At 35.0% G+C, this 52,909-nt stretch carries 43 protein-coding genes and 1 pseudogene; 21 read left to right on the top strand and 23 right to left on the bottom strand.

What is annotated here, in order from left to right:
* Positions 1 to 93 precede the first annotated feature (93 nt).
* Genes ABFR62_01970 through ABFR62_01960 form a run of 3 tightly spaced genes read left to right on the top strand, consistent with a single transcriptional unit; the run spans position 94 to position 5,594 of the window.
* Positions 94 to 2,421, top strand: coding sequence for a T9SS type A sorting domain-containing protein (locus tag ABFR62_01970; protein ID MEN8137176.1), 2,328 nt, complete (start codon positions 94 to 96; stop codon positions 2,419 to 2,421).
* 6 nt (positions 2,422 to 2,427) lie between these two features.
* Positions 2,428 to 3,147: a DNA repair protein RecO gene (gene recO / locus ABFR62_01965; protein MEN8137175.1), complete on the top strand. Its 720-nt coding sequence runs from the start codon at positions 2,428 to 2,430 to the stop codon at positions 3,145 to 3,147.
* Between the two features lie 8 nt (positions 3,148 to 3,155).
* A complete protein-coding gene (locus tag ABFR62_01960; GenBank protein ID MEN8137174.1) occupies positions 3,156 to 5,594 on the top strand; it encodes a TonB-dependent receptor in 2,439 nt (812 codons plus the stop codon).
* A gap of 150 nt (positions 5,595 to 5,744) precedes the next feature.
* Here the strand turns inward: ABFR62_01960 and ABFR62_01955 are convergent, their stop codons facing one another.
* Positions 5,745 to 6,527: an enoyl-CoA hydratase-related protein gene (locus ABFR62_01955; GenBank protein MEN8137173.1), complete on the bottom strand. Its 783-nt coding sequence runs from the start codon at positions 6,525 to 6,527 to the stop codon at positions 5,745 to 5,747.
* A gap of 5 nt (positions 6,528 to 6,532) precedes the next feature.
* The gene (locus ABFR62_01950; GenBank protein MEN8137172.1) at positions 6,533 to 7,930 is read right to left on the bottom strand and encodes a HAMP domain-containing sensor histidine kinase; all 1,398 of its coding nucleotides are present in this window, start codon (positions 7,928 to 7,930) and stop codon (positions 6,533 to 6,535) included.
* A gap of 695 nt (positions 7,931 to 8,625) precedes the next feature.
* Between ABFR62_01950 and ABFR62_01945 the strand changes: the two genes are divergently transcribed.
* Entirely contained in the window at positions 8,626 to 11,532 is a 2,907-nt protein-coding gene (locus ABFR62_01945; protein ID MEN8137171.1) for a hypothetical protein, read from the top strand.
* Positions 11,533 to 11,577: 45 nt separating this feature from the next.
* Here ABFR62_01945 and uvrC read toward each other — a convergent pair whose 3' ends face one another.
* The 4 genes from uvrC to ABFR62_01925 form a co-directional block, all read right to left on the bottom strand.
* Positions 11,578 to 13,377 (bottom strand): excinuclease ABC subunit UvrC, encoded by a 1,800-nt coding sequence (uvrC, locus tag ABFR62_01940; GenBank protein ID MEN8137170.1) that lies wholly within the window; start codon positions 13,375 to 13,377, stop codon positions 11,578 to 11,580.
* A 341-nt stretch (positions 13,378 to 13,718) separates the two neighbouring features.
* Positions 13,719 to 14,798 (bottom strand): 3-oxoacyl-ACP synthase III family protein, encoded by a 1,080-nt coding sequence (locus ABFR62_01935; GenBank protein MEN8137169.1) that lies wholly within the window; start codon positions 14,796 to 14,798, stop codon positions 13,719 to 13,721.
* Positions 14,799 to 14,820: 22 nt separating this feature from the next.
* Positions 14,821 to 15,402 (bottom strand): TetR/AcrR family transcriptional regulator, encoded by a 582-nt coding sequence (locus ABFR62_01930; GenBank protein ID MEN8137168.1) that lies wholly within the window; start codon positions 15,400 to 15,402, stop codon positions 14,821 to 14,823.
* A 359-nt stretch (positions 15,403 to 15,761) separates the two neighbouring features.
* The gene (locus tag ABFR62_01925) at positions 15,762 to 16,490 is read right to left on the bottom strand and encodes a helix-turn-helix transcriptional regulator (protein ID MEN8137167.1); all 729 of its coding nucleotides are present in this window, start codon (positions 16,488 to 16,490) and stop codon (positions 15,762 to 15,764) included.
* Between the two features lie 148 nt (positions 16,491 to 16,638).
* On the opposite strand from ABFR62_01925, the gene ABFR62_01920 reads away from it, so the two are divergent.
* The 3 genes from ABFR62_01920 to ABFR62_01910 all read left to right on the top strand — a co-directional run bounded on the left by ABFR62_01920 (position 16,639) and on the right by ABFR62_01910 (position 19,026).
* On the top strand, positions 16,639 to 17,037 hold the full coding sequence (locus ABFR62_01920) for a molecular chaperone Tir (GenBank protein ID MEN8137166.1): 399 nt from the start codon (positions 16,639 to 16,641) through the stop codon (positions 17,035 to 17,037).
* 62 nt (positions 17,038 to 17,099) lie between these two features.
* Positions 17,100 to 17,813, top strand: a complete 714-nt coding sequence (locus ABFR62_01915) for a PspA/IM30 family protein (protein ID MEN8137165.1) — start codon at positions 17,100 to 17,102, stop codon at positions 17,811 to 17,813.
* A gap of 160 nt (positions 17,814 to 17,973) precedes the next feature.
* Positions 17,974 to 19,026 (top strand): LD-carboxypeptidase, encoded by a 1,053-nt coding sequence (locus ABFR62_01910; GenBank protein ID MEN8137164.1) that lies wholly within the window; start codon positions 17,974 to 17,976, stop codon positions 19,024 to 19,026.
* A 67-nt stretch (positions 19,027 to 19,093) separates the two neighbouring features.
* Here the strand turns inward: ABFR62_01910 and ABFR62_01905 are convergent, their stop codons facing one another.
* On the bottom strand, positions 19,094 to 19,327 hold the full coding sequence (locus tag ABFR62_01905) for a hypothetical protein (protein MEN8137163.1): 234 nt from the start codon (positions 19,325 to 19,327) through the stop codon (positions 19,094 to 19,096).
* Between the two features lie 121 nt (positions 19,328 to 19,448).
* On the opposite strand from ABFR62_01905, the gene ABFR62_01900 reads away from it, so the two are divergent.
* The 4 genes from ABFR62_01900 (at position 19,449) to ABFR62_01885 (ending at position 24,506) form a co-directional block, all read left to right on the top strand.
* Complete coding sequence (locus tag ABFR62_01900; protein MEN8137162.1) at positions 19,449 to 21,587, top strand: M3 family metallopeptidase; 2,139 nt, start codon at positions 19,449 to 19,451, stop codon at positions 21,585 to 21,587.
* Between the two features lie 110 nt (positions 21,588 to 21,697).
* Positions 21,698 to 22,444 carry a nitroreductase family protein gene (locus ABFR62_01895; GenBank protein ID MEN8137161.1) on the top strand — a complete coding sequence of 249 codons (747 nt, stop codon included), beginning with the start codon at positions 21,698 to 21,700 and terminating at the stop codon, positions 22,442 to 22,444.
* A gap of 481 nt (positions 22,445 to 22,925) precedes the next feature.
* Positions 22,926 to 23,720 carry a thymidylate synthase gene (locus tag ABFR62_01890; protein MEN8137160.1) on the top strand — a complete coding sequence of 265 codons (795 nt, stop codon included), beginning with the start codon at positions 22,926 to 22,928 and terminating at the stop codon, positions 23,718 to 23,720.
* Positions 23,721 to 23,756: 36 nt separating this feature from the next.
* Positions 23,757 to 24,506 carry an SDR family NAD(P)-dependent oxidoreductase gene (locus ABFR62_01885; GenBank protein MEN8137159.1) on the top strand — a complete coding sequence of 250 codons (750 nt, stop codon included), beginning with the start codon at positions 23,757 to 23,759 and terminating at the stop codon, positions 24,504 to 24,506.
* 51 nt (positions 24,507 to 24,557) lie between these two features.
* Here the strand turns inward: ABFR62_01885 and ABFR62_01880 are convergent, their stop codons facing one another.
* Both ABFR62_01880 and sppA read right to left on the bottom strand, forming a co-directional pair.
* Positions 24,558 to 25,583, bottom strand: coding sequence for a DUF6588 family protein (locus tag ABFR62_01880; protein MEN8137158.1), 1,026 nt, complete (start codon positions 25,581 to 25,583; stop codon positions 24,558 to 24,560).
* An 85-nt stretch (positions 25,584 to 25,668) separates the two neighbouring features.
* Complete coding sequence (gene sppA / locus ABFR62_01875; protein MEN8137157.1) at positions 25,669 to 27,444, bottom strand: signal peptide peptidase SppA; 1,776 nt, start codon at positions 27,442 to 27,444, stop codon at positions 25,669 to 25,671.
* 130 nt (positions 27,445 to 27,574) lie between these two features.
* Between sppA and folK the strand changes: the two genes are divergently transcribed.
* The 4 genes from folK to ABFR62_01855 all read left to right on the top strand — a co-directional run bounded on the left by folK (position 27,575) and on the right by ABFR62_01855 (position 33,647).
* Entirely contained in the window at positions 27,575 to 28,093 is a 519-nt protein-coding gene (gene folK, locus ABFR62_01870) for a 2-amino-4-hydroxy-6-hydroxymethyldihydropteridine diphosphokinase (GenBank protein MEN8137156.1), read from the top strand.
* Between the two features lie 18 nt (positions 28,094 to 28,111).
* Complete coding sequence (locus tag ABFR62_01865; protein MEN8137155.1) at positions 28,112 to 28,747, top strand: deoxynucleoside kinase; 636 nt, start codon at positions 28,112 to 28,114, stop codon at positions 28,745 to 28,747.
* A gap of 83 nt (positions 28,748 to 28,830) precedes the next feature.
* Positions 28,831 to 30,273 carry an OmpA family protein gene (locus tag ABFR62_01860; protein ID MEN8137154.1) on the top strand — a complete coding sequence of 481 codons (1,443 nt, stop codon included), beginning with the start codon at positions 28,831 to 28,833 and terminating at the stop codon, positions 30,271 to 30,273.
* A 443-nt stretch (positions 30,274 to 30,716) separates the two neighbouring features.
* Complete coding sequence (locus tag ABFR62_01855; protein ID MEN8137153.1) at positions 30,717 to 33,647, top strand: FAD-linked oxidase C-terminal domain-containing protein; 2,931 nt, start codon at positions 30,717 to 30,719, stop codon at positions 33,645 to 33,647.
* Between the two features lie 177 nt (positions 33,648 to 33,824).
* On the opposite strand, the pseudogene ABFR62_01850 reads toward ABFR62_01855, so the two are convergent.
* A pseudogene (locus ABFR62_01850) lies at positions 33,825 to 33,908 on the bottom strand (hypothetical protein).
* Positions 33,909 to 34,099: 191 nt separating this feature from the next.
* Here ABFR62_01850 and ABFR62_01845 point away from each other — a divergent pair.
* Entirely contained in the window at positions 34,100 to 34,780 is a 681-nt protein-coding gene (locus ABFR62_01845) for a M15 family metallopeptidase (GenBank protein MEN8137152.1), read from the top strand.
* Positions 34,781 to 34,831: 51 nt separating this feature from the next.
* Here ABFR62_01845 and ABFR62_01840 read toward each other — a convergent pair whose 3' ends face one another.
* The 3 genes from ABFR62_01840 to ABFR62_01830 form a co-directional block, all read right to left on the bottom strand.
* The gene (locus ABFR62_01840) at positions 34,832 to 35,248 is read right to left on the bottom strand and encodes a hypothetical protein (GenBank protein MEN8137151.1); all 417 of its coding nucleotides are present in this window, start codon (positions 35,246 to 35,248) and stop codon (positions 34,832 to 34,834) included.
* 167 nt (positions 35,249 to 35,415) lie between these two features.
* Positions 35,416 to 35,823 (bottom strand): rhodanese-like domain-containing protein, encoded by a 408-nt coding sequence (locus tag ABFR62_01835; protein MEN8137150.1) that lies wholly within the window; start codon positions 35,821 to 35,823, stop codon positions 35,416 to 35,418.
* Between the two features lie 95 nt (positions 35,824 to 35,918).
* Complete coding sequence (locus ABFR62_01830) at positions 35,919 to 39,197, bottom strand: glycosyl hydrolase (GenBank protein ID MEN8137149.1); 3,279 nt, start codon at positions 39,195 to 39,197, stop codon at positions 35,919 to 35,921.
* Between the two features lie 156 nt (positions 39,198 to 39,353).
* Here ABFR62_01830 and ABFR62_01825 point away from each other — a divergent pair, with 156 nt between their 5' ends.
* Positions 39,354 to 40,202, top strand: coding sequence for a fructosamine kinase family protein (locus tag ABFR62_01825; protein ID MEN8137148.1), 849 nt, complete (start codon positions 39,354 to 39,356; stop codon positions 40,200 to 40,202).
* Between the two features lie 77 nt (positions 40,203 to 40,279).
* On the opposite strand, the gene ABFR62_01820 is transcribed toward ABFR62_01825, so the two are convergent.
* From ABFR62_01820 to ABFR62_01810, 3 genes are all read right to left on the bottom strand, one after another.
* Positions 40,280 to 41,149: an N-acetylmuramoyl-L-alanine amidase-like domain-containing protein gene (locus ABFR62_01820; GenBank protein MEN8137147.1), complete on the bottom strand. Its 870-nt coding sequence runs from the start codon at positions 41,147 to 41,149 to the stop codon at positions 40,280 to 40,282.
* A gap of 78 nt (positions 41,150 to 41,227) precedes the next feature.
* Positions 41,228 to 41,836: a peptidoglycan recognition family protein gene (locus tag ABFR62_01815; protein MEN8137146.1), complete on the bottom strand. Its 609-nt coding sequence runs from the start codon at positions 41,834 to 41,836 to the stop codon at positions 41,228 to 41,230.
* A gap of 121 nt (positions 41,837 to 41,957) precedes the next feature.
* Positions 41,958 to 42,554: a hypothetical protein gene (locus tag ABFR62_01810; GenBank protein MEN8137145.1), complete on the bottom strand. Its 597-nt coding sequence runs from the start codon at positions 42,552 to 42,554 to the stop codon at positions 41,958 to 41,960.
* An 828-nt stretch (positions 42,555 to 43,382) separates the two neighbouring features.
* Here ABFR62_01810 and ABFR62_01805 point away from each other — a divergent pair.
* Positions 43,383 to 43,850, top strand: a complete 468-nt coding sequence (locus tag ABFR62_01805; protein ID MEN8137144.1) for a nuclear transport factor 2 family protein — start codon at positions 43,383 to 43,385, stop codon at positions 43,848 to 43,850.
* 2 nt (positions 43,851 to 43,852) lie between these two features.
* Here ABFR62_01805 and ABFR62_01800 read toward each other — a convergent pair whose 3' ends face one another.
* The 3 genes from ABFR62_01800 to ABFR62_01790 all read right to left on the bottom strand — a co-directional run bounded on the left by ABFR62_01800 (position 43,853) and on the right by ABFR62_01790 (position 45,684).
* Complete coding sequence (locus tag ABFR62_01800; protein ID MEN8137143.1) at positions 43,853 to 44,551, bottom strand: methyltransferase; 699 nt, start codon at positions 44,549 to 44,551, stop codon at positions 43,853 to 43,855.
* Positions 44,552 to 44,629: 78 nt separating this feature from the next.
* On the bottom strand, positions 44,630 to 45,151 hold the full coding sequence (gene rimM / locus ABFR62_01795; GenBank protein MEN8137142.1) for a ribosome maturation factor RimM: 522 nt from the start codon (positions 45,149 to 45,151) through the stop codon (positions 44,630 to 44,632).
* A gap of 8 nt (positions 45,152 to 45,159) precedes the next feature.
* The gene (locus tag ABFR62_01790) at positions 45,160 to 45,684 is read right to left on the bottom strand and encodes a 30S ribosomal protein S16 (protein MEN8137141.1); all 525 of its coding nucleotides are present in this window, start codon (positions 45,682 to 45,684) and stop codon (positions 45,160 to 45,162) included.
* A gap of 186 nt (positions 45,685 to 45,870) precedes the next feature.
* On the opposite strand from ABFR62_01790, the gene ABFR62_01785 reads away from it, so the two are divergent.
* Positions 45,871 to 46,383, top strand: coding sequence for a hydrolase (locus tag ABFR62_01785; protein MEN8137140.1), 513 nt, complete (start codon positions 45,871 to 45,873; stop codon positions 46,381 to 46,383).
* A 65-nt stretch (positions 46,384 to 46,448) separates the two neighbouring features.
* Here the strand turns inward: ABFR62_01785 and ABFR62_01780 are convergent, their stop codons facing one another.
* Positions 46,449 to 47,135, bottom strand: a complete 687-nt coding sequence (locus ABFR62_01780) for a diphthine--ammonia ligase (GenBank protein MEN8137139.1) — start codon at positions 47,133 to 47,135, stop codon at positions 46,449 to 46,451.
* Positions 47,136 to 47,194: 59 nt separating this feature from the next.
* Between ABFR62_01780 and ABFR62_01775 the strand changes: the two genes are divergently transcribed.
* Positions 47,195 to 47,884, top strand: a complete 690-nt coding sequence (locus ABFR62_01775) for an HD domain-containing protein (protein ID MEN8137138.1) — start codon at positions 47,195 to 47,197, stop codon at positions 47,882 to 47,884.
* Positions 47,885 to 47,957: 73 nt separating this feature from the next.
* Here the strand turns inward: ABFR62_01775 and ABFR62_01770 are convergent, their stop codons facing one another.
* On the bottom strand, positions 47,958 to 49,526 hold the full coding sequence (locus ABFR62_01770; GenBank protein ID MEN8137137.1) for an acyl-CoA carboxylase subunit beta: 1,569 nt from the start codon (positions 49,524 to 49,526) through the stop codon (positions 47,958 to 47,960).
* Positions 49,527 to 49,774: 248 nt separating this feature from the next.
* Here ABFR62_01770 and ABFR62_01765 point away from each other — a divergent pair, with 248 nt between their 5' ends.
* Positions 49,775 to 50,791 carry a glycosyltransferase gene (locus ABFR62_01765; protein ID MEN8137136.1) on the top strand — a complete coding sequence of 339 codons (1,017 nt, stop codon included), beginning with the start codon at positions 49,775 to 49,777 and terminating at the stop codon, positions 50,789 to 50,791.
* Between the two features lie 8 nt (positions 50,792 to 50,799).
* Here ABFR62_01765 and ABFR62_01760 read toward each other — a convergent pair whose 3' ends face one another.
* Both ABFR62_01760 and ABFR62_01755 read right to left on the bottom strand, forming a co-directional pair.
* Entirely contained in the window at positions 50,800 to 51,858 is a 1,059-nt protein-coding gene (locus ABFR62_01760) for an ATP-binding protein (protein MEN8137135.1), read from the bottom strand.
* Between the two features lie 3 nt (positions 51,859 to 51,861).
* Positions 51,862 to 52,551, bottom strand: coding sequence for a response regulator transcription factor (locus ABFR62_01755; GenBank protein ID MEN8137134.1), 690 nt, complete (start codon positions 52,549 to 52,551; stop codon positions 51,862 to 51,864).
* Positions 52,552 to 52,909: the final 358 nt, after the last annotated feature.

Here is a 52,909-nt window from a genome sequence, read left to right as displayed (position 1 = left end):
TCGGCTTAGCCGAGACCAAGCGTGATGAATATAGTGGGGATAACATCTGTCTGTTGGCAGACAGGTATGACCGAAACATTAAATTATATACATATGAAAAGAACATGGCTTTCTTTATTTTTTTATTTGTTTATATTAAACATTAGTCTTGCACAGGATAATTCGAAGTGGCTCGACCATTTGTCCTATGCAGAAACCAAAGGCTTAGATGTTTGGGGTGAGAAAGTTGTTGTTGCCGGAGAGTACGGCGTGTTTATATACGATACTGAAGATGAAAGCCTAAATAAATATTCGAAAGTAAAAGGGTTATTGGGAGAGAGAATTACTTCTTTAGTAGCATTAAATAATACAGACGCTTTTGTGATTGGTTTTGAAACAGGTGAGTTTGATATCGTCTATAAAGATTCCAAAATAAGCCATATAGAAGATATAAAAAATTCAAATGTAACAGTTACTAAAAGTATAACCAGTATAGCTGAATATAAAAATAGGATTTATTTGGGTACTCCATTTGGTATTGTAGAGTTCAACATGGAGGATGAGAGATTTGGAGATACTTTTTATTTTGGAGATAATGGATCTTATATATATGTAAATGACATAGCTCTTAAAGATAACATATTATTTGCTGCAACCGAAAATGGTGTTTATTCTGCGGATGCAGAGAATCCTTTTTTGGTAGATTATAAGCAGTGGCAATTACAGAGTTCTATTCCTGTTGAAAAATATAATTCTATTGCGGAAATAGGGGGCAAGATAATAGCCAATAATAATGAGAATGATACCAAGCAATATTTATTTGAAGGAACAACATGGTCGTTGGTTAGCAGTGTTACCGGAGTTGTAAATGTTGAATCTAATGATAAGTACATAACATATTCAAGATGGAGTAATGTTATGATATATGATGAAAATTTAAATTTGGTCGAAAACATAGGGGCTACTTCCGAAAATAATTTTAAACCTAAATCTGCAATTAAGACAGATGGAATTACGTGGATTTCTACAAGTAATATTGGTTTGGTTAAAAGTGAAAATAAAGTTTTAACCAATATTATGCCTGATGGTCCTTTCAGGAATTATTCATTCAGGGTAAAAGCTGATGAAAATAAAATGTATTTACTGTATGGTTATTACGATCAGATGTATACTCCAAAAGGGCGGAGAATTGGGTATGATATTCTTGAGAAAGATGACTGGGAATATGTTAACTATACAAATTTTTCAAATGGAAGGGACTTAGTCGATGTGGCTATAGATCCTAAGGATAGTGATCATATATATATATCTACATGGAGTGGAACATCAAATGAGAATGATTACTATAATCAGGGAGTTGTGGAGATGCAAAATAATGAACAGGTTGAGTTTTGGAATATTGAAAACAGCCCTATACAAAAATTACATTATCCATCAAATCCTGCATATGTAAGTGTTAGAGTAGGTGGGAGTGTTTTTGATGGTGATGGAAATTTGTGGGTGGCCAACGGATGGAATGTACCAAAACCAATTGTGTTGCGTAAAGCAAGTGGAGAGTGGATGTCGTTCTCTTTTGATGGTGTAGGGTCCAGAGGAGATAATGGTATAGAGGGAATCCATATTGATCAAAACGGGAATAAGTGGATAGGAACAAGAGGAGATGGTATATGGGTTTATAACGAAGGAGAATCGTTGGAGTCTACAGGAGATGATAAGAAACTGAGGTTTACCACCATTGAAAATAAAGGTAATTTACCAGATTATAGGGTAAACACAATAGCTATTGATAAGGATAATGTTGCATGGATAGGAACAAAGTTGGGCTTGGTTATTTTCGATGATATCGATGAAATGTTCAATACCTCTTCTTTAAATGCAAATCCCATTATTATTGAAGAAGATGGTGTAGGTAAAAAGCTTTTAGGAAGTCAGGAAATAAATAAGATTGTAGTTGACGGAGCAAATAATAAATGGTTTGCAACAAAATCAGGAGGGGTTTATTACACTTCATCTGATGGGCAAAAAACTATTCACCATTTTACAACAGAAAATTCTCCTCTTTTTTCTGATAACGTTCTTGATATGGATATAGATCCCGAAACGGGGAGAGTGTATTTTGTTACCCTTAAAGGTTTGGTATCCTTTAAAGGTAATGCCACCGAAGGAGGAAATGAATTTGGAAAGGTTTATGCGTACCCCAATCCGGTTAGACCCGAATATTCAGGAGATATCTATATTAAAGGTTTTACGGATAGAACCAATGTGAAGATTACTGATATTAACGGGAACCTGATTTTTGAAACTATTTCTCAGGGAGGACAGGCAGTGTGGAATGGTAAAAGTTTTAGCGGGTATAAAGCCGCTTCAGGGGTGTATTTGGTTTTTGCAATCAGTAAGGATGGAAAGGAAACATCCGTAACAAAAATTCTAATTGTGAACTAGTGTGTTATGCAGGAAGTTTACAATGGCATAGTAATAAGGAGTAGGAATTATTCAGATACTAGCATAATATTAAAATGTTACACTAAGCAAAGAGGAATCGTTTCTTTCATTGCTCGTGGTGTTAAGAAGAAGAAAAATCATGTGATGGGACTATTCCAGCCTCTGTCATTAGTAGAAATAATTTCATATTCCAGAAATAAGTCCGTTGAATTAAAGAATTTAAAAGAAATTAAGGCAGATTCTTTTTATAAAAGTTTACAATTCGATCCGCTTAAGTCGGGGCTTACTATTTTCCTGGCGGAAATGCTTGATCTTAGTTTGCACGAGGAAGAAGAAAATGTCAGTCTGTTCGATTTTCTGGAATCGTCTTTCCATTATCTTGATGAAATTGATGAATATGCAAACTTTCATATTGCTTTTTTGATAGAACTAACGAAATATCTTGGTTTCTATCCTCATTTTTCAGATTCTGAAAATAAATATTTTGATTTAGAGCAGGGAATATTTTATGATTACAATAAAAATATGCCTTATATGTTCTCCGGAGAGGTTATTGATAACTTAAAATTATTTTTGGGCACGAAATTTGTGGATTCAAATCAGATTTCGATGAATAGAAAACAACGTGGTTTCTTATTACGGCTAATTGTTCAATATTATTCATTGCATATTTCAGGCTTTAGAGAGCCGAAATCTCTAAAAATATTACAAACATTATTTAATTAAAGTTAATAATGCAATCATTTTTAAAATATACATTATTTCTAATGTTGTTTGTTTCAACTTCATTGATGTCGCAAACTTTAACCATCTATGATAATGACACAAAAAAGCCTGTGGATAATGTTTTTGTGTATAATGATGGTCAGTCGAAAGTTGCGCTAAGCGATGTTGATGGAAACGTAAATCTCAGTGCTTTCGAAGAGGATGAAGAGGTGATGATAGAGCATGTTTCATATCAATTTGTTTTTTTTAAAAAGCATGTGTTAAAAAGAAAAGGTTATACTGTTTACCTGACAAGAACAAACGATTTATTACCGGAAGTGGTTTTGTCTGTTGCTAATACAGAGACAGATTTAAATCGTGTTGCTGAAAAAATATCGGTTATTTCATCAAACGTTATTGAAGTTATAAACCCACAGACTACTCCTGATCTTTTATCACGAACTCCCGGAATTACTGTTCAGAAGAGTCAGATGGGAGGAGGTAGCCCTACAATAAGGGGATTTGAAGCAAATCGGGTATTACTTGTTGTAGATGGAGTTCGTATGAATAATGCCATATATCGTTCGGGGCATTTACAAAATTCATTAACTGTAGATTATGGGAATCTGGAAAGGGCCGAAATTATTTATGGTCCTGCTTCGGTTAAATATGGATCTGATGCATTGGGAGGCGTAGTTCATTTTTACACTAAAAGGCCAAAGCTTGGAGAAGAGTTTTGGGAACTTAACGCTAATACTTCATTTTCAACAGCAAATAATGGCTTGGTTTTACACGGAGATGCCATATATAGTAATGAGAAATTTGGAAATTTCTCATCCATATCTTATGGAAATTTTAATGATTTAAGAATGGGGTCAGTACGTACTCACGGTTTTAATAATTGGGGCAAAGTTCATATTTATTCCAATAATACTGAGCATCATTATTCCGAGTTGCCGGTTGTAAATTCTGATCCGAATATTCAAAAAAACACAGCATATAGTCAGTTGGATGTTTTGCAGAAGCTGATCTTTAAATTGGATAAAAGTAATGAGCTGGAGTTTAATTTTCAATATTCTACCAGTTCCAATGTTCCACGATTCGATGCATTGACAGATCCCGGAGATGAAGGGCTGAAGTGGGCAGAATGGTATTATGGACCTCAGGACAGGTTAATGTTCTCGACCAGGTTAAATTCGACCAGTGATAGCAAATGGATGAAAAAAAGTAATATCACATTTGCATATCAAAATATTGAGGAATCGAGAATGCAGCGAAAATTTGGAAGCCTGGAAAAAACATTCAGGTACGAAGATGTTAATGTATTTTCTTTAAATGCGGATTTCTCCACTAATATAAATTACTTCGATATTTCTTATGGAGCAGAGTTAACGTATAACTCCGTATCCTCTGTTGCAAAAGGAAAAACATTAGTAGTTTCGGGGAATGATATTATTGGTTTTGGAGATTCTTTTGTAGTACAATCACGTTACCCTGATGGTGGTAGTGATTATGGCAGTTTCGCCGTTTATTCAGATTTCAGAAAGATATTCAATGAGAAAACTACATTTAATTTGGGGTTGAGGTGGACTAGTACATTAATGCATGCCAAGTGGGAAGATGATACTTTTATAGAATTACCTGAAAATGACATATCACTATTCAATAATGCCTTAACAGGTAGTATAGGAATGACTCATAAACCTAATCAAAATTGGGCATTAAAGGCACACGTTTCTACAGCGTTTAGATCGCCTAATATAGATGACGTAGGGAAAGTAAGAGAAAAAAATGATTTGCTTACATTGCCAAATACATTTTTGAGGCCCGAATATGCTTTAAATGCAGAATTTAATGTGGATAGATATCTCTTAAATAAAAAATTAATACTGTCGGCCGATTTATATTACACAAGGATATTCGATTATATTATGCGTCAGTATTATGAAACGTCAGATGGTGTTAACTCAATGGTGTACGATGGAAATATGGCGGTAACAATTGCCAATGTAAATTCGGGGCAGGCTTATGTTTATGGGGCTAATTTAGGGATGATAGCCAAGTTACAGTCAAAATTTACTCTGGAAAGTTTTTTAACATACACGAAAGGAAGAACTATTGATGATGATTTACCCATGCCTTCAATTGCCCCTTTATTTGGCTCCACTACCTTGAAATATAATTTGAAAAAGTGGATGTTTAGTTTGAACTCAACATACAATGGAAGGAAAAAAGCAGAAGATTTTGATGTATACGGAGGTGTAGATAATCTTGAAAAGGCTGCATCAATGACTTATGGAACTCCATCCTGGTATACAATTAATGCAAATATCAGATATAAATTTTCTCCTAATCTCAACCTTCAAATGGGAGTTGAAAATATTCTGGATCATCATTACATGACTTTTGCATCAGGGTTGTCAGCACCTGGCAGGAATTTTGTAATTACTTTAAGAGGATCCATATAATTAATCGGGGATGTATCTAACTAATGAATATTGTAATAACTTATTTTGAGTTATTTTAATATAAACCGTCATTCTTACTGAAGCATAAAGGAAAAGTAAGAATGACGGTAATAAAGTTTACAGACAGCTTTAATAATTGATTATATCGGTCTATTCTCCGCTAAAATTTGCTTTTCTTTTTTCCAGGAAAGCACTTGTGCCTTCTTTGAAGTCGTCTGTACCAAAGCATTTTCCGAATTCTTCAATTTCTACTTCAAAACCATTTATATCATTTTTCGTTGCAGCATTAATTGATCTTATGGCACCTGATACCGCCAAAGGTGAATTATTCATTATTTTTCCCGCCAGTTTTTCGCAGAATGGAATGAGTTCTTCCTGCGAAACAACATAATTAACAAGTCCATAACTGTTTGCTTCATCGGCCGTAATCATACCCGCGGTCATAACCATCTCCATAGCCTTACCTTTTCCAATAAGCTGAGTTAGTCTCTGAGTGCCTCCATATCCGGGGATAACACCAAGTGATGTTTCGGGTAATCCCATCTTTGCATTGTCAGAGGCAACTCTAAAATGAGCCGACATTGCCAGTTCTAAGCCGCCACCAAGGGCAAAACCGTTTATTGCTGCAATTACCGGGGTAGAAAGATTTTCTATTAGATTGAAAAGTTTCTCGTGTCCATCTGCCGACAGTTTTCTTCCCTGTTCAGGCGAAAAATGTGCAAATTCCGATATGTCAGCTCCCGCAACAAATGCTTTTGTTCCTTCACCTTTTAGGATGATAGCCTTAATGTTTTTATCCGATTCTGCTACTTTAAAAGCAGAAGACAGTTCTTCGATTGTTTCCTTATTAAGGGCGTTTAGCTTTGAAGGTCTGTTTATGTATATTTTCAAAAGACCATTGCTTTCCTGCTGATAAATGCTTCTGTAATTCATATGATTCATTTATTTGATTTTGGGATATGTATGTAGAACGTTGTACCAATATTAATTGCTGAATTAAAACTGATTTCACCTCCAATTGACTCAATAATATTTTTCACTATCCCTAAACCAAGTCCCATACCTCCGCTTTTGGTAGTGAATTTAGGTTCAAAAACCTTAACCTTTTCTTTATCGCTTATTCCTATTCCGTTATCGGAAATGGTGATTAATATTTTTTCATTTAGGTGCTTTACATTAACCTGAATATCGGCTGTTCGGTCTTTGGGAATAGACTGTTCAGAATTTTTTATCAGGTTATTAAGTACTCTGGAAAATTGCTTTTCATCTATGCATACGGGCATTGGCTTATCCTCGATGTTAAATTTTATAGAGCTGTGCGAGTGTAGTTTTGAAAAACGCTGTGCAAACTCGGAGAAATCTATTTTCATGAGCTGCTGAGCCGGCATTTGGGCAAAGTTCGAAAATTCATTTGCAATGCGCGATAAAGTGTCTATTTGCAAAATCATTCCATTTGTGAAATCCAGTACTTTCTTGCGATCTTTTTCGTTCTCTAATTTAGTGGCATTGCGTTCAAGTAGCTGTACTTCGAGCCGCATAGGAGTAAGTGGGTTTTTAATTTCGTGGGCAACCTGTTTAGCCATTTCGCGCCAAGCCTGTTCTCTCTCGCTTTTAGCTAAAAGTATGGCGCTTTCATCAAGTTTAGCTACCATGTCGTTGTAAGCTGTTACAAGTTTTCCTATTTCATCATTTGAATTCCAGGAAAACGGTTTGTTTTTTCCAAGATCAGTTTTGTTAAGTACGGAGCTGATTTTTTTTAAAGATTGTGTGATATATCTTGAAACCAGATAAGCAAAAACAACAGCCCCCAGAAGCAGGAATAAGTACAGCTCCCCAAAGTTTATCAGGATATTTTCCAACTCTGATTTGAAGATGGTGTTTTCGTGGGTGTAAGGTAGGTATAGAATTAATAAATTTTCATTGTTAAACTTTATGAAGGAATATGAAAGTAAGTTTGTTTGCTCCAAAAGTTTATTGCTTTCTACTGCTTTTATATAAATTGCTTTATTTGAAAGGTTATTAATTACACTATTGCCAAGTTTATTGGTCTGTGTATCATTTTTTGATGATGCATAAAAACTTCCGTCAAGTTTATATAGGTTTATAGTGAGCTTATGGACAGTTGATAATTCCTTTAGTTTATCTTTCATTAAAGATATTGCTTTATCTCTGCTGTCAATTTCATTATTCTCCTCGAACATCATCTGAATATGTGTCTGCAGACTTTTTTCCTTACGTTCTATTCTGCTGTGATGATAATTTTGATTTTCATTTTTATAATGAAGCGTGGTAGTAATAGCCATTAGTATTGATGATATCAATACTATGGCAATCATCGATAGAAATATTTTTGATCGTAGTGAAATATTTTTCAAGATAAAAGCTTTATAAATTGGGGTGAAAATACAAATAATTGATGTTAAATAGTAAGCTAAGGGTTGTAAAATATGTGCTATTTTCAATAGTGGGAATAAAATCAACTTAATTACAGGTAATGAAATACTCGCAAATCAGTTAACCTAATTAATTTGTGATATGTGTTATTGTTCTCATAATGAGTAATAAAGTTTGTGTAATTGGAGTTGTTTTTGTGTAATTCATCTTCGTTTATTTCAAAACGAAAGTCAAAATTTTCGTTTTTACCTGTCTGTTTAGATATTTTTTTTCGAATTATTAATCCATATAAATAAATATGTAAGTATTTTTTTATATGGATTAATAATTGAGGAGATCGTCCTTTTTAATAACTGCAACTGTAACGTATTGTAAAGCAAGTAGATAGTCTTGAATATTTGTTTGGGGATATATCACTTACGTTAAGTAAGTGGTAGGTATTACATGAGAGTAGGAATAATAATTAAAAAAATAAGAAAAAGACTACAGTTTAAGTAGAAAATGTTATATTTGTTTAAGAGTGAAGCAGTTTTTTACATTGAATTTCATGAATTATATATAGTTGACTGGTAGTTTGTTGAGTGGAAATCATGATCTGAACAGATGTATAAGTTACGCTCCGGCAAGAGAAAAAACTATGTTTAGAAAAATATCTATACTTATTTTCTTAATTTCTTCCTTTTCATTGTTCTCTCAAAACAATGAAGGTGATTTTAAATTATCTCAGTCAGGATACTGGGATGATTCTTCTGTATGGCAGATTTATGAATCAGGTTTGTGGAGGGATGCTGCCGCGGGAGAAATACCTAATTTATCAAGTAAAGTTTATATTCCACGATATTTAGAAGTTAGTGTTGTTCAGGCTGGTATGCTTTGTAAGGATATTGACATATCGGGAACTTTAGAAATAGCAAATCCTAGTAGGTCCAGTATTAAAAATGAACTGACAATAACAGGTAATGCTGTTGTTATGTCAAGTGGTACTATCGTAAGTAATGGAACTATTAATAACACATCTATTGTTTCTATTGGAGGAAATCTGATTAATGAAGGTAAAATTCTTTCAAGGAATGCTGACAGGTATGGAGCCATTGCCAGTTTTAGTATAAGGTTTGTTGGTTCGAACAGTGCCGTAGTAAGCGGTGATGGTGATTTTGATCTTAAGGAGGTAGTTATTTCTAAAGAATATCTAACAAGTTCGTTGCGTCAAAAGACTCCTTTTGGAGATGTTGATAATTATATTATAACAAAAGGAACATTGGTATTTGACGGTAATTTTTCTCAAAAGTTATTTGTTGATGATGATTCTTACGATATAATAAAGGATAAAGTTGCTATTGTTGTAGATAATGAGAAAACAAATTTAATATTACCTGATGCAGTAAAAGTTTACGGTCAGTTGATTTGTAATAATGGGAGCATAACTGTTGGAGATAATGCAGGTGAAGGAATAAAATTAGACTTTTTTAATGCTTTAGTTAAGTTGAACAATGGAAAAGTTAACGTTAATGGAAATGTAGACATCAGCTACGGTGACTTACAGATAAACGGAGGATCTTTAGATGTTCAAACTGCTGGAGAACAAAATTTATTTAATTCTTTTTATGTCGATCCTTCCAATGGAAACCTTGATGTAAGTGCCGGAGAAATTATTATCCATAACGGATCTGTTTCGGAAAGTATATTTAATGCTTCACCTGAATCGTTAATGAGAGTAGGGGGCTTAGTAGTTTTCAAAAATGAAAGCGGACTGGAAAATATTAACATAACAACAAATATTGTATTTTCGAAAGTTAATTTTGATATAGGGTCAAACTCAGTATTGTTGATCGAAAATTCGGATGTGAAATTTGAAGAAGAAATATCAACAAGCTTAAAACATGTTAAAATTGAGAATTCTTCTGTAAATATTGGAAGTGGCATAGCAAATTTTCCATTATTTAAAACTGACGCTAACACCAAACTTCATATAGTATCAGGTAGCAAATCGGATATTTCAAATCTTTTTGTTGCAGGGAAACAAACAATCGGAGAGTTGATAATTGATATGCCAAACGGATCAGTTGATATCGTTGATGATTTGTATTTCAGTAACGGATCATTTTCCGGTTCAATAGAATTAATTGGTGGGAAGATTAATGTTTTAAGTACTGCAAACCTGATATTAGAGGGAAATATATCAAATATTGGAGGTGAGTTCAATGTGAAAGAGGGAAGTAGTATTTTCCAATTAGATAATTCAGCTGTAAACTTTGGCGATGTTATTATTGAGAGAAAGGAAGTACTTAACAAGTTAAATCACAATTATTGGTCATCTCCTGTAAATAATGATGAATTTAGCGCAGCAGATGTTTGGGAGTTCGGCGACTATGATGAGGAGTACAATTCAAATAAACTACAGGAGTTAACAGGTACATGGCATAATATTGATAAGGATGCAAAGATAAAAAGTGGAAAAGGCATTTTTGTTCCCGGTCCAAATAATTCAAACTCTATTCCTAAAACTTTATATTTTAAGGGGAGTCCAAACAATGGAGATATAGATGTTGATTTGGTTTACAATGAGTCCGGGTATAACCTTGTAGGAAACCCATATCCTTCGTCAATTGATTATATGGAGTTTTTGAAAACAAATGAGACTAAGGTAGCTCAGTCAGTTTATACATGGAGTCACGAAGATGAAAATTCAGCTAATAATCAGATGAATACTTCTGGATTACTGGGAACAGTACCTGCAAATGCATTAGAAAATAATCAAATAAAAACTTCTCAAGGCTTCGTTGTAAAGTTATTAGGGGATTCGGGAAATTCTGTAAAATTTAATAATAATCAACGATTAAGTCCGGAAGTAGTTTTGGCCAATCAATCAGTATTTAACGGTTATAAACTGTGGGTATCACTAAGCCACGACGATATTGAAAGCCAGCTGATGATAGCTGCTTTGAGTGAGGCTACTGATGTAATTGACCAGTATGATGTACCGAAGTTCGAATATGATAATTCAATGTCGATTTCGTCATATGTGCCAGAAGGAAAATATAAGATCTTATCACTTAAGCTTGAGAATGATGAGCATGTGATTCCTTTAAGTATTACAATAAATGAAACCGGAGTTTATAAAATTTCAAAAGTTCAACTGGAGAATCAATCAGTTAATTTAGCTGTTCAGTTAAGAGACAAGCAAAGTGGCGTAATGACTAATTTATTAGATTCAGACTATGAGTTTAATATTTCGAATACCGGATCTGTTAACGACAGATTCGAAATAATTATATCACATAGCGGACAGCTTTCGGAAGAGGATTTGATATCTGCAGATTTTAAATTAATAAATACAGACAACGAACTGACAATTCTTGGAGATGATATAAGCATGTCTTTTGTTCAGGCAATTTCTATGGATGGTAAGTCGCAAAGTCTAAGGCTATTGAGAGAAGTTTATGGTGAAAGTGTATATGGTATAGAGCGATTAAATACAGGTGTCTATATTATATATGGAGTAGGTGATGATGGTAAAGTTTACAAAGGGAAGATTATTAAATAATTGACAATAAAGAGAGGCTGTGTATTATAACACAGCCTCTCTTTTTTAATTCAATGATTTAAAGTATGATATAATTTTTTTAGCTCTATTATCTCCGATAACAGATGAAATTTCTTCGTGTTTGGCTTCTTTTAGCCTTTTCAGAGATTTAAATTTTCGCATTAAATCAGTTATTGTTTTTTCTCCGATACCCGGAATGTTTTCCAATTCAGAATTTAAACTGTTATTGCTGCGTTTGTTCCTGTGGTGAGTTATTCCAAACCTGTGAGCTTCATCTCTGGCTCTTTGGATGATTTTTAGTGTTTCTGATTTCTTATCTAAATAAAGAGGAATAGGATCATCAGGATAAAATAGCTCCTCGAGCCTTTTCGCAATTCCCACTATGGCTATCTTGCCCCTTATTCCTAAGTCGTTAAAACTCTTTAGAGCAGCGTTAAGTTGTCCTTTCCCCCCATCAATAACAACAAACTGTGGCAGAGGTTTTTCCTCATCGAGCAGCCTTTTATAGCGTCGGTAAACAACCTCTGTCATCGATGCATAATCATCCGGCCCGTCGACAGTTTTAATATTAAAATGGCGGTATTCTTTTTTTGCAGGCTTGCCATTTTTGAAAACCACACATGCTGCAACAGGATTCGTACCCTGAATGTTGGAGTTGTCGAAACATTCAATGTGTCGGGGTTCTACGCTGAGTCTCAGATCCTTCTTCATCTGTGCCATCAGTCGATTAGTGTGTCTTTCGGGATCGGTAATTTTTACCTGTTTTAGTTTCTCAAGTCTCAGGTATTTTGCATTACGTTCAGATAACTCAACTATTTTAAGCTTATCACCAATTTTTGGAATGGTAATTTTTAGATTTGGATCGTGTAAATCTATATTAAAAGGAACATATATTTCTCTCGAAAGAGATTTAAAACGTTGTCGTATTTCAATAATGGCCAGCTCAATAATTTCCTTGTTGCTTTCATTCAGCTTTTTCTTAATTTCCATAGTGTGGCTTTGAATAATAGCCCCATTCATTATTTTAAGGAAATTAACATAGGCATATTGTTCATCGCTAATAATAGAAAAAACGTCTACATTATTTATTTTAGAGTTTACAACTGTCGATTTTGCCTGATAGTTCTCTAATGATTCTACCTTCTCTTTAATATTTTGTGCCTCCTCAAACTCCATGTTTTCAGCGAATGAAATCATTATTGAGTTAAGTTGTTTTAAGGCATCAGAAAAGTTTCCTCTGATTATGTTTCTAATCGATGAAATATCAGACATATATTCTTCATGGCTTTGCAAATCTTCACATGCTCCTTTACATTTTCCAATGTGATAATCGAGGCAAACTTTGTATTTGCCATTTTCTATATTGTTAACGCTCAGGTCGTGTTTGCAGGTACGGAGAGGGTAAAGCTCTTTTATTAACGACAGAAGTGCATTGGCCATTCTTACAGAGGCAAATGGACCAAAATATTCCGATCCGTCTTTAATTATATTTCTGGTTAGGAAAACTCTAGGAAAACGTTCTTTTTTTATACAGATCCAAGGATATGTTTTATCGTCCTTGAGCATAATATTATACTTGGGCTGATATTTTTTTATAAGGTTATTTTCCAGCAGCAGTGCATCCATCTCGGTTTCTACTACTATGTATTCGATGTTTTCTATTCTTCGAACAAGTATTCTGGTTTTTGCATCACCGTGCTCTTTATGGAAATATGAAGAAACTCTTTTTTTAAGGTTCTTTGCTTTGCCTACATAAATTATTTTTTCTTCTTTATCGAAATATTGATAAACCCCGGGATTGTTGGGAATAGTCTTTAGAAGGAGGTCTATTTTTTTTGATGCCATAGCGCAAAGTTATGATTTTTTTATTCAGAAATATTTTTAGTTTCTACCATGCTTTAGTTGTTAAACTATTTGCGTTAGGGATAGAGCGGTTACCCCGCAGCGAACGGTTTACAATGTTTACGTTGCTGATGGCTATTGCTGAGTTATATATAAACGGGTTGCTGGGAGACTAAGTGTAAGTGAGCGAGGAGTATGAGCGAAAGCCCGACCCGAAGGGTAACGCCCTTAATATAAAAACAAACAAAAGCCCCTTCAAATTGGGGAAGAAGGGGCTTTTTACAAACAAACAAGCTAAATCAAAAAATATAGCGTCTTAAATATCTTATGCCTATAAATAGGTATTATTTTACTCTATAAACCATAGAATTTATTGTCATTCCGGCACCAACAGATGCAAATACCAGATTGTCGCCAGAATTGAATTCGTGGTTTTCCAGTTGTTTTCTATTAATTAAATCGAACATAGTTGGCACTGTTGCAACAGATGAATTACCGAATTTTTGTATTGTCATCGGCATGTAATCTTTATCGACCTTACCTTTGTATAAACGTACAAATCTTTTTAGAATAGCCTCATCCATTTTGCCGTTGGCCTGGTGAATAAGTAGTTTAGATGTGTCGTCAAGGTGTATATTGGCATCATCAAGAGACTTCTTTATTGCCGCAGGTACCTTTGTAAGTGCGTATTCATAAATTTTCCTGCCGGCCATTCTAATAAAAGAATTTTCAGGTTGATACTCCGGATTAAATGAAGGTGCGTTGTACAGAAAGTCTAATTCTTCGCCGTTGTCGGAAATTGTATTATGACTTAGTATTCCATATTGTTCATCACTATATTCAGCAGAAACAACAACAGCCCCTGCACCATCAGCGAAAATCATTGAATCTCTGTCGAATGGATCGATGATTCTTGAAAGAGTTTCGGTACCTACAACCAGAATGTTTTTTGCCAATCCGGATTTAATGAAATTATCGGCCATTCTCATTCCTTCTATCCATCCCGGACAGCCATAAATCATATCGTAAGGAATAACACTGCCACTTTTTATACCTAATTTATTTTTGATTTTAGAAGAAATTGAAGGCATAATATCTGTTTTATTAGTGCCATAGGCAATATCTCCAAAATTTTGAGCAACAATTATGTAGTCGAGATCTTCCGGATTTATTCCGGCATGTTCAATCGCTCTTCTTGAAGCAATAGTTCCCATATCGGAGTTTAGCATATCCTTATCTGCCCATCTTCTTTCCTCTATTTCTGTTATTGCTGAAAATTTTTCAATAATATCTTCTATCGGTCTGTCTATCGGCTTTCCTGAAGCATCGTAAAATACCCTGTCTAAAAAGTCAGAATTTTTAACAATATTATCAGGGAGATAATGTCCTGATCCAATAATTGCCGTATTTAGGTATTTCTTCATCTTAAATTATATTTTACCAGTATTAATTGTGTTTCACAGCATCCCAACAAGCTTTAGCCGCTTCGTTTATCTGTTCATTAGTTAAGGTTCTATTATGGTCTAAATTCAATTTTACAATGGTGATAATAGGTCCATAAATCAATCCTATAATCGTGTACAGAGGTAAGTGTTTTATGTACTTGTTTCTCTTCCCTTCCAGAAAAAACATAAGTACCGGCGATAAAACCCTCATACTTTCCGAACGGGTTAAGGTACTTACATATGGTGCGTATCTGTGCTGCTCTATGAATACAAACTCTTCCGGATTTTTTACGTAATAATTGATCATGTTTATCCAAAGAATTCCAAAACGCTCCTTGTAGGGGGCGCTTTTATTGTATCCTCTATACATGGCATTAATTACACGATGTTCTATTTCTATAAAAAGTTCATTAATAAGCTCTTCTTTGTTTTTGAAGTAACGATATATAGTTCCTGCCCCGATATTTGCTTTTTCTGCAATTAAAGAAATCGGTGTACCATGGAAACCATTCTCGGACAATAATCCAAGAGTGGTGTTAAGTATCAAGGTTCTTTTATCTAACTTTTTAACTGTTTCTTCCATTATGAAATAAAAAACGGAATGAACATTCATTCCGTTGCAAATAAAAGCAAAAAATGTAGATAGTCAAAGCTTTATAGGTAATTTATAAATAAAATTTTATGAAGTTGGTTAAATTCGGGTTGTATGTTTGTAAAAAGGCATAAACGTCTATATTGGTGTAGATTAGAAATTCACAACAATATCTAATACCAAAAGGTTTCTGATATTTATTTGGTATAATTGAAAAAGGAAGTTTAAGTAAACTATAATTAATGGATTAAGTTTCAAAGGGCAAAATATTTATACAGGAATCGATGTTCACTTAAAAAGTTGGGTTGTTACAATAATGGTAGGCGATAATAAACAATATTTAGTGACTGTTAATCAATAAAGTGATTAATAGAGTTTTTAATTACAGCAGTTATTTTATATATAGCAACAACATCATCCTTCTTAATTATTTTTGGCTGAAAGTTGACATTTATGGCTTTCAATGTAATCTTGTCATCATTTACAAATGCTTTTCTCAGGCAAATAGAATCTCTTTGAACAATAATATATATATATCCGTCAAAGATATTCTCAAAATTTGTCGTCTTTCCAAAAACAATATCCGACATAGAAATACCATTATTATTCAGGTCCATAGCATTATCGTTGTGTTCAAAAGCTATGGAGCTGTTATCGTTGATTGTTGGGGGTAGTTCAATTTCATCGCTCTTCCATTTTTGATCGTCCAGAATATGCTTGATGAATTTTTTTTCAGATTTATGCTTAATATAAATAATTCGCTTGGCTTTGGTCTTTTTTGCTTCCAAAAGGTTATTCCCGTTACCCGAGATCATTTTACTATCTGCAAGTTTGAATCCACTTATCTCGTTTACCGACAGTTCTTTTTCCAGTATCAGGTCTAACTCAATGCTAAAATATTTAGCAATATCGATAATTTTATCAATCTTAGGTTCTGCTCTCCCTTCTTCATAAGAGCCTATTGATGCTCGGGAAAGTCCAAATAATTCAGCGAACTGACTCTGATTTAACTGTTTTACAGTCCGTATTTTTCTAATATTTTTACCAATAAATGACATTTGCGCTAATTTATTTTGCATAGCTAAAAAATTTAGCATACATTTGCAAAGAAACTTAGCTAAGTTATGGAATGTGATTCATTTAATTATACATATTTGGAATAAATTTGAATAGAAAGAAACTAAATGTGATTATATTTGATGAGCATAATAACTAAATTTTAAATTAATGAAAAATTCAGATTATAATAAAGTAGGGGAGTATCTTCTTGATTTAGGTTATACAATAATACATCAGGATGATGATTCTGAAGTTTACGTTGTAGAAAAAGAAGCGGACGGAATTAACAATCTTTTTATTGGTGTTGCAAATCCAATCCTGATTATTGAACAATTCCTATTTAATATGGAGGAAGATAATCCTCAGGTATTCAGGAATCTTTTGATAAAGAATAGAGATATTATACACGGGGCTTTTGTGCTTGATGAGGGTGGAAATAAAGTTATTTTCAGAGATACTCTTCAGATAGAAAACTTAGACCTAAACGAATTGGAAGGATCATTAAATTCGTTGAGTTTACTATTAAATGAATATTCAGAAGAATTGATCGAATTTTCAAAAATGTAATTATTATTATATCAGTAGATATACTTATTCAGGAAGTTTCATAAACATATAAACAAAAAAAGATGAACATTTTTAAGCGCATATTTAACGTAGGAAAAGCAGAAGCACATTCAGCAGTAGATAAATTAGAGGATCCAATAAAGATGACCGAACAGGGAATTAGGGATCTAAAAAAGGATTTGGACAATGCATTGAAGGCTTTAGCTGAGATAAAAGCATTAGCAATAAGGTCTAGAAACGACTTTAATACTGCCCAGGCAAAGTCAAAGGATTACGAGAGTAAGGCTGTTTTATTGCTTAAGAGAGCCGAAAGGGGAGAAATGGAAATGGCAGAGGCTGAGAGATTAGCAACTGAAGCACTATCCAAAAAAGAGGAAAGTGTTCAATTGATGGATCAGTCTAGAGTTGAAAAAGAAAAATTTGAGACAAATGTGTCACAGATGGAACGAAAAATTAATCAGTTAAAGAAGCAAATTTCTACTTACGAAAACGAGTTGAGGACTCTTAAAGCCAGAGTGAAAGTTAGTTCTGCTACCAAGAATATTAATAAGCAGATGGCTAATATTGATTCGGGGTCTACTGTTTCGATGTTAGAAAAAATGAAAGATAAAGTAGCAGAGGAAGAAGCTTTAGCTGAGGCCTATGGAGATGTTGCAAATGAGAGTCGTTCTCTGGATGATGAAATAGATAAGGCGCTTGAAGGAGAGTCTGCCTCAAAGGCTTCAGATGATTTGGCAGCCTTAAAAGCTAAACTTGGGATGGATAAGAAGGATTAAGATTATATTGAATTCTGAACTTTGAAAGGTTGTTTCTTATTATGAAGCAACCTTTTATCTTTTATACAGTAATGATTATGGAGTTAACTGTTTGTACAATCTATTTTTTTTAGATGTTTTGATAAAAATCTTTATCTTACACAAATCAAAAAAGTTAAAAATGCAAAGAAGAAATTTTTTAAGAAATATAGCTTTGGCTTCGGCATCTGTCCCATTGATGTCGTTTGATTCTTTTGATTCTGCTGAAGAAGAAAATGAATTGAAGATAACTAAGCCAAAAGCACTGAAAAAAGGTGATACAATTGGCTTAATAACTCCGGGGAGCTATATAAGTGATGAGGGACTGGAAACGGCAATTGATAATGTGAAATCCTTAGGATTTAAGGTTAAGCTTTCTAAGAATATCAGGAAGGAACGGGGCTATACTGCCGGAAGCAAAGAAGAAAGGGTTGATGATTTGCATGAGATGTTTGCAGATCCGGAAATTAAAGGAATATGGGCTGCCCGCGGGGGCTACGGATGTTCCGGTTTACTCCCTTTAATCGACTTTGATCTAATCAGGAAAAATCCCAAAGTCTTTATAGGATACAGCGATATTACTGTTTTACATTTGGCAATATTCAAAAAGACAGGGCTTGTGACTTTTCACGGACCTGTGGCATCATCTACTTTTACAGATTATACCAGGAAATATGTTGAGAAAATGATTACTTCTACCGAAATTCCTCCAAAGGTATATCCATGTAAAGAAAATGACACCGAAGCTTTGGAGAATGAATTTTTCAAACCAAAGGTGTTTAAATCCGGAAAGGCCAAAGGAAGATTGGTTGGGGGAAATTTAAGTCTTATCGCTGCATTGGTCGGTACTGAATGGGAAATGGAATTGTCAGACAAATTAATTTTTATCGAGGATATTGGTGAGGCACCCTATAGAATAGACAGGATGTTGATTCAGGTTGACCAGAATAAAGATTTAAATGATGCCAAAGGATTGATTTTTGGTGTTTTTGATGATGCGGAAAAACCTGAAGACGAGCTTTCATTATCATTAGAACAAATGTTTGATGATAATACCAAAGATCTGGAAATACCTTGTGCTTACGGCTTCTCATTCGGGCATATCGATAACCAGTTTACTCTGCCGTTAGGAATAATGGCAAGGATGAATTCTGATAAGAGGACTATTGAGTTCTTGGAAAGTGCTGTGGTATAAACAGATTTATTTTTGAGGCTGTCTCCAAAAATTTCGCTTAGTAAAGTGCTAATTTTGGAGACAACTTTTATAAATCCTTGTAAAATTTATTCTTGTTATTATTTTTACTTTTCTTGTCGAAATAGTAGTTAAACCCCATCATTACAAAAAATAGCAGGATAAATTCATACCATCTCTCCGAAACGATGGTCTTTATTTCTATTTTGTCTCTAAAATGACCTATGGCAATTATAGCAATGGTGTAAAGAGCTGTGAAGGTTATACTCTTCAGGAATATTTTTTTCAAATTGAATTTATTCATAGCTGCAAATATACATCATATTTTAGTTTCTGTATTTTTCAAAAACCGGATGAATGTTATAGGATAAATAACTTAAACTGATTAAGTTTGCGACACTTTAACAATAATTAATATAAAAATAATGAAGTTTAAATTTATAAAGAAAGCCTCGTTAGCATTAATGGTTTCAACTGTTATGGTAGCGTGTAGTTCAGAAGAGAAAAAAGAGGTGGAGGAAGCGAATCCATTGATTGGAGAGTTTACGAATAAGTTTGGAACAGCTCCTTTTGATAATATTGAGGTAGAGCATTTTATGCCTGCCATAAACGAAGGTATTGCACAAGGTAAAGCTGAGATCGAAAAAATCACAAGTAACAGTGACGAAGCTACTTTTGAAAATACAATTGAAGCATTATCAGTTTCAGGGAGCTTATTAAACAGAACACAAGTTTTACTTGGACATCTAAATTCGGCAGAGACCAATGATTCGATACAAAAAACTCAACGTGAGGTATCGCCACTTGTAACTGAATACTACAATGATATTCTGTTGAATGAGGCTCTTTTTAACAGGATAAAATCTGTATACGATAAAAAGGATGAGCTTAATTTGGATGCAGAGCAAACTACCTTATTAGAAAATACGTATAAATCATTCGCTAAAAACGGAGCATCGCTTGATAAGGAACAAAAGGAAGTGTTAAGAAATATCAATAAGGAACTTTCCAGACTTTCAATATTATTTGGAGAGCATTCGTTAGCTGAAACTAACGGGAAATTTATTGAGGTTAAAACAGAAGAAGAGCTTTCAGGTATCCCGCAGGATGCTATCGAAAGAGCTAAGGGAGTTGCAAAGGAAAAAGGGCTTGACAGTTCTTGGGTATTTACTCTTCATGCACCTAGTTATGTGGTTGTGATGAAATATGCTGATAACAGAGATCTTCGCGAAAATATGTATAGATCTTATAAAGCTCAGGGAAACAATGGTAACGAAAATGATAACAGCGAGGTTGTAAAGGACATTGTTAAGTTGCGTTATGAAAAAGCAAAATTACTTGGATATAATAATTATGCCGATTTTGTATTAACCGATCGAATGGCTGATTCTGCACCTCAGGTAACAGGATTCCTTGACGATTTACTTGCACTTGCTTTACCGGTGGCTAAAGCGGAGAAGGCAGAAGTTCAGAAATATATGAAGAATAATGGTGCTGATTATGAACTACAGGGTTGGGACTGGTCTTATTTTTCAAATAAATTGAAAAAAGAAAAATTCAATATCAATGATGCTGATCTTAAGCCTTATTTTGAGATTGAAAGAGTTCAAAAAGGAATGTTCGAAATTGCTAATAAGCTTTACGGATTAAACTTCACTGAAATTAATGATATTCCAACCTGGCACAAGGATGTAAAAACCTTTGATGTTACTGATGAGAACGGTGAGCACATTGCAGTTTTCTATACAGATTATTTTCCTAGACCGGGGAAACGTGGTGGAGCATGGATGAATTCTTTGAAGAAACAAAGAATGGAAAACGGTAAAAATATTCGTCCACAGGTGATTAATATTTGCAACTTTACACCTCCAAGCGAATCACAACCATCTTTGCTTACATTTAGAGAAGTGGAAACAATGTTCCATGAATTTGGACACGGATTACACGGGATGCTTGCCAATACTCAGTATGAAGAATTATCAGGAACTAGTGTGTACAGAGATTTCGTTGAACTTCCTTCTCAAGTTATGGAGAACTGGGTTAGCGAACCGGAAGCTTTAAAATTATTTGCAAAGCACTATGAAACGGGAGAAGTTATACCGGCTGATTTGGTCGAGAAAATTTTGGCAAGTTCAAACTTCAATGAGGGTTATGCAACAATTCGTCAGTTGAGTTTTGGTTTCCTTGATATGGATTGGCATTCTTTAGGAGCTGAAGAGGTGGCAGTCGATTTAAATGTTAGTGAATTTGAAAAGGAGGCCATGGCCAAAACAAATATCTTCCCTGAAGTGGAAAATGATATTATGAGTACTCAGTTTGGGCATTTGTTTGCCGGAGGATATGCAGCAGGATATTACAGTTATAAATGGGCTGAAGTATTGGATGCAGATGCTTTTGAGGCTTTTAAAACAAACGGTATTTTTGATAAGGAGACAGCTAAAAGCTTTAGAGATAATGTTCTTAGTAAAGGCGGAACAGAGCATCCTATGTTGCTTTATAAAAGATTTAGGGGAGCAGAGCCTTCACCGACAGCTTTAGCAAAAAGGGCAGGATTTATTAAGTAATACCAAATAAACATCAAAATGCACCTTATCTTTTTCATCTAATTTATTTTTATAGGTGCATTCTGAAATTCATTAGGTACAAGTATTAATTTCTTAATTGATAAATTATCATGATGGATACAATATTAAAACACAGAACTATTCGTAAGTACAAAAAAGACAGTATTCCGGATAGCGATTTAGAAAAAATGTTGGAAGCGGGTATTAGGGCATCTACTACAGGTAATATGCAATTGTACAGCATTGTTGTTACCCGCGATGATGAGATGAAAGAAAAACTTGCTCCCGCACATTTTAACCAGCCAATGGTAACAGAAGCTCCTGTGGTTTTAACTTTTTGTGCTGATTTTAATCGCTTTAATAAGTGGTGCGAAGCACGCGATGCTAAACCCGGATATGATAATTTTTTGTCTTTTTACACAGCTTCTGTCGATGCTATTTTAGTAGCTCAAAATGTTACACTTGCTGCTGAAGATATGGGGTATGGTATTTGTTATTTAGGAACAACAAACTACACGGCTCAACAAATAATCGATACCTTGAACTTGCCTAAGGGTGTAGTTCCTGTTACAACTATAACTGTTGGAGTGCCGGATGAAAGTCCTGAATTAGTAGATCGTCTACCTTTAGATGGAGTAATTCATTTTGAAGAATATCAGGACTATTCGTCTGAAGATATTGATAGAATTTACGAGGAGAAAGAAGAATTAGAATCTTCTAAGGAACTTTTGGAAATAAACCAAAAGGAAACCCTTGCCCAGGTATTTACGGATAACAGGTACACGAAGGAGAATAATGTTGCTTTTTCGAAAGCCCTGCTAGAGGTGTTGGAAAAACAAGGCTTTATGAATCAATAAGTGAATTAAGCTTTTTTTTAAAAATATTGATAATAGAGACTGTTTCAAAAGTTAATTTATAATCATTTCGACCGTAGAGGAATCTCAACATCCTGATTTGCAATCATGAGATTTCTCAACTACGCTCGTAATGACGTATTTTTCGACTTTAGAAACAGTCTCTTTTTTTATTGTTTAGTTATACCAATGAGTTCATGAAACTTTTAGGTTAAACGAAGTTAAACCGAAGATTCGACGGAGTCAATCGCTTCGCTTATTTCTGTAGTCCTGCTATGCAAGAGATTTGATACTCGTAAAAAAGAACTTCACTTTAAATCTAACAGAGCACCTTGAAATTTAATTGGTATTATTGGTTGAAATCTTTTTTAAAACTTATTTTGAGATAATTGAAATTGAGATTTCATTTTTTATATTTTCACAAAAAATATTACAGGCATATTACCGGCTTGGGTATTAAAATAAAATAACGATTTATCAGATTATGAAACAGTATTTGAACCTTATAGAAACAGTTTTAGAAAAGGGAGTTAAAAAAGAGGATAGAACAGGAACAGGAACTGTTAGTGTTTTTGGACATCAAATGCGTTTTGATTTGTCAGAAGGTTTCCCGATGATCACTACTAAGAAACTTCACCTAAAATCAATTATACACGAACTTCTTTGGTTTTTGGAAGGCGATACCAATATTAAATATCTAACTGAACATGGGGTTAGAATCTGGAATGAATGGGCTGATGAAAACGGGGATCTGGGGCCGGTTTATGGAGCTCAGTGGCGTAGTTGGAAAGGAGCAAACGGACAGACTGTAGATCAAATTACTCAGGCTATAGATCAGATAAAAAACAACCCTGATTCTCGAAGAATAATTGTTTCTGCCTGGAATGTTGGAGAGCTCGATCAAATGGCATTGATGCCATGTCATGCTTTTTTCCAGTTTTATGTAGCCGATGGTAAATTGTCGTGCCAGTTATACCAGCGTAGCGCAGATATATTTTTGGGAGTACCTTTTAATATTGCATCTTATGCATTGTTGACTATGATGATGGCGCAAGTTACAGGGTTAGAACCTGGTGATTTTGTGCATACTTTTGGCGATGCCCACATCTATTCAAATCACATGGATCAGGTAGAGTTACAACTTAGTAGGGAAACAAGAAAGTTGCCTGTTATGAAGATTAATCCTGATGTGAAAAGTATTTTTGACTTTAAATTTGAAGATTTTGAGTTGGAAGGTTACGATCCTCACCCTCATATTAAGGGTGCTGTAGCAGTTTAAAAAGAACAGAAACGCATATATTAAAACTAACGGATAATGATCGCACTTATTACAGGAGCTACTTCGGGAATAGGAAAGTCAACAGCTAAAAAGTTAGCTGCACGAAAGTATAATCTTATTATTACCGGCCGACGAAAAGAAAGACTTGTAGAGTTATCAAAAAAGCTAAAGGTTGAATATAGTGTTGATGTTCTTATTCTGAATTTTGATGTAAGGAACAATGATGAGGTCGTTGAACATCTTTCTAAGCTCCCCGGGGAGTGGAAAAATATCGATATTTTGATAAACAATGCCGGATTAGCGGCAGGATTAGCACCTATTCAGGATGGACTCATATCTGATTGGGAAAGAATGATAGATACTAATGTAAAAGGCCTGTTGTATGTTACAAAGATTGTTTCCCAAATAATGATCTCGCGAAAAAAAGGCCATATTGTAAACATTGGATCAATAGCTGGGAAAGAAGTATATCCTAACGGGAATGTGTATTGTGGTACAAAACATGCTGTTGATGCGCTTACTAAAGGGATGCGTATTGATTTGGTAAAGTACGGGATCAAAGTTTCGTCTATAGATCCTGGGATGGTAGATACTGAGTTCTCTTTAGTGCGTTTGGGTGATGAGGAAAAAGCCGCTATGGTTTACGAGGGATTAACCCCTCTTTATGCAGATGATATTGCCGATGCTATTGATTTTATGGTGAGCCGACCTGCACACGTTACAATAAACGATATGGTTATAATGCCTACAGCACAGGCAAGTGCGACGGTAGTTGACCGAAAATAAGATAATTACGCTGTTATTATTTTTAAATAACAGCGTAATTCAATTTATTCTTTAGTTTACGGAATAGGCAATTCCCAGAGTTAGAGAATTATAAGAATTGAAGGAGTAATCTGCGAATATTTTAAAAGATTTAATATTTATTCTTGTGCCAAAAGTGGCGTTGAATCCTCTGTATTTAAAATTACCATTAGCGGGATTGCTATATGTTACTTTTGTGATATCGTTTGAATTGTAGTTTGTGTTGTATTCTACCTCGTAGCTACCTTTCATGTTGTATGAAGATTTAGAAGTATCGTAACCTAATCCTGTATATATATCAAAAATAGAAAATGTTGTAGATGCTAACAGCTGGAAGGTCCATGTACGAACTTTGAAATCTGTATGTTGATCGGAACCGGCCCATTGACTATCGACAGGATCTAATGTCCACTTTGCGGTAGTGCTGCTATATCCACCTAAAATACTAATATGAACAGGTACTTTTCCTTCGTATGGGATATATTGAAAAACATCGTGTTGCAGAGCTATGCCCCACATTCCTGTCTTAAATGAATCATAGCCCAGTTTTGGTACAAATCTGAATTTTATATCTGTACCCCATCCTACTCCAAATCCAAGTTGTAACATTGTATATGGAGTTACATTTGGGCTTATTCCTACTCCGGTTGGAGCATTGATGCCGGCTGTTAAAGTATTACCGTCGTTATCGAGGCTTGCCATCATAAGGGGTGTTTCACTAGTAGACCCGGCTACTGTTGGCAACGAAGTCTCTCCATCGGGAAGGTATATATTATTAAACGAGGTGTTAAATTTGAAACTTTCACCTGATGAAGGAATAAATGTCGATGATGTATTTAAAGCAATATCATAACCGAATTGAGCGTGTGTTTCTGCAGTTGAATACCACGAAGATCCGGAAGTAATCATCATACCTTTCATACCGGGATTAAGATAATCACTTATTAATGTTGTCCCTTCTTTTTCTCCGGCGATAAGAAAGCGTTCATAATTAAGTTCGCGTTGTGCATAAATATTGATTGAGAATAATATCAATATTAAGGGTAGATTTTTTTTCATGAGGAAATGGTTTTATATTGAGAGAATATAGAAACCCCATCAGTGTGAACTTAATATTAATGGGGTTTCTATTGTTTATTACCTGTTAATTAATCGTGATATTGAAAGGGATTCGGGCCTGAATACCTTCACTGTTTATGTACGACTTATAATCGGAGTATAATTTATATGCATCATCTCCGAGTTCTTCTTTTATAAGGTATAGTTTAGCCTCGCTGCTAAAACTTTCCAATAATTTTTTGTATTTATCTTCTTCTTTCGGGTAACTTACTAATCTGTAATTCTCGAGTTCTGCTTTTTCTGCAACATGTGCAATTGCATCTTCTAAGCCACCTATTTCATCTACCAGTCCTATTTCTATTCCGTCTTTTCCACTCCAAACACGTCCCTGACCAATAGCGTCAACATCTTCGAATTTCATCTTTCTGCCGTTTACAACTCTGGTAACAAATGTTTTATAGGTGTTTTCAATACTTCTTAAGATAAGTTGTTTAATTTCGGGAGAAGCACCTTTTATTAGGGAGAAGTCGAAAGATTGTTTATTTGTAGATACTACTTCGCTTGTAATACCCATATTTTCTGCTGCTTTTTCCAGATTTGGCAGCATTCCAAATACTCCTATAGATCCTGTAATTGTGTTTTCCTGAGCATATATTTTATCAGCACCACATGCAATATAATATCCGCCTGAAGCAGCAACATTTCCAAAGGAAACAACATATGGTTTTATCTCTTTTAATAATTCCAGTTCGTGCCAGATCAAATCGCTTGTAAGAGCGCTTCCTCCTCCTGAATTTACCCTTAATACTACACCTTTAACCTTTTTGTCGTTTTTGAGTTCTCGAATTGCTTTTACCATTTGTTGAGGTTTTACAACCTTATCACTGCCAAAAGCCTCAGCCTGAGAATAAATAATATTGCCTTCAGCGTAGATTATTGCAATTTTATCTCTAGAGAACTCTTTTTTTACCGTTGGTTTCACCTTTCGGTAATCTTTTAAAGATACAAGTTCAGGTTTTGAATTTAGAGGTTCTCCTATGGCATGGTTTATTGAATTATAAAAATCATTCTCGTAGCTTACTCTATCTATTAATCTCTTAGTCATTGCATCAATAGGTAGTTCAGCGTCTCTCATGTCGGCAAATTCATTTAATTTTTCAATTGAAATACCTCTGGATTCGGATATGTCATTCAGGTAAGTGTTCCATATTGAACCGATTAAAGCTGATGTTTGTTGGCGGTTTGCCTCACTCATTTTATCTTCTATAAAGGGCTCTACTGCACTTTTGTATTTTCCGTGTCTGATTACATCAAATTTTACTCCATATTTATCCTGAAACTTTTTGAAAAAGGTTATTTCAGCGGCTAGCCCTTTAAATTGCAAACTCCCAACCGGATTCAGGAAGACAGTATCAGCAACGGAACTCAGCCAATAGCCTTTTTGCGTATAAATATCCGAATAAGCAATAATGAACTTACCCGAATCTTTAAATTCTTTTAGCTTGTTTCTAATAGCTGTAAGGTGTGAAGATCCGGCAGAGATAATTCCACTTGTTATTGCTATACCTTTTATCTTCGGGTCATCTTTTGCCTTTTCGATATTATTTAATACACATAACAATTCAAGAGGTTTCTCCGAATCAATTTTCATTGGGTTAAAATCAGCAAATGGGTCATCATTCACCTTATCGAAAATCTGTGGAGATAGATCGAGCTCTAAAACTGAGTTTTCCGCTATTGTTTTTGTGTCATCACCTCCCGACATAAGTGAAGCTATCCCCACCAGTAGGAAAATAAATATAATCCATGCTAAGAATACACCCAGTACCGTAGCAAAAGTAAATTTGAAAAATTGTTTCATGCGAAAGAAGTTTGTTTCTGGTTAATCTGAAAAGCTAATATATAGATTTAGTTAATAAAATCTATCCACATGCTTAAACAATTATTGTCAGAATAACTATTTTTGCCAACCACAGTGATAATTATTTGTATTGGAAAGAAATGTTTACATAATATTAGGGTCTAATCTGGGAGACAAAAGAGGGTTTATTGAAAAGGCTTCAAAGAGAATTGATCATGAAATTGGTTCTATAGTAAAATTTTCAGCCTTTTATCAGACATCTCCATGGGGATTCGACACTTCGGCGGGTTCATTGACCGATTCGGTTGGTGAATTTCTCAATAGGGTTATTTGTGTAAAATCCGAAATGGAGGCAAATACTATAATGAGAACTCTTTTGGAAATAGAAACTGAACTTGGTAGAAACAGACATGGAGATGGTGAAGGTTATTTGTCGCGAACTATAGATCTTGATATTTTACTGATAGATGATTTAGTCATAAATAATGACCTGCTTATTGTTCCACATCCACGAATGACAATGCGTAATTTTGTTCTGTATCCTTTGGCTGAAATTGCTGGGAATATAATTCATCCCACAGAAAGGAAAAGTATTAATGAATTGCTTAAAGATTGTAAAGATCAGGAAAGTGTGATAAAAGTACTCTAAAGAAAAAACTTGTTGGTAATGCAGAATAACTTTATTGCGATAGAAGGGAACATTGGTTCAGGGAAAACATCTTTAAGTACGATGATCTCTAATGAATTTGGGGCAAAACTCATTATTGAGCAATTTGCTGACAACCCCTTTCTACCAAAATTTTATAAGGATCCAAAAAAATATGCCTTTCCATTGGAGATGTCTTTTTTGGCAGAACGTTATCAGCAGTTGAATGATGAAACTTCTCAACCGGATCTTTTTTCTCCTTTTATCGTTTCGGATTATTATATGTTTAAATCTCTCATATTTGCTGAGATTAATCTCGAGCCCGAGGAATATGAACTGTATCGCCGATTGTTTTTTATGATGTATAAAAATCTGGCAAAGCCGGATCTGTTTGTTTACCTGCATCAGGATACTGACAGGTTATTGAAAAATATTAAAAAACGGGGTAGAAGTTATGAGCAGGATATTCAGGTAGATTATTTGGAGGATATACATAAAGGCTATATTGAGTTTATTAGAAAACAACTTGATTTAAAAATTCTGGTAGTAGACGTCAGTAATATTGATTTTGTTGAAAATAAGAAAGATTATGAGAGAATTAAAGATTTAATTCTTGAAAAAACACATGTTGATAACTATTCTTTTGTTTGTTTGTAAATTTGTAGGAAAAGTAGTATCCTAATTGAGAATAATTTCTATTTTTGTTTGTATTCCAGAATGTGTCTACTAAAACCTTAATTATGATAAGAATATTGCAATTTGTCTTATTACCCCTTTTATTGCTCTCATTTACAATCAACGCTCAGGATGTTTCTCAAGACGACGAACCGGAGCCGATCTCACCACTTAGTAAATCAAATTTTAATTCATGGGCTATAAGCTTTGGAGTTGGGAATATTATTACCTCCGGCGACTTAAAAACCTATGGAGCGAGTAAGAGCTCTTTCGATTTGGGGTATCACCTGTATGTTGCCAAAATGTTTAATGCTTCCTTAGGCTTAGAATTTCAGGGGATTATGGGGACGTCAAATACTTATCCTGATAAGTTCAAGGAAAATATTTTGGAGTTAAACGGAGAGTCGAGTACACCGTTTATTACCGGAAATATGAATTTGGTTATTAATTTAAGTAACCTGATCTTCTCAGGGAATAACTATCAGAGAAAATGGAATTTTGCTGTTTACCCCGGTTTTGGAATTACTTATCATAAGGCTTATTTTACAAGTTACGAAGACCCTATATACAATGTGGATTGGGCTAACAACGGAGAGAAAACCGATACTTATACAAGAGTTTTTTCAATACCACTTGGGATGAGTCTCAAATATAGGCTATCAAAGAATTTTGACCTGGAACTTAGAGAGACTTTTACTCATTATAACGATGATAATTTTGACGGGCAGGTGTATGGAACTTCCCAGTTTGATTGGAGTTATTATACTTCTCTTTCCTTAGTATGGAAAATAGGAAAAAAAGAACGGGCACTTGACTGGACAGATCCTTTGGATGAAAATTTATCCCGGATAGATGTTTTAGAATCTAAAGTAGATGGAATATCAACTGATACCGATAATGATGGTGTTGCCGATATGTTTGATGTAGATAATGAAACCCCTGAAGGAATAATGGTTGCAGGAAATGGGCGTGCCTTAGATGCAGATAGAGATGGTATTCCTGATTATAAAGATATAGAACCTTTTACGGCGGTAGGAGTAGATACCGATCAGTATGGGAAAGAGATAGATTCAGATAACGACGGTGTAGGAAATAGTAGAGATATTGAGCCGGACTCTGAGGAAGGTGCTTTTGTAAACTGGCAGGGGAAAACAATCAGAGGGGGTAGTCTGGTAGAAGCATTGATCCCTTCTGTTTATTTTAAACTGAACTCCTCTTCGGTTGATTATAGAATGCACAAGGATCTGGTAGTGATCGCTAAGCTATTATTTGCGGATCCTGAATTGAATCTTGATGTAGTTGGATATACTGATCAGAGTGGCCCTGACGAATATAACAGAAAGCTTGGTATTAGGAGAGCTGAGGCAGTTGTTAAACACCTTGTAGATGTTTATGGAGTAGATAAATCCAAATTTGAAGTGAAAAGTCTTGGGGAGGATCGACCGCTGACAAAGAAAGATACCTATTATTCAATAAACAGAAGAGTTGATTTTAAGGTAAAAAGATAAGATACGTAAAGTATAAAAGATATTTGACCTGTTATGTTTCATAGCAGGTCTTTTTATTTATAAGTATATTCTATCGGAGAATTGCGAATTAATTAAAATCCGCAATTTTTAGTATTCATTTAATAGCAATAGAAAAAATATGCTATAATAAAAATATTACAAACTTACATTATTCAAGTATTGCATGGTGTTTAATTTCAATATGAAATTTAAATTAATTTAGGATAATCTTGGTGTTTTTCACTGCGATAAGAGCTTTTTTTTCGACAGAACAATTAAAATTTAGGATGAAATCATTATTTAAGACTGGAAAATTATTTATTCATTTTACCTTATGAGTTACACATTAGTATAGTTGGTTTATCCGTGTAAATATTGGAGATTCAGCACTTTTACTTGTTTATTTGGATTATCTTTGCAGATTCAAAATAAAGATAATTGTCATGCATTCAGAGTTAGTAGAGTTAGGCAAAAATCTAAAAGGAGATATCCTTTTAGATGAAATCCAAAAGGTAGTTTATTCAACAGACGCATCGGCGTATCGCGAAAAGCCTATTGGAATAACTCGTCCAAAAGATAAAGAAGACATCAAAATCATTATCGATTTTGCTAACAAACATAATATAAATCTTATTCCACGTGCTGCCGGTACTTCATTGGCAGGACAGGTTGTAGGTAATGGTTTGGTTGTAGATATTTCGAAGTATATGACTAAGATTATCGAAATCAACCCTGAAGAAAAGTATGCTATTGTTGAACCGGGTGTTGTTCGTGACGAACTTAATCTTGCTTTAAAAGAGCACGGATTGTTTTTTACTCCGGAAACGTCAACTGCCAATCGTTGTAACATCGGGGGAATGTTGGGTAACAATTCTTTGGGTGCAAACTCATTGATGTACGGCGATACACGTATGCATACAATAGAAACTGATGTGATATTGAGCGATGGTAGCGAAGTTACCTTTGGAGATATTACTAAAGTTGAATTTGAATCAAAAATGAAAGGCGATTCTTTTGAAAGTAAATTGTACAGGGATGTATACGAAATGCTTTCGAACAAAGAAAACGTTGAGGAAATTGAAAGAGAATTCCCTGATAAAGATATAAAACGAAGAAATACTGGTTATGCAATAGATCTGTTATTGAATAACGAGGTTTTCGGTGATTCTGATAAAGCATTCAACTTTAACCAGCTTTTGGCGGGTAGTGAAGGAACTTTAGCATTTACTACAAAGATTAAAGTTAACCTTGTAGAACTTCCTCCAAAACACACAGGATTGGTTTGCGTACATATGGATAGTGTTGCTGATGCAGCCAAAGGAAATATTGTTGCTTTAAAACACAAGCCAAATGCTATTGAGCTTATCGACAGTGTTATTATAGAGCTTACAAAGAAAAATAAAACTCAGGTAAAAAACCGTTTCTTCATCGAAGGTGAGCCCGGAGCTTTATTGATTGTTGAATTCTCAAGAGAGTCTGAAGAAGAACTTCATAAATGTGCTAAAGAGGTTGAAGCTTCTTTACGCGAAGCAGGCTTCGGATACCATTTTCCGCTTGTTACAGGTGATGATGTTAATAAAGTATGGGATTTGCGTAAAGCAGGTCTTGGTATTTTAGGAAACATGAAAGGTGATCCTAAACCCGCTCCTGTAGTGGAAGACGTTGCCGTAAAACCGGAAGACCTTCCTGCATATTTAGAAGGAGTTGAAGATATATTAAAAAACAGAGGCCTTGAAGTAGTTTACTATGCTCATATTTCTACCGGAGAATTACACATACGACCTGTACTGAATCTTAAGGAAGAGTCAGGGCGTGATATGTTCCGCACAGTAGCCAAAGATTTTGCAGAGCTTGCAAAAAGCTTCAATGCATCGTTGAGTGGTGAGCATGGTGACGGTCGTTTGCGTGGAGAGTTTATCCCTCTAATGGTTGGTGATAAAAACTACCAGCTTTTTAAAGATGTTAAGAATTCATGGGATGCAAAAGGGATTTTCAACAGAAATAAAATAGTTGATACTCCTCCAATGAACACTTTCCTTCGTTACGACGAAAACTATGTTACACACGAAGACGAAGAAATAAAAACAGTATTCGATTTCTCAGGTACCGATGGTTTCCAACGTGCCGCAGAGAAGTGTAACGGATCGGGCGATTGTAGAAAGTCTCACGAAATAGGGGGGACTATGTGTCCTTCGTATCAGGCTTCGAAAAACGAAAGCCAGACTACCAGAGCTCGTGCCAATGTATTGCGTACTTACATGTCGAGTACTCCAAAAGGAAAAGATGCTCTTAACCACAAAGAAATTTACGAAGTAATGGACTTGTGTTTGAGCTGTAAAGCCTGTAAGAGTGAGTGCCCTTCGAATGTAGATATTACAAGACTTAAGGCTGAGTTTATGCAACATTACTACGATGCAAACGGAATTCCATTCCGTACTAAGATGATTGCATACAACCCCGCATTAAACAAATTGATGAGTAGTACTTTCGTCGCTCCAATTGCTAACTTCATGCTTAAGTTACCCGTAATCGGTAAAGCGATGGTTTCTTCTATTGGTTTCCATCCAAACCGAAGAGTACCGGATGTACATACTGCAACTGTTTCTAAATACCACAATAAACTTACTGAAAACGCAGGTGAAAAAGGTAAAGTTTACCTGTTTAACGACGAGTTTACAAACTACAACGATCCTGATGTTGGTATTCATGCTATACGTTTGTTGAACAAACTTGGTTACGAAGTTGTAATTCCAAAACATAAAGATTCGGCTCGTACTTTCTTAAGTAAAGGTATGATTCGTGAGGCAAAGAAATACGCTATCGAAAATGTAAAGGCTCTTAAAGATATAGTTAACGAGGAAACTCCACTTATCGGTCTTGAGCCATCGGCAATCTTAGGATTCCGCGACGAATACCCTGATCTTGTTGGTAAAGAATTGCATGCCGATGCTAAAAAACTTGGTGAAAATGCCTTGCTTTTCGAAGAGTGGTTTATGCGCGAAGTTGAAAAAGGAAATATAACAAAAGAGCAGTTTACTGAGGCTGAAAATATGACTCGTCTTCACGGGCACTGTCACCAAAAAGCTATTGCATCAACACAAAACACATTGGAGATGTTGAACTTCCCGGCAAATTATTCGGCAGAGGAAATTCAAAGTGGATGTTGTGGTATGGCAGGTTCATTCGGATATGAGAAAGAGCACTACGATTTGTCGATGAAAATCGGTGAAATGGTATTGTTCCCTGAGGTACGTAAAACAGCAAAGGATGTGCAAATAGCAGCACCCGGTACAAGTTGTCGTCATCAGATTTACGACGGTACGGGAGTAAGTGCAAAGCACCCGCTTGCTATTATGTTTGAGGCATTGGCGTAGTGGATAAATCGGTTTGATTTAGTAGACAACATATTATAAAATACGAGGTGGAGAGGTAGATTATTACTTCTTCACTTTTTTTTTGGTGCCTTTTGGCGCTATCCGCTATATCTTTTTATCACAAGCTTGTTCTGCTAGTAAAAGCATCAAGCTCCTAAAGTCGCTTCTTGCTTTTGTCTCCCATGCTTTTATGTTTTGAATCTCATCAAAGTAAAATGTTTCTTGTTTATCGAATAGTTCTAAAAAGCATTCATACAACAATTATCATTATCAATGCAAATTAAGCATATGTAATTTGCATTGACAATGATAATATTTGCATAACCCGAAATAAATGTCTACTATTTAACCTCAACTTAGCATTTTTGCATCCCTGTTTACCGGCATGCAGGTTTGAAAGATGAAAAATGTTTTATACTTTTCTGAAATCATTCTTAACAAGTAATTAAACTATGAAAAAACTAATCAAAACTATATTTCTGTTTCTGCTACTAAGCACAACAGCTACTTCTCAGGTAAACGAATACGGATTATACGTAATCTCGGATATTGACATTTACAATGAAAAAGTTGCAAAAAACGATTCATTGGAGCTGGTTGATATCAAAAAGGTTATTCCAAATATAAGGCTCGATATCCGCTATGCAACTGCAAACAATTTTACTGGAGAAGTTATATACAAATCGCCGAAGGCATACATGCGAAAGTATATAGCACAAAAGCTTGCTGAAGTAGAGAAAGCACTAAACGGAAACGGACTGGGGTTAAAAGTTTTTGATGCTTACCGTCCTTATGCTGCTACGGTGAAATTTTACGAGGTGTACGAAGACAAAACTTTTGTAGCATCGCCAAAAACAGGTTCGGTGCACAATCGGGGAGCTGCAATTGACCTTACGATAATTGACCTAAAAACCGGAGAAGACCTGCAAATGCCAACTCCATTCGACGATTTTACTAAAAAGGCATCGCACAAGTACAACGATTTACCTAAAGAAGCACTTGCAAGCCGATTACTGCTTAAAACAATTATGGAAAAATATGGTTTTATTAGCTATGTTGACGAATGGTGGCATTACAGTTTTTATAACTGGAAAGATTATGATTTGATGGATTTGAGTATTGAAGAGTTGTAGATGTTGGACTTTTTGTTGATTACTTTCAAACTACTATTTAACAAAACAAAATCACTTACTATAATCTTTAATTTCCTCAGTAGAGTATAAGTATAATTTCAAATCTTTGGTATCTGCAATTGCCGCACCTGTTCCATTTATTTGTAGTGTATAACGCTCGTTTTCCGAGATGAATACACCACCGATATTATACACTAGTTGTTTTTCTTCAACTCCCGGAATACTTACATAATCATTTTGATAAATTTTAAGGATGAACTCTCCTTCTTTCGCCTCTTCGAGCTTAACATCGTTCTTATTACTGGTATCAAATATGTATACATAAGAATAAGAAATTGATTTTTCTTTTATAACATCAGCCTGGCTTGAAGGGAGGTTCTCTTCTTTTACGTTACCGGAATCCTGAGCGTATGTTGTTGAAGTAGCACACAATGCGAATATACTAACCAATAGTAGTATTCTTTTCATAGGTTAATTTAAATATAGTTTATGAATTAGTTTTTATAAAAAACTTCACCAATATATGGTAAAGCATTAAAATAATACCTGATAATAATTTTGTGAAAAAAAATATTATCAGGTATTATGTATGTATTATCAGGCGCTTACTAATTAATTGCTGATCCGGATTAAGCCTATGCTATTTTCACACCTTCCATCTCTGTAAATTTCACCTGCCCAACTGCATTGTATAAAGGGAATCCCTGGGATGCAAAATTAACTATTCCTCCTTCAATATCGATAACATTATTATATCCATATTCCTTTAGAGTAAGCTGTGTCATCGAACTAATACCACTCTTAACACAGTAAAGAACAAATTTAGTTTCAGAATTTGGCCATTTCAAAGTTGCATCGGTTTCTACTGCTCCTCTATCCATGTTTATAGCACCTTTAATATGTCCTGCCATGTATTTTTCAAAAGGTCTTAAATCAATAATCACCACATCTTCATTCTGCTCAATATATTCCAAAATTTCAGCAGGGCTCATGTGATCTGCCTTTTGAATAAATGGTCTTATTATCTCCGGTTTTGTTTTCATCTGTCAGTGATTTTTGTTGCTCTTAAATTTTTATTAAAAAGGTGACAAATGTAACATGAAAATATTAACCGTATAAGAGTAAGCCCATTAAATATTTATTCCCATTTAGGAATTCTTCCGGGCGTATATGGAGCATTCATATTATCTAGTGTTTTACGTATTTCAGGAAGGGTTTTAGTTGATATCAACTGAATCTTAGATAATACCGGTGGATAATCTTCCTTCAAAATTTCTAAAGATGTTTTAGAAGTTTGTGTGATTGCCGAAGTGCTGTTTATCTGGCTCCAGATAATCGAATTAAGTCGATTATAAAGAGGCATTTGAGCAGGAGGAATCTCCTCCCAGCTGGCTTTGGCTTTAGCACCCTTAAATGCAAATAGAATTTCGTCCAGTTCTTTTTCCAGGTCATTGAGTTTTGGTATAAAATTTTCATGTGTACCCGGCATTGTCAGCACCGTTTGCTTTATCGATCTGAGTTCTTTCATCATAGTCTCAGTAATAGCTATAGCTCCAACCATGTTTTTGGATAAATCGTTAACATCTTTTAAAAATGCCAGCCTTTCGTCATTGTTGTCTGCCGGAAGCGTTGTGTTGTTTAACGATTTAACTTCAAAATTTTGAGATTCTCCAATAGCTATAGTCTTGTTGTTATGCACAAGTGCTACCTCTACACTATATGTACCTGGGAGTACGTAAATACTACCTGATTCCTTTTTATATGGGTCAAATTTTTCTCCCGATTGTATTGCATTTATTTTGTTGTGTTTTAAATCCCACGTTATACGGTTAAGTCCTTTGGATGCTTTTTTTGTAAAAGTGCGTATTGTAGAGCCATCCATATCATTAATAGAAACAAGCAGGTAAGGAGGTATTTCTTGTTTTTCCAATTCCTGTTCTCTAAAAGTAAGTTGAGGTATTGGATCTCCATTTTCAAACAGCTTTTTTTCTTTTTCTGATCTAATTTGTTTCTGGGTTTTAGGTACTTCTTTCATGAAATATGTAAAAGTAGCGCCATATTCCGGATTTTCAGCTCCAAAATATGTTGCTCCCTGACCATAAATTTTATCTGTTGGGATGTAGACATAAGCATCACGTACAGGATATAGTTGCCCCGATGTACTAAAAGTTTTTTCGCTTAATTTACGTAAGGGAGAATAGTCATCTAAAATATAAAAACCACGTCCAAATGAAGCCAGTACCAAATCTGATTCACGTTCCTGAATAGCAATATCGCGTATTGCAATAGTTGGAACCCCTGATTTTAATTGCACCCAGTTGTCTCCTCCGTCGATAGTGAAGAAGATTCCAAATTCGGTACCTGCGAAAAGCAGATTTTTATTTATATGATCCTGTGAAATTGTATGTACTGTACCGTTTTCAGGAAGTCCTTTTGATATAGCTTTCCAGCTTTTTCCTTGGTTTGTACTTTTTAAAATATATGGTTTAAAATCGTCTCGTTTGCTATTATCGAATGTGGCATATACAGTATTTTCGTCGAAACGGTCTGCAAGCAGGTCACTAACGTAAGTGTTTTCAGGAATACCGCGGAATGAACTTACTTTACGCCAATTTACTCCGGAATTTTCAGTAATCTGAATCAATCCGTCATCTGTACCTACATAAATTAAGTCCTCTTTCACAGGCGATTCATCTAAGGACACGATAGTTCCGTATTGCGAGGAGGAAACATCTTTTACAACAGCATCCGAGCTCCAGTATTTCCCCATTACGGGCCAGGTATTCCTGTCAATTTGTGCAGTTAAATCATCAGAGATCACATCCCATGTATTTCCTCGGTCATTGCTCCTGAAAAGTTTATTTGCTGCAATATAAAGTCTGCTTGATGAATGAGGACTGATAATTAAAGGAGCATTCCAGTTCCATCTGTATGTTAATTCTTCTTTTCTCGGTTGTGGTTTTATCATAATTTTTTCACCACTCTTTTTATCGTAACGAACTACATTTCCGTATTGCCATTCAGAATAAACAATATTTGGATCATTTGGATCACTGGCTGACCAAAATCCATCACCAAAAACAGTAACATACCATTCGCCTGAGGTTACTCCAAAGCTACTTATGTTACGAGACGGTCCGCCCAGTGTAGCATTATCCTGTGTTCCTCCATAGACATTGTAAAAAGGCCATTCGTTATCAACCGAAACACGGTAAAACTGTGTTACAGGCAAATTTGATATCTGACGCCAGTTGTTGCCGGCATCGTAAGTAATGTAAACCCCTCCGTCACCACCTATCATAAAGTGTTTATTGTCTTTAGGATTTATCCAAAGAGCATGGTCGTCAACATGTCTGTCTTTTGTGCTTAATTTTTCCCATGTTTTCCCTCCATCTTCGGTAAAATGTGAAAAAGTTTCAACGGAATAAATTTTGTCAAACTCAACAGGGTCGCAATATATTTCGTTATAGTATTGGCCACTCGCATGATGTGAACTCATTTTAGTCCACGATTCTCCACGATCGGCCGATCTGAAAAAACCTCCTGATTTATTTGCTGCCTCAATTATGGCATAAACAACGTCGGGATTCTGTGGAGAAATGGCAATTCCTATACCTCCCATATGTTCTTTTGGTAATCCACTATCTAATTTACGCCAATTTACTCCTGCATCTTCCGATTTATAGATTGCAGATTCCGGTCCTCCTCCAATTTTTGTGTGCACATGCCTGCGTCGCTGCTCGGCTGTTGCATAAAGAATATCCGGATTTCTCGGATCGCAAATAATGTTATTGATACCGGTGTTTTCGCTTATTTCAAGTACTTTTTTCCAGGTTTTCCCCCGGTCGGTTGTTTTGTACAGCCCTCTGTCTCCTCCCGGCCCCCAAACAGAACCTTCAGCGGCAACATAAACTGTATTTGAATTGCGGGGATCGATAAGAATCATTCCTATTTGTCGTGATTCTTTCAAACCCATATTTTTCCAGGTTTTTCCACCATCTAGAGTCAGGTATATACCATCTCCATAACCAAGGGCTCGTTGATGATTGTTCTCGCCCGTTCCCGCCCAAACAACGTTGGGGTTGTTATTGTCAATAGCCAAACAGCCTATACTATAGGCTCCGTATTTGTCGAAGACTGGTTCGAATGTGGTTCCGTTATTGGTAGTTTTCCATATATTGCCACTGGCAACTCCAATATAAAACTCTGAAGGATTTTTAGTGTTTACTGCAAAGTCTGCAATTCTGCCGGAAGTAAATGCCGGCCCAATGCTACGGAACTTTAGTCCGTTTATCAACTCACTTTTAATAGGGTAGTTGTTTTCTTTATTTTTATCCTGACCAATGGTTTGTGCGCTTGGTAAAAGCGTGATAATTATAAATAAACCAATCAGCTTTATTCGTAAAAAGGTTTGCATAATTATATATTTATATATGTGACACGTGAAGTTAAGATTTTATTTGGTATTGATGAAAATCATAAGCGTATTATTGTGAATGACATGGGAATATAAATCTAAAGAATTATTTTTGAGGTTATAACTATTAGGATTGGTATAATATTTTATTAGCAGATGTTTTTTAAAAAAAGATTAGAACAAAATTTATCGGAACACATCATTAGAATCACACCTCTTTCAGGAGGTGACATAAACGATGCCTATAAAATTGAAACTACTGACAATGTGTATGCCTTAAAGGTAAATAACAAAAGCGCATTCCCGGGGATGTTTGAAAAGGAAAAACGGGGCTTGGAGGCTATTTCGAAAAGTGGGGCAAGAGTACCTGAAGTTATTCTTACTTATATCGATGCCGAATACCAGTACCTGCTTATGGAATTCATCGAAGAGGGATTTTCGAATATGGATTTTTGGGAAAAGTTTGCCATCGGCCTTGCACGAATTCACAAAACTGCAGGAACGCAATTCGGTCTTGATTACGATAATTACATTGGCTCACTCCATCAGGATAATTCGCAGAAATCAACATGGGAAAGTTTTTTTATTGAGAACCGATTAATACCATTGGTAAAATCGGCATTTAACTATGGTACACTACAAAAAAAACACCTTCAATATTTCGAGAATTTCTATAAAAAGGTAAGTGAAATAGTTCCTCAGGAAAAGGCATCGCTTCTACATGGCGATTTATGGGGTGGGAATTTAATGAAAGGGAAGGGTAGTACTCCTGTTTTTATAGATCCCGCTATTTACTACGGACATAGGGAAATGGATATTGCCATGACACAAATGTTTGGTGGATTCAATAATAATTATTTTGGATATTATAATGAAGTCTTTCCTATGGCACCCGGATGGGAGGGAAGGATAGAAATCCACAATCTATACCCTAATTTGGTGCATCTAAACCTTTTTGGTTCCGGCTATTTAAAATCTATCGAAAATGTGATTAATCGATTTTGAGAACTAAATTTTGAGATTTGCGAATACCATAGTATAAAAGATGTAATTCTTCATAAACCCTGTTTGAAATTAAGTAATTATATTTCCCAAGGTAGAATAATCTTTTTGTTACTGTTAATTTCTTCTTTTATGCGTATAACAGAAATTCCAATATAGCGTTTATTGCTTTTCTCTTGTTTTACCCTTATCCATTCTGATATCTCTGTATCTATGGTTGACATGACACTGGTAGTAGCTTCCCTTATAACTTTTTCTCCGTTTTTTACCATCACCATCACCATATGAGCCGCAAAAATATCTTCTTTCTCTCTGTATATCAATACAGCTATATCACCTACCTCCAGCCTGTCTACTACTTTATGCAGTTCTTCTAATTTTATATAGTCGATATTAAGTTCTCTATCGTCTTTTACATAGTTAAGATTTAAGAATCCTTTTTTTGAGAAGAACTTTTTATGCGAAATATTACGTGTTACATTTGCGGTATATTCTTTCCCAACTTCTTTCGTTACATCTTTTAACAGCCAGTTGTTTTCCGGTAGCCAGTCGGCCATTGTATAGTGGTTACGTGATTTTATACCTATAATTCCATCATTGTATCTGATTTTCTGAAGGTTGTTGAAAAAATTATCCCAGGAATCTGAAATTGAGAGTGCAAGTACATGCTCACAAAGCGACATACAATTAGTTTTTTCCATATTAACCAGTGGCCATGGTTCGTATTGAGAATATGGTCCATCGCCAACACACTCTAAATCGTAGTCTGTATTAAGAAACATTTCGGAAAAGAAATTCATTTTTTCTTTAATTGTGATTGGTTTTTTTGCGGTTTCTGTCAACAAACTGTCAATACTACTTGTAGATAGAGTAGAAATTACGCTTTTCTCCTGGGCAAAAGAAAAAAGTACGATAAAGCTAAACTGTATAATTAGAATAATTTTTTTCATATGTATATTGTTTGTGTTTCGATAAACGTGTTACAAAAGTAGGAGGTAATAAATCAGATATGAGTTTCTGTTTAGTAATTATTTCCCCGCAAAATCAACCTCCTTCAATAAACTGCCATCCTCAAAATACTTGTATATATTTTTACCGGGGCAAACAGTTTGTGTAGAATAATCTTTATGGGCCTTTATGTCTTCTTGAGAAACCTTAAATTCAGCCTTTAAGTAAGCCAGAAGTTCTACGAGAGATTGTTTTTGCTTTTTGTTTAATTCCTGTATTTCATAATTCCCCATTACTTCTACAAGAGCGTGTCCGGCAGGATCGTACTCAGTGTTAGTATCACCGGGATAATTTATTGGTCTGCCTTCATAAATATTTCCATCAAGATCAATTACAAAATGATAAGGAAGGTCTATCCAATTTTTAGATTCCCTGCTCCATTTTTGAAGGTTTTGGATAGAAGCCACCGGATCTTTATCTTTTGTGAATTCAACTCCTCCATGATGTACTGTAATCTTTGTAATTTCTGATTGAAGTTTATCTTTCTCAAGAGGGATCCATCCCCATTCACTTCTCTTAATTATGGAAATATTTTCAGGGTATTTAAGTTCTGTTACCTCGAAGTTGTGTTGGCAGGCAACAGTAGTAAAAAAAAATAAACCAACTATATAGAATAATGTTTTCTTCATTTGATTCAAGTTTTTGATAAAGTAAAATTACAAATAATATGCCTTTGTTTTTATTAGGGTATAAGAAAAAAAAACTCCTGATGGTTGTCAGGAGTTTTTGAACATTATTTAAATAATGCCATTATATTTTTTGGGCTTCATTTTTCTGATTAAACGATTCAACCCGTTCGGTTGAAACCTTATTTATAAATTCGTCTATCTCGTATAACGATGACATAACTATTACTATTCCATCCGATTCAACTCCTTTTGCCTGTGAGTCGGTTAATATTCCCGTTTTTACCATTAGCAGATAGTGTACAACATTGTTACGTGTGAAAACATTAAATTCAAAGTATGGTTTTATATCGTTGTCAAACCTCAAATCTCCATAGTCGAAATAACCCCTTATTTTTATAGGTTTAACATTGATTTTTTTAGTAAAACGTTTCAATTTTTTGTCTTTTGTATAATCAGACAAATACATGTATTTTTCCCTGGCTATCTCCAGGTTTTCCAGAAAGGTTTTGTGATCCTTTTTATCTATTATAATACCTCCATTATCCGATAGCTGATCTACGGACCATCCGTTAATGTGCAAATTATAATCATCGGCTTTTTGTATTATACCAATGTCGAATTTCTTCCCCAGATAGTCTACCTTATATGTGCTTAGTTTCTTCTGGGCGAAAAGTCCAATAGAATAAAATAGAAACAGAGCGGTAAGGATATTCTTCATAATTATTATTGTTTTAATCTTCAAAATTATTTGGGTAATATAATCTAAAAAACTGTCTGGAAATAGGTTTTATGTTGTAGTGTGATTAGAAATCCGGTGTTTTTTTAATAAAAACCCTCTTGATGTATCTTGCTGGTTATCAATGTAAAGCAGTAGTATTGGCCGATTTAAACTCAATGGAGTACAAGTGTAGGGAATATTACCAACAAACAGTGTCGGGAAGTTCTTATACTAAAATGTCTAAAGTGTATTTTTTGCTTTAGTTTTGTTATTATTTTTCGCTTATTTCAATAAAAAAACTCCGCTGCATATATTATGCACGGAGTTTGTAAAATGTATTAGTTACGCTTTATTTCGACAGGTCTACTATATATGTGTACAGGTAATCGCCATGTATATTTGTAAAATATTTTCATATGTATATAATTTTATGTTTAGGTCATATGTTATCCCCTCTATATTCATCACACTTGGTGTAAACCCGGTGTTCATGGGGATTTCATATGTATATAATTTTATGTTTTGGTCATACCTGCCTGACTGCATCACGCAGGCAGGTGTTATCCCCATTATATTCATCCAGTTTGGTGTAAACCCGGTGTTCATGGGGATTTCATAGTTACTTTTTCTAAATCATTTTTCTATATTAACCTAATTTCATAAAAAGGGATTAATTCCTAATATTACAAATGGAACAAAATAATTGTTTTTTTTAGACTAAAAAATAATAATAATTTTTAGATAAATAGTTCTTCATGAAATTGTCATAATTTAGAGGTAAGACCAACAAACTTTTTCATTAACTTTATCAAGCTAAAACACTTAACTATGAGCAATAAAAAACTAATAGCTAGGTTTTTTGAGGGCTTTAAGCAACGCGATTTGGGTAAGATGTTGAGTTGCTATCACGAAGATATAATATTCAGTGATCCCGCCTTTGGGATACTTAGAAGAAACAGGGTCAGAGCTATGTGGAAGATGCTCTGCGAGAGTGCAGGAGATTTACAGATCGAATATTCTTCGATAGATGCTGATGAACAAGGAGGTAAAGCCAAGTGGGAGGCATGGTACACATTTTCGGAAACGGACCGAGAGGTACATAATAAAATTAAATCGGAGTTTAAATTTAAGGACGGTTTAATAATAGAGCACCATGATAGCTTTGTTCTTCGTAAATGGGCCGGACAAGCATTCGGTCTTAGAGGGAAGGTAATAGGAGGTACCTCGTTTTTCCGCAAACGTATTCACGGTTATACAAAAAAACTTCTTACGCAGTATGTAGGTAAGAAAAAGTAATGTTACATTTTTAAATAGAAGTCTTTAGTAAGGTCTATATAATCCTGGGTGTAAATATGTCTTGATATTTCTATGGTCAATAAATTTTCCATGCAGATATTTTTCTGAAAATTTAATTCGATCAAACTGCGTTTAACAGGTGAATTGCCATTCCCTTTTACACGTGTAATTCTATTTGGATAGAGTTTCTTTTGTTCTGCGAGTTGCAAAAATTCTTTTTCGGAATCGTTAGGAATGATGAAGCTTGCCTTGCCGTTACTGTCAAGGTTCACAGAGGTAAATGTTAATAACTCTGAATAGTTCAAACTATCAGTATGTCTGGCTAAATTCCTGTTTTCATTCGGAGTTTTATGAGAGTTATTGAAGAACGGCGGGTTACTTACGATCAGGTCAAATTTATTTTTTGGACTGAAGTTTTGCAGGCTTGAGTGTTCTATCTTAAGACGATTATTCCATTTAGAATTGTTGAAGTTTTCACCTGTCTGTATATAGGCATTTTCCTCTATCTCTATTGCAGTAATGTATGCTTTACTCCTTTGAGCGAGCATAAGAGAAATAAGTCCGGTTCCGCTTCCAATGTCAAGTGCGTTTACTGAATTGCTTACATTGGTCCATGCTCCCAGAAGTACACCATCAGTACCTACTTTCATAGATGTTTTATCCTGATGTATTTCAAATTGTTTGAAACGGAAAGTAGACATTTTGGTTATTTGCTTATTGCTATCCTGTTTATACGTTTATTTGTTTATTGAAAACAAGCAAATAAACGCATAAATATTTTACAAGTAAAGATCCAATAAACCATCAGGTGTTTCTATCTCAACTATGTGTTTCTCTTTATCAACTTTATTGACCATATGATCCATTGGGATCATTATTTCAATGCCATCGTGATCAACAATAAGAAGTTTTTGAGCAGAGCTGTCGTCTACTAATTTTACAACTCCAATACTTCCATGTTTTGCATCTACTACATCATAACCGACAATTTCGTGATAATAGTATGCATCTTCGTCCAGCTCAGGAAGAAAGTCTAAAGGAAGAAATAGTTCCGATTTCATAATTCTATCGGCCTCTTCTTCTGTATCCACACCTTCAAAATGAACTTTCATGAATCCTTTGTTCGTAAAGCTACTGCGTTCAAAAAAATAAGGAACCAAATCTTCCCCTTGAGCGAGAAAGATTGATTCCATATTTTCGTATTGTTCGGGTACATCAGTATCTAATTTGATAATAACATCACCCTTGAACCCATGCTTTCGGACGATCCACCCTACTAAAAAGCAATCCTCTTTAAGCATAAAATACTTTATTCTGCAGCTTCCTCTGTTCCTTCAGCAGCCGGAGCTTCCTCTGCAGGAGTCTCTTCAACAACAGGAGCATTTTTAGCAGCAATTTCTTCAGCACGTTTAGCGTTTACTTCTTTCTCTTTTGCTAGAGCTTCAGCTTTAGCATCAGAAGAAGCTTTAGCGATAGCGTCAGCGTTTCCTGAAAGTTTAGCTTCTTTTTCTTTTAACCAAGCTTCGAATTTAGCTTCAACTTGTTCTTCAGTTAAAGCACCTTTTCTAGCTCCTTCCAATAAGTGTTTTTTAAGCAATACACCTTTGTAAGAAAGGATTCTTTTTGCAGTATCTGAAGGCTCAGCACCTTTCATCATCCAGTTAACAGCAGAATCGAAGTCCAATTCAATTGTTGCAGGATTTGTAATAGGGTTGTAAATTCCCAATTTTTCGATGTAACGACCGTCACGCTTAGATCTTGTATCTGCTACTACGATGTGGTAAAATGGACGAGCTTTACGTCCGTGTCTTTGCAATCTAATTCTAGTTGCCATAATTTATAATTATTAGTGGGTACTCGACCCTGTTAATGAGGTGCACGACCTCTGATTAATTATTTGCTTTACCTTACCCGAAGGAAAGCGGGTGCAAAGATAATCTTTTTTTTGAAATACAATACTTAATAATGAGGTGTATAGCAGATTGTTATGCGTTTTTGTTAACTTTATAGAAAAATAGTCATGTATAAAGTAAATGAACTTCCTAAAATGAACACGGATAATTCAGAAACAGGGTGTTGCCCTAAGTTTAACCCTGAGCCATGGAAGGATGAAAAGCTTGAATTTGACGATAAACTATTCGTAAAGGCAAAAACAACAAATTTTTTACATGTTCCATTAAATATGGGGTCTGTTATGACTAAGGTGATGGGGGCAATTCAAAATTCTAAATCTGAATTAAATGATGGCTACTTCATGCTCTCGGATGATTCATCGCTATGGCGGGGAGAGCATTATATTGCAGTTTCGAAAGAGGTTCCGGATTACACAAACCTAAGATTGTCGGGGAAATTTTTAACCAGAACTTTTGAAGGTCCGTATAATAATGCCGGTCGGTGGAGGAAGGAGATGAAGAATTATGTTTCTTCTAAAGGAAAAAATCTCAGGAAAATATATTTTTTTTATACCACATGTCCGAAATGTGCAAAACATTATGGAGAGAACCATGTTGTTGGAGTTGCAGAGGTAGATTAATACCAAATTCCTTTCGAAGAGTATTTATGGCACATCAAGCGAATAAAATAATTGATATCAGGATATTATCTTAATTCGGTATACCAGAATTCGTTATCGATACCCTCATCAGTATCGTATTTTTTTAGGATAGTAGCACCAATATTAATATCGATTGGGTTAGAAAATATTGGGCCGTCAATTACAAAAGAATGGAATTCACCGTTTTCGCCACAGGGATCAACATTCTCAGGTAAAGAATTAATAAAATCGTGGTCAATCATTCTACCGCAAAAAGATTTGTCCAGCAGTCTAGCATTTGCGCTGACAATTACGGCTTTAAAACCTGAATCTATAAAATCTTTTACTAATTGTAATGTGTCATATTTCCAAATAGGAAAGTGAGCTTTCATATCAATAGCAGAGAGTTGATTTTCTCTGTACCGACGCAAATCCTCAAGGAAAATATCTCCAAAAACAGCTTTGTCTATTTTCTGAGATTTGGCGAAATTCATTTCTTCTGCCATAATTTGGTTATAAGCCTCCATGGATGTACTTTCCGGCAAGTATATTTTTCTTAAAGGAATACCTATGCTTTCAGCTTGTTGGTCAAGCAGGTTTTCCGAAACACCATGCATGCTTATGCGTTTATGTTCGGAGCTCATTGAAGTTAATAAGTAGCTTATGTCTAGTTTGTTGTCTTGAAGTACCTTCCAAAGAGCAAAAGAAGAATCTTTACCTCCGCTCCAATTAAATATTGCATTTTTCTGCATAAAAATCATTTTTTTTAAGGCAACGAATATACTATTTTTGTCAAAATTATTTAGATAAAATGGAGAAGCAAGAAACTTTGGGTAAATCCATTAAAATGGATAAACAGGAAATTCTGGATAAAACCCGGGACTATATAAAGGAAGAACTTAGCGGTGATGGCACAGGGCATGATTGGTGGCATATACACAGAGTGACAAAAGTTGCGATGCAAATAGGATGCAAGGAAGGAGCTGATTTATTTATTGTTGAGTTAGGAGCAATGCTTCATGATTTGGGGGATTTTAAGTTCCATAATGGAGATACAAGTGTTGGTCCAAAAATGGTTTCTGATTGGTTGCATAATATTGGAGCTGATGAGGAAACGATAGACAAAGTTGTTCAAATAGTACATGAGATATCATATAAAGGAGCAAATGTAGAAACTCCTATGAGTACTCTTGAAGGAAAGATTGTTCAGGATGCTGATAGGTTGGATGCTATTGGGGCAATAGGTATTGCAAGAACATTTGCTTATGGAGGAAGTAAAGGGCGTGAGATTCATAATCCTGAAGTAAAGCCCGAAGCACACGATAGTTTTGAAGATTATAAGAATTCATTAGCACCAACAATAAATCATTTTTACGAAAAGCTGTTGCTGCTCAAGAAAAGAATGAATACGAAATCAGCTAAAAAAATGGCACAAAAGCGCCATGATTTTATGAAAGTTTACCTGGACCAATTTTTCGCTGAGTGGGAAGGGGAGAGGTAAAAGGTAAAAGGTAAAAGGTGAAATCTATATTATTCACTTAGTTATTTAAAATACACAGTGAATAATATAGATTTTACAGTGGAATATTACCATGCTTCTTTTTAGGAAGTTTGGCAACTTTGTTCTCAAGCATTTTAAACGCCCTGATTAATTTTTCTCTGGTGTCTTCCGGTTTAATAACTTCATCTATATACCCTCTTGTAGCAGCATTGTATGGATTAGCGAACAATTCGGAGTATTCATCCTCTTTTTTCTTCCATGTAGCTTCCGGATTATCTGAATTGGCAATATCATGTCTGAAAATAATCTCTGCAGCACCTTTAGCTCCCATTACAGCAATTTCGGCTGTAGGCCAGGCATAATTCATATCAGCACCAATATGTTTTGAGTTCATTACATCGTAAGCTCCCCCATAAGCCTTTCTTGTAATTACTGTTATTCGTGGTACCGTAGCTTCGCTGAACGCATAAAGTAGTTTTGCCCCATTCGATATTATTGCATTCCATTCCTGGTCAGTACCCGGTAAAAATCCCGGTACATCCTCAAATACCAGAAGGGGAATATTAAAAGCATCGCAAAATCTAACAAAACGAGCAGCTTTATTAGAGGAATCAATATCTAATACTCCGGCCAGAAACATTGGTTGATTTGCTACAATACCGATTGACCTACCTGCTAACCGGGCAAATCCGATTACAATATTTTGAGCGAAATCCTTTTGTAATTCAAAGAAGCTGTCGTAATCAATTGTTTCCTTTATGACACTTTTCATGTCGTAGGGGTGGTTTGTGTTTTCCGGTATGATTGAACTTAACTTTTTTCTTTTCTCGTTTTTACGAAGTTTATAGGGTTGCATAGGAACTTCATCCTCACAGTTTTGTGGAATATAACTAAGTAGGATTTTTATACCTTTTATTAATTCCAGTTCATTTTCGTAAGTAAGATGAGTAACTCCCGACTTGGTAGCATGGGCTTTAGCACCTCCGAGTTCTTCTGCAGTGATATCTTCGTGAGTAACTGTTTTAACTACGTTGGGACCGGTAATAAACATGTATGATGATTGTTCGGTCATCATGATAAAGTCTGTCAATGCCGGTGAATAAACTGCACCACCGGCACAGGGTCCCATAATTGCTGATATTTGTGGGATAACACCACTTGCCAGAGTGTTTCTGTAGAAAATATCGGCATATCCCGCTAAAGAAACCACACCTTCCTGAATTCTTGCTCCTCCTGAATCATTTAGCCCTATCACCGGGGCACCGTTCTCCATGGCGAGATCCATTATTTTAACTATCTTCTCCGCATGAGCTTCGGCTAATGATCCTCCTAACACAGTGAAATCCTGAGCGAAAGCATAAACTAAACGACCTCCAATTGTTCCATAGCCCGTTACAACTCCATCGCCATATATTTTTTGCTTATCGAGGCCAAAGTTAGTAGAACGATGAGTTACCAGTCTTCCAATCTCTTCGAAAGATCCTTCGTCTAATAAGAAATGTATTCTTTCTCTTGCGGTTAATTTTCCTTTTGAATGTTGATTCTGTATTCTTTTATTACCACCGCCTTCAAGAGCTTTAGCCTTTTTTTCTTCCAGTATTTGAACTTTTGATTTTTTAGGAGTATCGTTTAATGAATCCATTATACCTATGTTGGGTTTAAGCATTAAATATATTAAAATTTAATCCGTTATGTAAATTCAAACAGATAAAAAGCAGCTATGTTGATGAGTGTAATTTCTTTCTTTTAAATTACCTTTAAAAGAAAGGTAATTATCACATGTTATTACAGTGTGTTAATAAATATATTTGATTATCAGCTTGTTTTATTAATTCATTAGTTATATTTTTAGTAATGAAATAGATAATAAAGTATTTATTTCACCTTAAAATGAGCAATGCAAAGAATATTTTGATCGCGCCCTTAAATTGGGGGCTGGGTCATGCTAGCAGGTGTATTCCACTTATAAGGCAGCATATTGAGCAGGGGAATCGGGTTATAATAGCTTCTGACGGAGAATCACTATTACTATTGCAAAAGGAGTTTCCTGAGCTTGAAAGTGTAGAGTTACCATCGTATGGGATTAATTATCCCCGTGGCAGACAACTTATTTGGCATCTCCTAAAAATGACAAATAGGATATTACAAACCATTAATGCTGAGAATGAAGTTCTGGAAGAACTGATGGAGAAATATAAGCTCGATCTGGTTATTTCGGATAATCGGTTAGGGATGTACCATAAAGGAGTTCTTTCGGTTTATCTTACCCACCAGACTAATATTCAGGCCGGTAAATTTTCGAAAATAGCAAATAAAGTTCATCATTATTATATGAAACGCTTCAATGAAATTTGGATTCCTGATTACGAATCCGACTTATCATTGGCAGGAGAATTGTCCGATTATTCAGGAGGTCAGATAGTTAGGTATATAGGGCCTTTGAGTAGGTTTATGTGTAATAAAAGTATTAAAGAAAAAGATAAATTGCTGATATTGCTGACAGGACCGGAACCCCAGCGCAGTTTATTTCAGGAGATCATTTATTCACAATTATCTGACGTAAAAAAAGAAGTGACCATTGTACTAGGAATAGTGGAAGGTAATATGACTGTAGATAAAAAAGACAATATTACGGTTTACAATTATATGCCGGCAGCAGAACTGGAAAAAGAAATGATGGAAAGCTCTCTGGTTATCTCAAGGTCAGGATACTCCACAATAATGGATTTATTTGCACTTAAAAAGAAAGCATTTTTTATTCCAACACCTGGTCAGACAGAACAAGAGTATTTGGCAAGATTCCTTGAGGAAAAGAAAATATGTAATTATTCCTATCAGGAATCGTTTAGATTAATCGACGTATTTGCCAAATCGGAAAATTATAGTGGTTTTATGTCTATAGACTAAAAAATCGCTTAAGTGTGGTATGGTAATGTGAAAGAAAAAGTAGAGCCTTCAGTAAGATTGCTTTCTACATATATTTTCTCGTTATGTGCCTCAAGAATATGTTTTACTATCGCCAATCCTAAGCCCGATCCACCTTCTTCTCTCGATCTGTGACGGTCGATTCTGTAAAAACGTTCAAATATTCTGTTTAGATGTATTGTTTTCATCCCTTCGCCATCATCTTTTATAGAGGTTAGAATTTTATTCTTTTGATATCTGAAACTTATAATTGTTTCACCTCCTTCTTTACCGTATTTGATAGAGTTTGAAATAAGATTTAACAATACCTGACTAATTTTTTCCTTATCGCCATATACCATTACAGGCGAATCTATTTTATTGTCGATATGTAAAGTGATATTTTTTCTTTTACTCTTTATTTCCAACAACTCAATGGTTGATTGAGCTAATTCATCTATAGCAAACTGATTTTCTTCTAAACCGTGATCACCGGTTTCTAATTTTGTTATTAAGTCGAGGTCTTTGGTAATATTTATTAGCCTTTGTACTCCTATGTTGGCGCGTTCGAGGTATTTTTCCAGTAATTCTTCTTCTTCTGCTGCTCCATCCTGAAGGGTTTCTATATATCCCTGAACGGTAAATAACGGTGTTTTTAATTCATGGGCAAGATTTCCAATGAATTCTCGCCTGAAATTTTCCTGAGCTTGTAAAGTTTCTATCTCAAGTCTCTTGGTTTCGGCAAATTTGATAACTTCTTTACTCAGCGTTTCTATATCGGTGGTGATCCTTTTTCTGTCGACATCTTTAATATCCAATATAGAAACGTTATCATAAATGATGTTTATTTTACGGTAGATGTATTTTTCGACTCTATATCGTATTATGAAAAATAACCCTATAAAAGAAACTATAGATGCATAAATTATGGAGTTTAAGTGGAATACATCACCATCGCTATATTCAAAAGCCGATATTATTAAAATATTGAAGGCGGTAAGTATGCTCGCCAGTTTTAGGGAGAATTTATATGGCCTGTTAAAATAAGTGCCCTCTCTGTTTTCGCTCATAAATTATATTTCCATTTTATAGCCAACACCTTTAACGGTTTTAAAGTATTGATCGCCTATCTTTTCTCTTAATTTTCTGATGTGTACATCGATTGTTCTGCCTCCAACAACTACTTCGTGTCCCCAAACTTTGTCCAGAATTTCTTCTCTTTTGAAAACTTTTCCGGGGCGGGAGCTAAGTAAAGACAGTAATTCGAATTCTTTGCGTGGAAGTAGCATAACTTCATCATCCTTGAAAACTTTATACTCGTCTCTGTCAATTTTTATAGGTCCGACTTCAACAATATTTCCTGTTATAACATTTGTTTCAACTGAAATTCTTCTTAGTAAAGCATTAATTTTACTTACCAGAACTCTCGGTTTAATAGGTTTTGTTATATAGTCATCAGCACCCGCCTCATAACCCGCCAATTGGGAATAATCTTCTCCTCGTGCGGTTAGAAAAGTAATGAGAACATTTTCGAGTTGAGGTATGTTTCTGATGTTTTCGCATGTTTCAATACCATCCATTTCAGGCATCATAACATCGAGAATAATTAATTGAGGAAGGTACTTCCTGGCCTTCTCGAGTCCTTCAACTCCATTCTTGGCGCTAACAACTTTGTATCCTTCTTTTTTCAGGTTGTAACCGATGATTTCGATAATATCCTGCTCATCATCAACTAATAATATTGTAATATCTTCTTTTTTCATCTTATATAAAGTAGGCGTTTTTTTTTGATTTTATAGTTCAAAAGTAGAGATAATTATTGATTTTCAATACTCTTTACAATCTTTTAAAGTTAGTAACATATGGTTAACCTGCAGTTTGCGACAAATTAACACCTTAACTTTTTAATGAACTTTATTTTACAGAATTCTAATTTTCATATGTATATAATTTAATATTTCGGTCATATGTTATCCCCATTTATATTCATCACACTTGGTGTACGCCCGGTGTTCATGGGGATTTCATATGTTAATAATTTTATGTTTTGGCCATCACGCTTAATGCGTGACAGGAAATGGTGTTCGAAAGACAAAATTTTTTTATTCCCCTGTGAGTCAA

It is taken from the genome of Bacteroidota bacterium, assembly GCA_039714315.1.
Taxonomy (GTDB): Bacteria; Bacteroidota; Bacteroidia; order Flavobacteriales; family JADGDT01; genus JADGDT01.
The sequence above is the reverse complement of the archived record's forward strand: the minus strand, read 5'-3'. Positions and strand labels throughout refer to the sequence as shown.

Excerpts from the sequence above, each read along its gene's own strand:
- ABFR62_01970 (MEN8137176.1), top strand. The coding sequence starts at position 94 with ATGAAAAGAACATGGCTTTCTTTATTTTTTTATTTGTTTATATTAAAC.
- recO (MEN8137175.1), top strand. The coding sequence starts at position 2,428 with ATGCAGGAAGTTTACAATGGCATAGTAATAAGGAGTAGGAATTATTCA.
- ABFR62_01960 (MEN8137174.1), top strand. The coding sequence starts at position 3,156 with ATGCAATCATTTTTAAAATATACATTATTTCTAATGTTGTTTGTTTCA.
- ABFR62_01955 (MEN8137173.1), bottom strand. The coding sequence starts at position 6,527 with ATGAATTACAGAAGCATTTATCAGCAGGAAAGCAATGGTCTTTTGAAA.
- ABFR62_01950 (MEN8137172.1), bottom strand. The coding sequence starts at position 7,930 with ATGATTGCCATAGTATTGATATCATCAATACTAATGGCTATTACTACC.
- ABFR62_01945 (MEN8137171.1), top strand. The coding sequence starts at position 8,626 with ATGTTTAGAAAAATATCTATACTTATTTTCTTAATTTCTTCCTTTTCA.
- uvrC (MEN8137170.1), bottom strand. The coding sequence starts at position 13,377 with ATGGCATCAAAAAAAATAGACCTCCTTCTAAAGACTATTCCCAACAAT.
- ABFR62_01935 (MEN8137169.1), bottom strand. The coding sequence starts at position 14,798 with ATGAAGAAATACCTAAATACGGCAATTATTGGATCAGGACATTATCTC.
- ABFR62_01930 (MEN8137168.1), bottom strand. The coding sequence starts at position 15,402 with ATGGAAGAAACAGTTAAAAAGTTAGATAAAAGAACCTTGATACTTAAC.
- ABFR62_01925 (MEN8137167.1), bottom strand. The coding sequence starts at position 16,490 with ATGCAAAATAAATTAGCGCAAATGTCATTTATTGGTAAAAATATTAGA.
- ABFR62_01920 (MEN8137166.1), top strand. The coding sequence starts at position 16,639 with ATGAAAAATTCAGATTATAATAAAGTAGGGGAGTATCTTCTTGATTTA.
- ABFR62_01915 (MEN8137165.1), top strand. The coding sequence starts at position 17,100 with ATGAACATTTTTAAGCGCATATTTAACGTAGGAAAAGCAGAAGCACAT.
- ABFR62_01910 (MEN8137164.1), top strand. The coding sequence starts at position 17,974 with ATGCAAAGAAGAAATTTTTTAAGAAATATAGCTTTGGCTTCGGCATCT.
- ABFR62_01905 (MEN8137163.1), bottom strand. The coding sequence starts at position 19,327 with ATGAATAAATTCAATTTGAAAAAAATATTCCTGAAGAGTATAACCTTC.
- ABFR62_01900 (MEN8137162.1), top strand. The coding sequence starts at position 19,449 with ATGAAGTTTAAATTTATAAAGAAAGCCTCGTTAGCATTAATGGTTTCA.
- ABFR62_01895 (MEN8137161.1), top strand. The coding sequence starts at position 21,698 with ATGATGGATACAATATTAAAACACAGAACTATTCGTAAGTACAAAAAA.
- ABFR62_01890 (MEN8137160.1), top strand. The coding sequence starts at position 22,926 with ATGAAACAGTATTTGAACCTTATAGAAACAGTTTTAGAAAAGGGAGTT.
- ABFR62_01885 (MEN8137159.1), top strand. The coding sequence starts at position 23,757 with ATGATCGCACTTATTACAGGAGCTACTTCGGGAATAGGAAAGTCAACA.
- ABFR62_01880 (MEN8137158.1), bottom strand. The coding sequence starts at position 25,583 with ATGAAAAAAAATCTACCCTTAATATTGATATTATTCTCAATCAATATT.
- sppA (MEN8137157.1), bottom strand. The coding sequence starts at position 27,444 with ATGAAACAATTTTTCAAATTTACTTTTGCTACGGTACTGGGTGTATTC.
- ABFR62_01865 (MEN8137155.1), top strand. The coding sequence starts at position 28,112 with ATGCAGAATAACTTTATTGCGATAGAAGGGAACATTGGTTCAGGGAAA.
- ABFR62_01860 (MEN8137154.1), top strand. The coding sequence starts at position 28,831 with ATGATAAGAATATTGCAATTTGTCTTATTACCCCTTTTATTGCTCTCA.
- ABFR62_01855 (MEN8137153.1), top strand. The coding sequence starts at position 30,717 with ATGCATTCAGAGTTAGTAGAGTTAGGCAAAAATCTAAAAGGAGATATC.
- ABFR62_01845 (MEN8137152.1), top strand. The coding sequence starts at position 34,100 with ATGAAAAAACTAATCAAAACTATATTTCTGTTTCTGCTACTAAGCACA.
- ABFR62_01840 (MEN8137151.1), bottom strand. The coding sequence starts at position 35,248 with ATGAAAAGAATACTACTATTGGTTAGTATATTCGCATTGTGTGCTACT.
- ABFR62_01835 (MEN8137150.1), bottom strand. The coding sequence starts at position 35,823 with ATGAAAACAAAACCGGAGATAATAAGACCATTTATTCAAAAGGCAGAT.
- ABFR62_01830 (MEN8137149.1), bottom strand. The coding sequence starts at position 39,197 with ATGCAAACCTTTTTACGAATAAAGCTGATTGGTTTATTTATAATTATC.
- ABFR62_01825 (MEN8137148.1), top strand. The coding sequence starts at position 39,354 with ATGTTTTTTAAAAAAAGATTAGAACAAAATTTATCGGAACACATCATT.
- ABFR62_01820 (MEN8137147.1), bottom strand. The coding sequence starts at position 41,149 with ATGAAAAAAATTATTCTAATTATACAGTTTAGCTTTATCGTACTTTTT.
- ABFR62_01815 (MEN8137146.1), bottom strand. The coding sequence starts at position 41,836 with ATGAAGAAAACATTATTCTATATAGTTGGTTTATTTTTTTTTACTACT.
- ABFR62_01810 (MEN8137145.1), bottom strand. The coding sequence starts at position 42,554 with ATGAAGAATATCCTTACCGCTCTGTTTCTATTTTATTCTATTGGACTT.
- ABFR62_01805 (MEN8137144.1), top strand. The coding sequence starts at position 43,383 with ATGAGCAATAAAAAACTAATAGCTAGGTTTTTTGAGGGCTTTAAGCAA.
- ABFR62_01800 (MEN8137143.1), bottom strand. The coding sequence starts at position 44,551 with ATGTCTACTTTCCGTTTCAAACAATTTGAAATACATCAGGATAAAACA.
- rimM (MEN8137142.1), bottom strand. The coding sequence starts at position 45,151 with ATGCTTAAAGAGGATTGCTTTTTAGTAGGGTGGATCGTCCGAAAGCAT.
- ABFR62_01790 (MEN8137141.1), bottom strand. The coding sequence starts at position 45,684 with ATGGCAACTAGAATTAGATTGCAAAGACACGGACGTAAAGCTCGTCCA.
- ABFR62_01785 (MEN8137140.1), top strand. The coding sequence starts at position 45,871 with ATGTATAAAGTAAATGAACTTCCTAAAATGAACACGGATAATTCAGAA.
- ABFR62_01780 (MEN8137139.1), bottom strand. The coding sequence starts at position 47,135 with ATGCAGAAAAATGCAATATTTAATTGGAGCGGAGGTAAAGATTCTTCT.
- ABFR62_01775 (MEN8137138.1), top strand. The coding sequence starts at position 47,195 with ATGGAGAAGCAAGAAACTTTGGGTAAATCCATTAAAATGGATAAACAG.
- ABFR62_01770 (MEN8137137.1), bottom strand. The coding sequence starts at position 49,526 with ATGGATTCATTAAACGATACTCCTAAAAAATCAAAAGTTCAAATACTG.
- ABFR62_01765 (MEN8137136.1), top strand. The coding sequence starts at position 49,775 with ATGAGCAATGCAAAGAATATTTTGATCGCGCCCTTAAATTGGGGGCTG.
- ABFR62_01760 (MEN8137135.1), bottom strand. The coding sequence starts at position 51,858 with ATGAGCGAAAACAGAGAGGGCACTTATTTTAACAGGCCATATAAATTC.
- ABFR62_01755 (MEN8137134.1), bottom strand. The coding sequence starts at position 52,551 with ATGAAAAAAGAAGATATTACAATATTATTAGTTGATGATGAGCAGGAT.